Genomic DNA, 57671 nt, shown 5'->3' with positions numbered 1-57671 from the left:
AGTTTTTTAACATTACTTCTTGGGCTTGAGTCATTTTAGTTTCTAACGACGCAAGAATATCTTTGGCAAGTTGTTGCATATTTATTCTCCTTTTGAACTAATAACAGTACCTATGTTGCCTTCTTTGAGTACAACTTTTTTGATATTACCTTTTTTTAACATATTAAAAACTAAAATATCGATGTTATTTTCTAAACAAAGAGAAGCGGCTGTAATATCCATAACTGCCAGTCTTTGAGATAAGATTTGTTGGTGTTTCATGTGTTTGATTAAAACGGCATCTTGATGTTTTTTGGGATCTTTATTGTAAACACCTTCAATATTATTTTTAGCCATTAAAATAACATCAATGTTTAGTTCAGCAGCTCTTAGGGCAGCAGCAGTGTCGGTAGAAAAGTAAGGAGAACCAGCCCCTGCACCTAAAATAACTACTCTATCTTTTTCCAAATGACGAATAGCTTTACGGCGAATATAGGGTTCGGCTACCGAAGAAACAGGAAAGGCAGTCATCACGCGTGTGATGGTATTTGTTTGTTCTAAGGCATCTTGCAAAGCTAAAGAATTCATGATAGTTCCAAGCATTCCCATATAATCTGCCTGAGAACGATCCATACCCAGTTCTTCACCAGTGCGTCCACGCCAAAGGTTACCTGCTCCTACAATGATGGCAATTTTGACTCCTAAATCTTTGATTTCTTTGATTTCCCAAGCAATTTTTTTAATGGTGCGAGGGTCAATTCCGTATGAAGATTCGCCTTTAAGGGATTCACCACTTAATTTTAAAAGAATTTTTTTATGCATCCACAAAACCTTTCTTCATAAACATCTCATAAACATCTGCAACATCTTTAAAAGAGTCTAAATTTGAGTTTGTTAAATAAAGTATGAAATAAAGATTTTTGAATTATTAGTTGCATATTCCCCAACGCACATAAGAAACTACATCAGTGTTGTTGGCTTTAAGATAATCTTTTACTTTTTGATCTGCATTTTTGACAAAAGGTTGTTCTGATAAACACATGTCTTTTAACATTTTGCCTAAACGATTTTCAACAATTTTTTCTATCATTTGTGCGGGTTTGTCGGATAATTCTTTGGCAGTTTGTTTATGTAAAATCTTTTTTTCTTCTGCTAAAAATGTAGGATCTACTTTGTCAGGAGTTAAAAATTGCGGTTTGGAAGCAGCTATATGCATCGCTATGTCTTCTGATACAGAAGGGCAGTCGTTTTTTAAAACTACCAAAACAGAAATACGTCCGCCTTGGTGTTTGTAAGTTCCAAAAGATTCTTGAGGTTTTTTAGTAACTTTTAAAACACGTTTAAGATTAATGTTTTCGCCCAAAACTGAGGTTTTTTCTAACAATAATTCTTGAACGGTTTTATTTTGGTAATTAAAGGCTAAAAGGTCTTTGGCGTTAGATAATTGGTTTTTTAAAATAATTTCTCCAAGCACTTTTACTAATTGTTGAAAATGTTCGTTTTTGGAAACAAAATCCGTCTCAGAATTGATTTCATATAAAAAAGCGTTATTGCCAGCAAAAACAATATTAGTGATGCCTTCAGAAGTTGCACGTCCTTGTTTTTGAGCTGCTTTAATGATGCCTTTTTCTCTTAAAAACAGGATGGCTTTTTCGATGTTGCCTTCAGTTTGTTGTAAAGCTTTGTGACATTCCTTCATTCCCGCATGCGTTTTTTGACGTAAATCCTTAATCATTTCGGCTGTAATTTTCATTTGTTGCTCCATTCTAAATTTTAATGATTTAATTACTTTTAATTATAAATTGTAAAAATAAAAATTGCGTATTGGTTAGTTAAGGACCAAAAAAAGTTTAATTATCTTTGGTTTTGATTTTGATTTTGGTAATATGGTTTTCTTGGTGAATCTTGGTAAGGACGTTTGTTAGGGGTATTGTAATTTTGAGGTTTTAATGGGTTTTTAGCATCAAAAGTTTCTGCTTTTTCAGCAACGCCACCAGTGCCTTCAACACAAGCATTAGCCATTAACCAAATAATTAATTTTACTCCTCTAATAGCATCGTCATTAGCAGGAATAATGTAGTCTACTAAATCAGGGTCGCAGTTAGTGTCTACAATTCCAAAAACTTTGATTCCTAATTTGCGCGCTTCGGCAACTGCGATGCTTTCTTTTTCTGGGTCAACAACAAAAATAGCTTGAGGCAAGTCTTTCATGTCTTTGATGCCGCCTAAGAATTTTTCTAATTTGTCTCTTTTACGCTTTAATTGCACTACTTCTTTTTTAGGAAGTTTTTTCCAAAGTCCTTCTTCTTCTTGTTTGTGGAGCAAATGAAGTAATTCGATTCTTTTTAAAATAGTTTTGAAATTAGTTAATGTGCCACCTAACCAACGATGATCCACGTAGTATTGTTGTGAACGTTGCGCTTCTTCTCTAATCGCTGATTGAATTTGTTTTTTAGTGCCTAAAAATAAAGCTTTGCCGCCTGAAGTAATGATGTTTAGCAATTCTTGATAAGCTTTTTCAATTTCTTCTGAGGTTTTTTTCAAGTTGATAATGTGAATGCCATTTCTAGAAGTAAAAATGTAGGGTTTCATTTTGGGATTCCATTTGCGAGTGGCATGACCAAAATATACTCCTGATTCTAATAATTGTTTTGTTGTAACTACTGACATTGTTATTAAAAACTCCTTTTTATTTTAATTGATGTTTTTTGAAATATTGTGTTAAATTATGATAAAAAATAAATAAATGATAATTTTGTTTGTGTTTGGGCTTTTGCATTTTAACTATTTAATACATTTTTTAATTGTGTCAAAAATGTTTGAGCAATGCATTTATACATCCCTTATAATTAAATAAAAGCTTTTTTGCAAGTTTGTTTGGGGAAGGAAAATGGCGTTTTAATAATTATTTGATAATTATAAATTTATAAATCACAAATATAACAATTAAAAAAATAATTAAATAATCAAAATTGACGGGCAAAATGGTTTGCCTAGTAGCAAAAACGGCAACAAACAAACAAATGCATTAAAAAACCAAGAACAAAGAACAAACAATAAAATGTTTCTGAAATAATAAAAATAAGTAACTTTTTTCCTAACATATTTTACCATATTTAAAACCATTTAACAATGTTTTTGTTGATTTGGATACAATTTTGTTACTTTGTGCTACCAAAACCGCCTTTTCTGGCAAAATTATTTTCTTTTTCTTGGGTAATTTGAAAAAAGGGTTGAAAAATTCCTTGTGCAATTCTTTCGCCTTTACAAACTTGAACTGGGTTTTTAGAAAAATTATACAAAGCAATAAAAATATGACCTTCATTTTGCAAATTATTATAATAATCACTATCGACTACTCCCACGCCGTTGGCAAGGGTTAGTTGTTTTTTCAAGGGCAAAGAAGACCTTACATAAATTAATAAAACTTCGTCCCAAGGAAAAGATGCTTTAATTCCTGTGGGAACCAAAATGACTGTTTGCGGTGGGATTTCCATGCTTTGGGCTGCTTCAAAATCATAACCAGCGCTGAATTTGGTTTGACGTTGGGGGAGGTTGATTCCTTGATTTTGATAACTGCTTACTTTTTCAAAAAAACGGTTTGTTTTATTCATAAAAATGAAACCTTGGCTTTCTTTTGGGGTAGTTAGTAATTTTACTTTTAAATTAATAAATGCAAATCACAAAATAAAAATAATACAAAACGAGAGACAAAAAATAATTAAAAAGGTGGCAAAAATAAAAATTTTCAACAAAATAGGTTTAAATATTATAAAATTAAAAATATTATAAAAAAGTTAAAGATTCCAATCAACAACTTTAATTCCACAAGTTTGTAAATAAGTATTAGCACGAGAAAAAGGTTTAGATCCAAAAAAGCCTCTATGAGCGAAAAAAGGGGAAGGATGGGGGCTTTTAATTATGCAATTTTGGGATTGACAAATATATTGTTCGTAGGTTTGAGCAAATTTTCCCCACAAAATATAGACTATATTTGGTTTAGCTTGCAAAGCTTGAAAAATAGTTTTGGTAAATTCTTGCCAACCAATTTGATGGTGACTTAAAGGTTTATCTTTTTCAACAGTCAAAATAGCATTAATCATCAAAACGCCTTCTAGCGCCCATTTAGTTAAATTATTGGTGCGAGCAGTAATTTGTAAATCATTTTGTAATTCTTTAAAAATATTGGATAAACTAGGTGGTTTTTGGAAGGTTTTTACACTAAAAGACAACCCGTGAGCTTGATTTTTGCCATGATAAGGATCTTGCCCCAAAATAACTACTTTCACTTTTTCAAAAGGAGTTAAATTAAAAGCTGCAAAAATATCTTCTTGATTGGGATAAATAATTTTGTGATTGGTTTTTTCTTCTTGCAAAAAAGTAAATATTTTTTTTAAATAAGGTTTAGTTTTTTGATTATTAATGATTTGTTGCCACATTAATTGTTTACCTTTTGGTTTGTTATTGTAAAATTGTTGTATTATTTTGTAATTTGGTGTTATTTGATTGCATTTTTGTAATTATTTGGCTGCTTTTAATTCTTTAATTAAGGAATATAAGAGATAAGCCATAATCATTAAATAAACGATTATTAAAAACAAATATAAAGGATTTTCGAATAAAAAAGCAAAGAAAGAAACAATATAAGCAAACAGATCAGAAAAGAAATTTTTGATGGATGGAAAAATATAACGGTCTTTACAAACATATTTGCCTACAATTTTGTGATAAGGAATTTTTTGTTCGTATTTGTGTTGGGTATCATTTGCATCACCCCAAGTGCCAATTAATTCGTTTTTTGAATCATTATAAACGACTCTATGAATAATAAAACGATGTTTTTGGGCTGCTTGTCTTTCTTGTTCAGAAACATTAGGATTATTATAATTAGGGTTTTCAAAAATTACAACATCGCCGTTTTTTGGATGAGTTGTGCCTACTTTATAAGGTTTGGTTGTAGGATTTTTGGTGATTTGTTTACCATCAAAAGCACCAACAGGCATAAGTTTGGAAGCGTCCCAAACACCTCTAATAAAAACTAAATCCCCTATTTGTCCTGAATACTCATTTTTAGGACCATGTAAAAAAGGTTCCATACTACCAGAAGCCACAGGAAAAGCAGCAATGCCTAGATATTTGGCTGAATATTTAGGAAAAAAAGCATTACCCAAAGAAGCAATAAAGAGATAAATTAGAAAAAAATCTAAAATAATAATCATACTTTTTTTTAAAATTAAAAGGATAGATTGGTTTTTTTGACTTTGTGGCGGAGTTTTTGTTTTATTTTTGAACATAAATAATTACCATAATAATCATTGTTTCCTTTTTTATTTATTAACTATGAATTATTTTCAACTATACAAATTAATTATAACATAGAACAAGATTTTTTTTTGATGAATCAATTATAAGTGCTAAAAAATATTATTATTATAAAATAAATGTTATAATATTATTGAAAATACAATATAATCCAAAATATTATAAAAATGCTTAATCTCACAATAAATAAATTAAATGAAAGATAAATTGAATTAAATGAAAGAATTTTCTAATAATAAATTAAAAAATATGAAAATTATAAAATTAAGAACTAGGTTCGCAACTATTACAACTACTTTTACATTATTGTTGTTAGTGGTGCTAATTTTTAAATCTTTTGACAATATTGATAATATAAGCCCAACAAAAAACAAACCTAATCATAATGTGGATGTTATTCAAGAAAAAATCTATAACATGGATGGAAACATTGACCATATTTTAGATTATGATAGCAAAACAAATAAAAAAATTAAACTCACAGCGTTTAATGGTGATGAAAAGTGTGTTTGGTATATCATAGAATATGATTTGCAAACTGCCAATAAAATTAAACATACTGTCTTTCAAAATGACAGAAATATCTTAGATATTAAAGAATACGATCCGCATACACAAAAATTAATTAAAGAAATAAGTTTTGCAGAAGACAAATCAAATATTTTATATATGTATGAATATGATGCTAAAAGCGGAAATGTTATAAAAGAAACTCACCATAATAGTAAAAATGGCAAAGTAGAATATGTTTTAGAATATGATCCTCAAACCCAAAATAAAATCAAACATACAAAGTATTTCCCTAATGGAAATATTGATTATATAAATAAATATGACCCCAAAACAGAAATAAGAATTTGGCATGCAAAATACAAATATCAAAGCAAAAATGATGATAAAGAGGTTTATAATTATGATCCTAATAGTGGTGATGTCATAAAAAAATAATGGTAATTAGAGTTGTTTGGAAAGATTTTGCAAGGAAAAATCAGGTAATCTGTTTACAGGCAAAATCAAAACTAGTTTAAAAAAGGTAGTTTTTTCGAAATGATAAAAAGAAAAAGCATGCAAAAAGGGGCTTTTACATACTTTAATCCTAATATTTTTATTTAATTTTTTAATTGTTTTTGTTTTTTATGTCCTAAAGCTTTATTGATGTGCAAAAAGTCTTCTGGATGAACGTACAAAACTCTATCATCAGAACTGTAATAAGTTTTTTTAGTGTAATCTTGTAAAATTTCGAACTGCATTTCTTCGATGTTATTTAATTTTTCTAAAACTTGTTTTAAAGTTTCTGGGATTTCATCCCAAAAATTCTTTTGTGAGTTAAAAGTTTGGGCATTATTAGGAATGGTATCAACTTTGGATTGCTGTTGTTTTTCTTCTAATTCTTTAATTTTTTGTTTCATTTCTAATTCAAAGATCTTTTGATTAAAATAAGTTTCAAGCATTTTATGCTTTAATTCTAAAAGATCGGTTTGCGAAAGGTTGTTATCTTTTTTGTCCATCATCTCCATTAATTTTAAATTAATTAAACAATTAGAATCAAAGTCTTTGTTATTAATCAAAACATTGGGAATTTGAGGTTGTTCGTTTTTATTTTCGTTGTTTTTGCTCTCTTTAGACGGTTTGGAAGGACTAAAAAAAGCTGCAATACGAAAATTAACAACATAAATGAAAATTAGCGTTTTAATCACTAATTTTACTAAAAGAAATATCAATACAGGGAACAAAACAGCGCCAACAACCCAAATCCAAGGATTATTGGAAACCCAAGTTACCAATTCTTCAAATCTCAAAAAACCAACCTCCTAATAAAAGCGTTTGTAAAACTTTTATACTTTATTTGTTAGCTTTATAAAAAACTTAAATATAGCTTATATTTATTTTATCATAAAACTTTATATCTACACCTTTATTTAATCAAAAAAAGAAACAATTGTCAATTGATTTTGGTGGTTTTTTAAGATAAAGTTTTTTTTGGGTAGTTTGAAAAAGATAAATAAGGTTTTTTTTAGATTTTAAGAGCAAAATGATTAAAAAATGCGTTTTAAAATATCTTAATAAAGCAAAAAAATGATTGTCAAAAAAATTAATTGTTTTTTTATTTTATTAAAATATTTTTATTGGGGTAATTTTTTTGGCAGGGATATCAGGATTCGAACCCGAACGAGCGGTTTTGGAGACCGTTATGCTACCATTGACATCATATCCCTTCATTTACAAGTAGGTTGCATGGTGCGGGTGACAGGATTTGAACCTGCACGCCTAAGCGCTAGATCCTAAGTCTAGTGCGTCTTCCATTCCGCCACACCCGCGTTTACCTTTGTTATTTTCGTTCGTTAATCACTCATAAACACTTATAAAATGGCAGACCCAGCTGGATTTGAACCAACGAATCACGGAGTCAAAGTCCGTTGCCTTACCACTTGGCTATGGGCCTCAATATAACTTTATAATCTGGATATTTTATTATTAAATAATGTTTGTAATAATTTTTGTATTTTTATATTTTGTGAAATATATTCTGGGGCGGCTAGTGGGAATCGAACCCACGCATATCGGCGCCACAAGCCGCCGCGTTAACCACTTCGCCATAACCGCCAAATAATTTTAATAATTAAAATTCAATAACATAGAATATTATACCTTGATTTTGTTAATTTGTAAAGTAAAAAGTTAGGTGGGTTGTTTTTTTAATGATAATTGAGTGTTTTTTATAAGTTTTTTGCAGTCAATATTTTTGGTGGCGATGTTTAAAAAAGATTTGAGGGAATAAATTGAGATAAAAATGTGCATTCCAAAAACCTCAAAAAAAAAGATAAGTCTAAAAAGTTCCAAAAACAAATGCCAAAAAAACGCAAAAAACAAATTACCAAAACATTTCCCAACAACAAGCCCTTAAAAAACAAATTCTTAAAAAACAAGTTCTTAAAAAAATAATATGAGCGATGAAATTATGAAAATTATTTTTATCAAAATGAAACTGACTTTGCAAATTAACAAAAAATAGCTAATTTTAGTTGGCGGAGGAAGAGGGATTCGAACCCTCGCATCTTTTGGATCTACACGCTTTCCAAGCGTGCCTCTTCGGCCACTTGAGTATTCCTCCAAAAAGCCCAAAAACTATAAAAGTGATTGGGTTTGTGATTTAATTATTAGCCGCAACAGCAAAAACATTCTTGCTGATCGTCTTTATCTTTATTAGTTTGATTTTGTTGTAAACGCAAAACATCTTGAGCAATAGCAAGTTCTTCATTGGTAGGAACAACAAAAGCTTTAATTGCAGAATCAAAAGTTGTAATAAGTTCTTGTTTGCCTTGAACTTTGTTTTTTTCTTCGTCTAACTTAATTCCTAAAACTGATAAACATTTAATAATTTCAGAACGGAAAAAAGAAGAATTTTCGCCAATACCAGCTGTAAATACTAAAGCATCAACGCCTTTTAATAATACGTAATAACTAGCAATATAATCAACTATACGCTTAACTTGGATGTCGTGTGACAAAATGGCTTGCTGGTTGCCTTCTTTAATGCTTGCCAAAATATCACGAGTGTCATTAGAAATACCTGATACTCCTAAATAACCTGATTTTTTATTCAAATCATCGATAACACAAGCAACAGTTTTGTTTTCTTTTTCAGCTATAAATTTCACTACTGCAGGATCAATATTGCCACTACGAGTTCCCATAGGAACCCCTTCTAACGGAGTAAAACCCATAGAAGTATCAACTGATTTACCAGAATCAACTGCACATAAAGAAACGCCGTTGCCAGCATGACAAATAATGATTTTGGCGTTTTTTTTACCCAAAATTTGTTGCATTTGCTCAGTTATATATTTATAAGATGTACCATGAGCTCCGTATTTTCTAATTTGGTATTTTTGGTACCAGTAATAAGGAGTGGCGTATAAAAAATTAACTGCGGGCATACTTTGATGAAAAGTAGTATCAAAAACAGCTACTTGAAAAACTTGGGGAAGTACTTTTTGAAAAGCTTTAATACTTATGATGTTTGCAGGATTGTGTAAGGGAGCTAGGTCGCATAAACTTTCAATTTGAGCAAGAGTTTTTTCAGTTAAAACAGCAGAATCACTAAATATTTCTCCACCTTGAACTACGCGGTGCCCTACTCCTTCGATTTCTTCCAAAGTATTAATAACTTTTTTTTGAATCAAAGCATCTAGCAATAAATCTACTGCTGTTTGATGATTTAGCACTTCTAATACTTGTTTGTCTTTTTTGTCTTTGGTCTTCATTGTAAAAACAGCCTGATTGCTACCGATTCTTTCAACTAAACCTGAAACAATTACTTCTTGTTGTGGCATTTCTAATAATTGAAATTTTAAAGAAGAACTACCAGAATTTACCGACATAATTTTCATATATTTTTCTCCGTTTTTTTGTTGTGTAATAATTTATTTGTTGTTTGTATATTAATTTTAATTGTTGTTTGACTTAATTTTTTTGGGTTAAGTTTGGGATTGGGATTTTAATTATTTGTTATTTGATTTATTTTTATTTTTAATTAATAATTTCTTTTAATGAGTGGAATTATTTTTGAGTTTGTAATTATTTGTTTGCAAGTTTGATTTCTTTTTATTGTTGGAAATTTTTCAATTTGTTATTAATTGTTGGGCAAAATTTCAAGCAAACGATATATGCCCCAAGCATGAAAACAAGTTCCTGCCATAACAAAAAGATGCCAAATAAAATGAAAATATTTTTTATTATCTTTAACATAAAAATAAATGCCTAAACTGTAAAAAACACCGCCCAGTAAAACAAAATGAAAAATATTGGCTTTCCACATTGCAGGCACTAACAAAAGCCCACTCCATCCAAGCAAAGCATAAAAGATTAAATGAATGATTTTTCCTTTATTCATCCAAAAAACTTTACATATAATACCTGAAAAAGCCAAAATACATTGGCAAACAAAAAAGCATTGTCCTTTGGAAATTGGCACATTTGATTGAGGAAATAAGGGTTTTTGCAATTCTGGCAAAAGTAACAAAATAGGGGCAAAAGTTCCCCAAATTAATAAATAAATACTAATGTGATCGGTCTTTTGAAAAAAATTATGAGCTTTGGTAAAGGATAAAGAATGATACAAAGTACTCATCAAATAAAGAATAATCATCGATATGCCAAAAACAAGTACAATATAACCGTTAGGATTTGACATTAAAGAGGCTTTAAGACAAAAACAAACAAGAATAAAAACTCCTAAAGGAATCATTAAACCATGGGAAATGGCATTGGCAATTTCTTCGCCTAAAGTTTGTTTATCACTTGGTTTAGTAGCCCATTTCATAATAAAACTCCCTTCTTGCTTGGAATATGTAGCAATTACTGAGATTATAAAAAGTTTAGAAATTAAATAAGTTATAAGGAAAATAAGGAAACATTTAAAAATAATAATTAACTTTATTAAATAATTTATAAATTAGATTAAGTTGTAATAAAAACTAATTCTTATATATTTTACCACATAAAAGTGGTTGCTAAACTAAATTTGTAAATTGACAAAAGATAAAATATGAATTTTTCAACATTTCCAAATATAATAATGTATAGTCAGTAAATAATAGTATAATATTTAAGGAAACTAGAGGAAACTAGTTTTCCATAGAAAGGATTTTGTTATTTTTCATGAAATCTATTCAAACTAAATACTACAAGTATTTAATAATTATCACATTTATTATCGCGCTAATAATTTTGTTATCTGCAATTATTTTTATTAAACAAAAAATAAATATGTCCTTAATGCAAAATTAAGCCACATCCTTCCTGAAATCAAACCCGATACCAAGACAAACATTATTGAACATTATTTAGGTCTCAATCCTAATTTAGAAAATTTAAAAACCGAATTTAGAAAAATAAACCCTGATTGGAACCAAGAAGTTTTTGCTTATAATTATCATATGCTTTCTAAAAGTAATGCAAATCAAAAAATTACTGATGCTATCCAACACAAAATTTTTGCTATTTTTTTAAACTTTAATGATGAAAAAATGAAATCATACCAAACCCAAAATAATCTTTTAGATGCCTTAAATCAAAATCAAAACAATAAAATGCATATTTTTTGGAAAAAAGAAAAACCAAATACCGAACTTATATTAGCTTTAAAAGACCAATTATTGTATAACACAAATAAATGGCAACAAACAGCAACAAATATTTTGGATAAAATAAAAACCTATATTAATAATGATATAGATCAAATATTAAAAAATCAACTAAGCTTGCTTGAAAAAAATAAAATTATAATTGATATGAATGCAGGCAAACTCAAAATCACAGACATTAAAGATTTTATAAAACAAAATTTGATGGCTAATGCAAATGCCAAACTTGAATCTAATCCAGAACAAAATATTTTAATAAAACAATTAAGAAAACAATCTTTTAATTTAATGGAGTTAAGAAACAAATTCCAAACTCTCCAAAAAATAGATCAAAAAATAGATCAAAATGGTAATATAACTACCATATTTTAAAAAGATATGCAAGAATTAGAAACTATTATAAAAACAACTATATTAGAAATTATAAATGAATCTGATAAATTAAATATATAATTTGGTAAATGACTAATTATTTTTCAAATCCATTTTTTTCCTCAATTCTTCCAAAACTTGATCTACAATAACTTTCACTTGAGGATTGACAAAAAGAATCTGATTTTTAACTTCAAAATGAGTTTTTTTACTACAATTTTTCAAAATCACAATTTTTAATTTATCAATATTAACTTTTTTCAACATTCTTCTAATTTTTTGTTCTTTAGCTTGTCTTTTTAACATGAATATCACCTTTTCGTTTTATTTTTATTAATAAATTATTTTTAGTTCATCAAATAAAATAATATAAGTTAGTTTTTTAATGCCGTTTTTCCATTTCAGCTTTTATTTTAATCTTTTAGACATAAATTTTGGCTTAATTTTATCTTTACCATATTTGGTTTGCTTTTTTACCTTTATAAAAATATTATACAACTTTTAAAATAACTTTTATATATTTTGTCATTATTATCATTATTTTTTAATATATTTAATCATTTCATTATTCCTATCATTTAAATTATTCCCATTTTGGATATATTTAAATATTTTTAATCACAAGGGAGCCAAACTTCATTAATCATTTTCAAAATCAAAAAAAACTACTATTTTACCACAAAAACCCCCAATTCAAATTATTTTATATTTTTTGCATTTCTATAACATCAATAACATTATTAATTGGGTTAGTTTATTTGCAATTTAGAAATCAAAGACTAAATCATAAAATTGCAAGCAAAAAAGTAGCTATTAGCACACCTCAAATCCAAACTCTCAAAAACTATAAAAAAACTCACCCAAACAAAATCAAGGAAAAAAGTGGGATAAAACTTTAAATAAGGAAATAGAATTTGTATCTATAATCCACAAACCTACTTTAATGACTCACAACAAATACATTTTTGATGGCATTAACGGATTTAGATATTATCAAAAGAATTATCACGCATGCAAAATATTTTAACCCAAGATCTCAAAAAACCAACTATTACAAATTTAGAATCTATTTCTGAATTAACTGATGCTCAAATATTAGAACAAATAATAAATCCCCAAAAAATTACTCAAATCCAAAAAAGAACTTGATTTGCTTCAACAAAGAAATAACCATTTTCAAGAACCTTTAGATTCGCACTGGATTAAATTATTGCAAAATCCTTTTAATAAATGGCAAAGCCAAACTTTAAATAAGATAGATATTTTTGCTCAAAACCAAATAATACAAGATAACAATACTATTTTTAACCAAAATATGGCAATTACCTTAGATAAAATAAATAAGATTATAATTATGGAATATAACGGTCCTCAAAAATTATTAATTCAAGACAAAGAGATTTTTTTAGGTAATTTAATATTAAACATTTGCCAAAACCAATTTAACTGCAAAGAAAGTTTAATTTATACTTTAATCCTGTAAGAAAAACTTTATCTATTTATAACAACAAATAAATTGCCATAATAAACACCCATAATTGTTCTAAAACTTTCAAAAAAACAAATATTTGCTACATTAAATAAGATCAACTCTAAAAAGTTGATCTTTTTTTTATATACAAAATTGCAAGGAAACCACTCATGATCTACAGATTAGTGAGCAAAAAACTTGTTTTTTTTGTGATAAAATGATGTTAATAGCAATATTTTATTTTTTTAAATTGCTGTTGCAAAATTTAAAAAGGGGAATAAAATGATGTAGAAAAAATGCATTCCAAATAACAATTATTTTTCATTTCAATATTTAACTTTTTTGTTTTTTTAAAATATATTTCTAAGATGCTTTAAAAATGATTCTTCTTTAAGAACTTTCGATAATCATTAGAATCATTAAATAGCATCATAACAAAATTAATTTTTACACATAAATCATTATTTTTTATTTTTTTAAAAAAAGAAGAATTTTTAAATTTTAATTATTTTTTAAATCACAAAAATAATAACAATAGAAGGGCATATAATAGTACCCAAATGAATAATTTAGACAAAGACTTCGAGAACTATTTCAAATTATCTAAATTATCTAAACTTTGTTTTTTAATTTTTTTAGGGTTTTTAGTTTTGGGATCAAATTATAATACAGCCAAAACTGACAAAGAACAAAATAAAAGACAAGCAATTTTAGATGAATGGCAAGAAATCCACAACAATACAAATAATAATAAAACTATCACCAAAAAGCAAAACAACACTACTTTAAAAACTCAAAAGAAAGCTTTAATGGTTGGTAATAATAAAAAACTTGTTTCAAGGGTACTTAACGCAAATGGAACAGTTAATTGGAGACATGATAATACTTATGATAGAATTTATGATAATAAGGGTAGCGAATTATCTCAAAGAAAGTTTTTCCAATGACATACAGAAACAAATCCCAAAATTAATTGGCTAAGTTCTTATGATACAATTTATGACGAAAGCGGACAAAATCCTACCAAACAAATATATTATGCAAAAGAGCACACAGAACAAGAACGAAAAATTGATTGGTTCAAATCTTGGACTGCCTCTGTTGAAACTGTTCCAGCAGAAAATAAAAAAATATTTTCACAAAGATTTTATAAACCAGAAGGTGCAGAGCAAAAACTTATAATTGATTGGTCTGAATCTTGGGATAAAACTTTTTATGGTGATGACAGCAAAGCATCTAGAAGATGTTACAAAGCTGAAAGCACAGAGCAAAACCTTATAATTGATTGGGACAATAGAGATACTTATAATGAAACTTATGATGAAAATGGCAATAAAATATCCCAAAGACATTATTTGAAAAAAAGTACCGAAAAAAATAAAGTAGTTGATTGGAAACATGACAAAACTTGGGATGCTAAATATGATGAAAATAGTAATCAATTATCAAAAAGATATTATTTAAAAGGCCACAAAGCAGAAAAACCTAAAATTTATTGGTCTGAATCTTGGGATGCAACTTATGATAATAAAGGAGAGCAAATATCTAAAATATATTATCAACCAGTAGATGACCCTAGCAAAGAAAAAATAATGGATCATTCTAAATCTGTTTTTGTTTCTTCTGGTGATAATGAACCTTATAATGCAAAAGATAATGAACAAGAACAAGAAAGTATATTTTCACAAGGCATAAAATGGTTAAAAAGAGGATTTGATTATTTAACATCAAACGAAGAACAACCCCAATAACAGACAACACCACAAGCATCACAACCCAATTCTGCTTCTGTTTCTACTTCTCCAAACACAATAACAGCTTCTAATTCTCCTCTTTCACAAGCACAACCACAAGACCAAAACACAAACACAAATCCTAATGACAACACTAATACAAAAAGCAATTTATTTCCTCTCAAAAATGAAGTAAAATTTAGATCAAATATTAAAAGATCTAGATAGCCTTAATTTAAAATTATTAGATTTTAATAGACATTCTTATGATCTACAAAAACACTTTGAACAAATTAGCGAACAATTTGACCTAAATGCTCAAAACAAAGATACTAATTTATCATTATATAACCAATACTCAAATTTAAAACAAGATACAACTGTTTTTTTTAGAACAAAATTTTTATCTTTTAGAAACTAAAATTACTAATCTAAATAAGGAAAAAATAGGATCATTAGATAAGTTAGTACAGCGCATATTTATAAAACAAGAAGAAATCCAAACTAATTATCAAAATAAATATTCTCAATTATCACAAGAAGTTAAGAATAATTTACAAAACCGCTGGAATCTAGAAACAATTAATAAAGAACTTGATTTTAAAGCTTTATTAGAACATTTATTTAAATTTGATACTAAAATATAAATTAAAAAAGATCACAACGAACAAATACAAACCACAAATACTAACTTATCTCAAAAAGGTAAAGATAAAATAGGATTATTAAAACAAGTATTTCTACAAGATAATTTAGCTAAACTACACCAAGAAATGAAAAATTTAAATAACGGATTGAATTCCATTATCACAGATTCTATTCCACTTTATTTTAAAGATTTTATTTCTTTACAAGATGACACTAAAGAATTTTTATCCAATGTTAAAGGAGCTAAAGAAACTAAAAAAGAACTTAAAGAATTATTCCATTTTTTAAAAACCCTAGACAATACCAAGATATGGGAATTAAAGTTCCTAAAGGTTATTTATTCTAAGGTCCCCCAGGAACTGGTAAAACTTTTTTAGCTAAAGAATTATCTAAAGAAGCAGGAGTAAAATTCTTATATAGGAGTGGTTCTGAATTCCAACAAGACAAATATATAGGAACAGGCGTAAATAAAGTAATGGAATTATTCAAAGAAGCAAAAGAATCTAACCAACCATGTATTATTTTTATTGATGAAATAGATGCAGTAGGTGCCAAAAGGTCAGATGACGGCAGTAAGGGAGTTTCTGGGGCTTATGATAAAACCCTTAATCAATTATTAACAGAACTAGATGGTTTTAATTCAAAAGATAGAGACCCTTCTAAACCAATTGTAGTTATTGGAGCAACTAACCGCCCTGATGTACTAGATAAAGATTTGTTAAGACCTGAAAGATTAGAAAGGAGACTTAAATTAGATTTGCATAAACCCGAAGAGATAGAAGAATTTTTAGACTTTTTTGTCAAAGATCAAGAATTACACAATGATATAAAAGATCAAAATGGCAAACTAAAACCCCAAATTTTAAAAGATTTAAGTCAAAAATGTTATGACAATAAATTCAGCCCTGCTCAAGAAAATGCTTTAGTTTCTGAAAGTGCTTTAGCAGCTATGAGACAAAATCATTCCTATTTAACTGCTGATAATCTAGAACAAGGTTTTCAAAGAGTTTTACAAGATGCCAATAAAAATCAACTTTTACCAACCAAAACTAACCCTGCATTTAATTTAAGTTTATTAATCAAAGTGCCATGTGCTTTGGTAGCATTTAAAATAGTTATGTTTGTTTTAATATATTATTTTAAAAAATACTTGAAAAACAAAAGATTACGAGGTTTTTTATGAATAAAATAATAAATAAAATCATTAAATGGAGTTGTATTACTGTCATTTTAGCATTAGTTTTATTTTTATCAATTAAAGAAATTAATCACCAATGGTTTAATAACGACAATAAAAAAGAATATATGCCATTTGTTTTAATTGACAAAGTGACTAAAGATAATTACGAAGATATCGAAAAAATTAAAATTATTAATTTAGGACATAGTTCCTTTAAACAAAGTACTATTCATAAAATAGAAGTCTATTATAAAAATGAAGATGTTGCTTATGCTTATATGGATGATATTATGTATCGCACTTTGCAAGATAAATTACTAGAAGAAAGTGAAAAAATCTATAAAGAAGACGGCGAAGAAGTTTTTGAAGATAAAAAACCTAAAAATCATTTAATGACTAATTCCAAGAATATTTAACCAATGGTTTATCTAATACTTTTGGTATTTTAAGTATTTTTTCATCAGCTTTATGGATGTTTTATATTTTTAATAATTTCTTATTACAAAAAAGAGCTGGTTCTAAAAAAAACAAAACTTCCTCTATGAAACAAAAAAAGCAAATTAACTTTCCAAGACGTTGCAGGAAACCAAGAACCTAAATAAGAAATGAAAGAATTAGTTGATTTCTTAAAAAAATCGTAAAAAATATATCACTTTAGGAGCACGAATCACACGAGGAGTTTTATTAGAAGGTCCTCCGGGAACAGGTAAAACCTTACTTGCAAAAGCTCTTGCAGGAGAAGCAGGAGTGCCATTTTATTCAGCATCTGGCTCCGAATTTGTTGAAATGTATTTAGGAGTTGGAGCAGCACGCGTAAGAAAATTATTTAAAGAAGCACAAAATAATGCTCCTTGTATCGTTTTTATCGATGAAATAGATGCTTTAGGAGGAAAAAGAAGTAATTCAGGAGAAGGAGGAAATTCAGAAAAAGACCAAACACTTAACCAATTACTTACTGAAATGGACGGTTTTGACCAAAATAGAGGAGTAATTGTAGTAGCTGCAACTAATAGAGCTGATACTCTAGATCCTGCTTTGCTTCGTCCTGGACGTTTTGATAGAACTATTCAAGTATATCTTCCTGATGTAAAAGCTAGAGAAGCAATCTTAAAAATTCATGCTAGTAACAAAAAAATAGACCCTTTAGTGGATTTTAGCCATTTAGCTAAAAGAACTCTAGGAATGAATGGAGCCCAACTTGCAGCTGTTCTTAATGAAGCCTCTCTTTTAGCAGCCAAAAAACAAAAAGCTTTTATTACTATGGATGAATTAGAAGAGTTAGTTGACAAAATTTATATGGGACCTGCCAAAAAATCTTTAGTTATTCACGAAATAGAAAGAAAAATGACAGCTTACCACGAAGCAGGACACGCCGTAATTGTAATGAAGCACCCTCATAGTTCTGAAAAAGTAAGAACCCTCACTATTACTCCAAGAGGAGGCGCTCTAGGTTACATGTGGCCTACATCTGATAAAGAATGTTTTTGCAATACCGAAAAACAACTCACCTATAACATCGTTGTTGCCTTAGGTGGAGCAGCCGCTGAAGAACTCTTTTCTAAAGCTAGAACTAATGGAGTGTATTCCGATCTTAAACAAGCTACTCGCACTGCTTTTAGAATGGTGGCTTATTCAGGAATGAGTCCTTTAGGATATATTAACTTTGAAAAATGTTCCGAACAAACTCGTTATCAAGTAGATCAAGAAATTAAAAAAATAGTAGATGAATACTACAAACAAGATAAAAACATTTTAGAAAAAAATAAAGTATTAGTAGAAAAAATAACCCAAGCTTTATTAGATAAAGATACTTTAAGTCAAAAAGAAATTTATGCTTTAGATGAGACACAACAACCAAAAGCACAAAAAGAAAATTCTGCAAAAACTAAAACTAAAGTAGGTAATAAACCTAACAAAAATAAATTAGCTACTGTAAAAAATAAATTAAAATCGTTTGTACACATTAATTACAATCAAACAAATCCCAAAGAGGCTTTTTAAAGTCTCTTTTTTTATTAATCCCAAATGATTTATAATTTTGTTATAATTGAAGTATCAAACCCTCAAAAACTAAATCAATAAAGAAAGCAAGGATAAAAAATTGATAGCTGAAGTAATTATAGATATAAAAACTACATATCAAGGAATTAACAAACCTTTTGATTATTTGGTACCACCCCATTTTGAAAAGATAATCAAAAAAACAATGAGAGTTGTAGTTCCTTTTGGTAATGCTAATTCGCAACGCTTAGGCTATATTATCAATTTAAAAGAAAATAGCAAGTTCAATAAGAACTTAAAAGAAATAATAACTATTTTAGATGAAACTCCTTATTTTGATCAAGAATTTTTTTTATTATCCCAAGAAATGTTAAAAACTCCTTTCATTATTAAAGCCTTAGTTTATGAAACTATTTTCCCCAAAGAATTTGTAAAATCTTTTTTAAAAGAAATTAAAATTATAAATAAGGAGTTATTTCCTGAAAATCTCAAAGGTTTTTTCGCAAACAAAAAGGAACTTTTTTTAAATCCCAAAAACAAATCCCAAGAAAAACTATTAGAACATTTTACAAAACTATCTAAGAAAAAAATTGTCATAATCAAAGATATTTTACAACTCAAAGAAAAAAACAATGAAAAAAAAATATGCATTTACCACCTTAATCCGCAATTAAGTGAAAAAAAAGATATAAAATTAACACCCAAGCAAAAAGATTTTATTGCAAAATTAAAAGAATTAAAACCTTTAAAACCTTTAAAAATGTTAGATAAAACAAACTCAAATGAAATCAAACATAGCAAACCAAAAATAAAAATTCAAGAAATCACAAGAAAAAAAGCCTTAGAATTGACTTCAAACAGCATTATTCAATCCTTAATCCGCAAAAAGATTCTTTTACAAACAGAACAAAAAATAAGTATAGTTCTAAATCACAACTTTGATTTACTTGCAGAAGACAAAAAAATAATTTTGAATGAAGAACAACAACAAATAGCACAAAAAATAAATCTTAACTACCACAAAACTTATCTTTTACACGGAAAAACAGGCTCAGGCAAAACTGAAATTTATCTCCATTTAATTACCAAAGTTCTCAATCAAAATAAACAAGTTTTATTATTGGTACCTGAAGTAATGTTAATAGCTCCTTTAATGCAACGCCTCCAAGCCAAATTCACAAACAAAAATATAGCTATTTTAAACAGTTATTTAAGCCCCAAAGAACATTTAGACCAATTTTTAAAAATCAAAGAACAACAAGCCTGCATTGTTTTAGGCACTCGTAGTGCTATTTTTGCTCCTTTAAATAATTTAGGAATTGTCATCATTGACGAAGAACACGACGAGGCTTTAATAGAAAAAGAGCGCGCCACTTATGATGCAAGAACCTTAGCACAAATAAGGGCTAAATACCACAAAATTCCTTTAATTTTAGGAAGCGCTACTCCTTCTTTGGAAAGTCATTATCAAGTTTTACAACAAAATTATCAACTTTTAAGCCTTACCAAAAGAGCTTTAATTGATGCTTTACCTCCCATCGAACTTGTAGACATGAAAGAAGAATTAAAAAAAGGCAATTTAGAACCTTTTTCCCAAACCCTCAAACATGCATTAAGGGAAGTTCTAGCCAAACAACAACAAGCCATTTTATTTATAAACACTAAAGGTTTTGCACCATTTGTTTTATGTCGTTTTTGCGGCTTTGTCCCCAAATGCCATAAATGCAACAATAGCCTTACTTTTTATCAAAAACAAGAACTATTAAAATGTAGTCATTGCAACTATAAAGAGCAATTTACACCAAAATGCATGTGCTGCTCCAAAGAACAAATAAAAGAAGTAGGCGTTGGTATCGAATACATCGAAGCTTATCTCCAAAAAGAATTTTTGCAAGCAAGACTTATCAAATTTGATTCAGATACTATCACAAAAATTAGTCAATACGAAAAATTATGGAACGATTTTAATCAAGAAAAAGCAGATATTTTGTTAGGAACTCAAATGATTGCCAAAGGACTTGACTTTCACAAAGTTACTTTAGTAGGTATTTTAATGGCAGATTCTTTACTCAAAATTCCTAGTTTTAAAGGCTCAGAAAAAACCTTTCAATTACTCATTCAAGCAGCAGGACGTTGTGGCAGAAAAGAAAAAGGCAAAGTAATTGTGCAAAGCTATAATATAGACCATTTTGCAATTAATGCGGCAGTCAAATATGAAGAAAAGGAGTTTTTGAGACAACTTTTAGAAGAAAGAAAAATGTCACAAAACCCTCCATTTGGATACCTGAGCCAAATTTTAATCTCTCATAAAGATTTTAAAAAAACTTTTGATATTGCTTACCGCATCAAAGCAGCATTGTCCAATCGCTTTTCACACAAAATAACTGTTTTAGGTCCTGTTTTATCACTTATTCCTAAAAAAAATAACCGTTATCGCTGTTTATTGACACTAAAATATAGCATTTGGCCTTTGGATCTAGATTTTATTTTGGAAAACAACATTCACCAAGATGCTTTAATTATTTTTGATAGGTTTGCTAATTTATTGTAAACAAATTATAAAATCCAAAGATAAATTAAAATTGCATGGAGGCAAAAAAGAAACGCCAAACCAAAAGGCAACAATAATAGCAAACAGAAGTTTTTGAAAATAGTCATCAATTTTTTCAATTACCACAAATCACAAAAAAATCACAAAACCAAAAGAAACACCCAAATAAAATTACTATTCTTTTTTATTGCTTTTATTTTCCATTAACAAAAAAATATGTACCACAAAAAGCGAGCAAAAACCAATGAAAAACCAGCAATTATTTTACTTTATAAATTGACATTTTTTATTATTTATGTTAAAATGAAATCAGTTAGTTATTAAAAATATAAATTAAAAGCGAGGTGCTGTTTCAAAAAAATATGGACGATAGTGATAGTATAAAATTTAGTACAATAAAGATCTTTGAAAAAAAGACGTTTGTGGGTAAAAAATCAAATTTAGCAAATAAAAAAATGTGCATTAATGCCAAAAGGTATTTTTTCTTATGAATCCGATAGTCATATTGATTATTTTAATCGCATTAAATGCTTTTTTTGCAGCTTGCGAAATATCTTTTATTTCTACTAACGAAAGCAAAATTGAATTAGATATCAAAAAGGGCAATAAAAATGCTCTAAGAGTCAAAAAAATCAAAACCAAACCAACCACTTTTTTATCAGTAATTCAAATTATGATTCACATCATTACTTTTTTTCAAGGAAATATTGTAACATCTTGTTGGCTAAGAGAAACAGAAGGGCATTTTTCATTACATAACATCGGAATTGAGGCTTTAATTATTACCCTTTCTATTATTTTTGGAGAATTAATTCCTAAACGCATAGCAATGCATGCACCTTCCAAAATTGCTTATCTTTTTTCTGGTTCTATTTCCTTAATTGCTTGGTTAATTACGCCTTTGGTTTGGATTTTGACTCAAGTAAGTAATCTTTTTCTTATTGTTTTCGGACTAAATCCTAACAAAAATAGCATACAAGTCTCAGAAGACGAACTACGCTTAATGTTAACTTCAAGTTATCAAAAAGGCATCATTGACAAAGATGAAAATAAAATGATTCAAAATATTTTTGAATTTGATCACACAAACATTTCTGAAGTAATGCGCCACCGCACCGAAGTAGTTGCAATTGATGTTGAAATTACCAAAAAAGAATTAATTAAAACTATCCAAAATGAAAAATACACACGTTTCCCAGTTTATGAAAATAGTATTGATAATATTATAGGCATTTTACATGTTAAAGATATTTTTAATTATTTAATGTCCTCAAACCCAAATAAAATTTTTGATTTGAAAAAATTCATTAGAAAACCTTATTTGGTCCCAGATACAAAAAATACTAATGAATTTTTCCGCGAAATGAAAAAAACCAAAACCCATATGGCAATAGTAATTGACGAATATGGTGGCACAGCTGGAATAATTACTTTTGAGGATTTAATTGAAGAGATCTTAGGTGAAATTTCGGATGAATACGACAACGAAGATCTAATGATTAAAGAAGTTGCCAAAAATGAATATATTGTTAATGGATTTGCTGATTTAGAAGAGGTCGCAGAAGCAATTAAATTAGAATTTAACACTGAAGATTATGATACTTTAAGTGGTTTTTTAATAGGACAATTGGGAAGATTCCCCAAACCAAATGACAAAAATACCGAAATCATTTACAAGAATTTTAAATTTACAATCTTAAAACACAATGATAAAGTAATTTCTCAAATCAAAATCACAAAAATAGATTTACAAGAAGAAATAAAATAAATAAAAAGAGCAAATATTTTCATATTTGCTCTTTTTTTATACCTTTATAAATTTGTTCAATTAAGAAATCATTTATTTTCAAATAAATAATAATGGGTAATACAAAATCAAAGTTTAGAATTATACCCATTCATTAAAATATTAAAATCCACATCTTGGATAAAATTAAATATAATTTTATTAATAATATTAATGTTTTTTAAAATATTTTTTTGACTGCTTGCATTGACAGGCGTTAAAAGATATTGATCCAAAGGCATGCAAGAATCTAAACTTACTCCTATTTTTAACCTTTTAAATTGTTTAGTGCCTAAACGATCAATAATATTCCTTAATCCGTTATGCCCTCCATGACCACCTTGCATTTTTAACTTTAATTTGCCTTCATCCAAATAAATATCATCTACAATAACTAAAATATTTTCTATCTTAATGCGATATTTATTTATAATTTTTTTTACCACTTCACCTGATAAATTCATATACGTTTGTGGTTTAATCAATAATGATTGGTGGTGGTTAAAATTAATTTGATAAATGTGGGCGGTTTTGTCTTCCTTCAAGATTTGATATTTATTTTGACTTAAAAAAGAATCAACAACAGCAAAACCAACATTATGACGAGTGTTTAGAAATTTGGTACCTGGATTGCCCAAACCTACAATAAGTTTCATCATTTTTCCTTTCTTTTTGTTGTGTTTTATTATTTCATTTTATTATTTATGATAAGCAAAAACAAAAAGTAAAACAAAAGCCGTTTACAAATTTATTTTTGCAATTATATATTTGAATTATTTTACTAATTACATTATTTTTTGGAATTGCAAAAAGAAAAGTGATTTTAATTTTTGTATTTTGTGCGCAAATTATTTTTAATAACAAAGATAACAAAATACCAACACCAATAAAGAAAAAAGATGCCTTTATTAAAGCATCTCTTATATAAATTATTGAAACAAATAACAAAGAAAGAATTATTTATTAATATCTTTTAAAATATTTTCTATACGGCGTCCATAAGATAAAGATTTATCATATTTAAAAACTAAATCAGGTATTTTACGAAAATTTTTAATTTTTTTAGCTAATTCTAACCGAATAACAACTTTATTTTTTTCAATGGTTTCTTCTGTTAATTTCAAAACAGTTGGATCATCGCTTAAAATAGTGTAATAAATATTAGCAAAAGACAAGTCTTTTGTTACTTTAACATCGGTTAAATTAATATATCCTATTTGTTCGTCTTGAATAACATCATTAATTAATACCAATTCTTTTTGAATTAGACTAGACAATCTTTCAGCTGTTGTTACCATTTTTTATTCCTCTACTTTGCTTAGTTTAGATGTTTCTATTATATCATTAATTTCAAAATCATTAAAACCATCAAGTAAAATGCCGCACTCATAACCTTGTTTGGCAGATTTAATGTTGTCTTTGAGATGTTTTAAGGATACAATTTTACCTTTAAATAAAACTTCATCATTGCGCATTACTTTGGCAAAATCGCTATTATTGACAATACCTTGTGTCACATAACAACCAGCAATATTGCCAACTTTACTGATATTAAAAATTTTTCTTACTTCTACTTTACCAGTAACCACTTCTTCAAAAGTAGGCTTAATCATAGATTTTAATTTTTGTTCAATATCTTCAATAATGCGGTAAATAACATTATGAATAGTAATTTTTACTTCTTGTCTTTGAGCAGATTTGAGTGTGGAAGAAGCAGGTTTGATATTGAAGCCTATTAACAAACTGTCTGATGATTTGGCAAAAGCAATATCTGTTTCTGTAATGGTGCCAACAGCAGCGCGCAAAAGTTGCACTTTAAGATCAGATACTTTAATTTTGGCAATCATACCTTGAAGCGCTTCCAAACTTCCTTGAGTATCAGCTTTTAAAATGATATTTAGTTCTTGCGGTTTTTCGGTTTCTAAGTTTTGTAAAATATCTTCTAAATTAAGAGGTGAAGGGATTTTGGCTAAAGTTTCTTTAGTTTGGGATTTTTTTTCGGCTACAATTTGGCGTGCTTGTTTTTCATTAGCAACGACGTAAAAAATATCTCCTGCTTGAGGCACTTCTTTTAATCCTGCAACACGCACAGGTTGCGAAGGTAAGGCTTTGGTTAGTTTTTTTTTATTTTCATCTTCCATGGAACGAATTTTTCCATAAGAAGCTCCAGCAACGACGATATCGCCTACTTTGAGGTTGCCATCACTTACAATAAAAGTAGCCACCATTCCTAAAGATTTATCAAGGCTTGCCTCAATAACTGTTCCTTGAGCTTTTTGATCGGGATTAGCTTGTAAATTTTGGATTTCACTAACTAAAAGAATAATTTCTAATATTTTTTCCAAACCTTCTCTTTTTAAAGCAGAAATAGAAATATAAGGAGTAGTGCCACCCCATTCTTCAGGCAACAAATCATAACTAGATAATTCTTGCATAATTTGTTGTGTATTATTATTGGGTTTATCAATTTTATTTAAAGCAACAATAATAGGAATTTGGGCTTTTTGGGCGTGCTTCAAGGCTTCTAAGGTTTGTGGTTTGACACAATCATCAACTGCTACTACCAAAATACAAATATCAGTAATTTTAGCTCCTCTAGCCCTCATCTTATCAAAAGCTTCATGTCCTGGAGTATCAATAAAAGTTATTTTATTGCCTTGGTATTCAACTTGATAAGCTCCTATGTGTTGGGTAATGCCTCCAAATTCTTGATCAACTACACGAGTTTTTCGAATGGCATCTAATAGGGTAGTTTTGCCGTGGTCAACGTGTCCCATAATAGTTACAATGGGCGGTGTTTTTTGCAAATTAAGTTTTTGGTTGGGTTTGGTTTTAGTGAGGGAAGGCTTTTGCGGTTGAAGTTGTGGTGGGGTGTGTTTTTCTTGGGGTTCGCTTACTTGAATATTGTAATCTTTGGCTAAAAGTTCAACAATATCTTTTTCTAAGGTTTGATTAACATCTGCTTTAATTCCTAATTGTAATAATTTTTTAATTAAAACAGCACTGGTAATACCAAAAACTTGAGCGATTTGAAAAACTTTGTCTTGGGGATTAAAAACATAGTTTTTACTAGCAAAATCGTTTTTCAAATCCGTTTCCTTGGATAATTTAGGGGTAGTTTTGGATGAATTTTCATTATTTGTTTTTTTGTTAAGGGTCATTTACATCCCTCCTTTAATTTTAATAATTTTTAATGCATGAAAATAAAAGATTGCAACATAAAAAATAAATTGGGCACAAAATAAAAAATGTGAAGTGTGAAGTGAACAAAAAATATTTCAAAGATGGAAAAATGCATAAATAAAATATAAAAATGTTTGCTAAGTTTGTAAAGCAATCAATTTTAAAAGAGTTTGATATATTTCTTCAGGAACTTTGGTTTTGAGTTTTTTATCTAAAAGTTTCTTTTTTTGCGACAAAATAACATATTCAAGTTTTAAAGTTAGATATGCTCCTCTTCCTTGAAGTGCTAAATTAAAATCAACAGCTATTTTTCCTTGTTTAGTGCTATTTATTCTAATCATTTTTTTGATATCTTGAATTTTTTTAGAAACTATACAAGTTCGCAAAACAGTCATTACAATTAAATTAATCCTTCTGTTTGGGCTTGATCTAAGGTTTTGATATCGATATTCCACTTAGTTACTTCCACTGCTAATTTAACATTTTTACCTAATTTACCAATCGCTAAAGAAAATTGGTCGTCAGGAACAATTGCAATAGCGTATTTGTTAATGTCGTCTTTGATGACAACTTGAAGGCATGAAGCAGGTTTGAGGGCATTTGAAATAAGTTCTTGGGGATCGTCGCTCCAAACAAATAAATCAACTTTTTCGTCTTTAAGGATTTTGATAACATTTTTAATACGGTTACTTCTTTCGCCAATACAAGAGCCAATGGCATCTACTTGAGCGTCGCAGGACAATAAACCAATTTTGGTACGTTCGCCAGAAATGCGGGCAATCCCTGCAATTTTAACGATGCCTTCTTGGATTTCAGGAATATTTTCTTCTAACACTTTAACTACAAGTCCCACATGATTACAACTGACAAAAATCTTAGGCCATTTAGTAGTTTTTCTTACTTCTGACAAAAAAACTTGAATTCTTTCGCCTACTTGCATTTCATTATTGGAAGCAATTTCTTTTTTAGGCAGCAAGGTAGTAATTTCTTTTTCTAATTCCAAATTATAAAATTTATCGTTTTCCGAAATAATTTTAGCGCTAATTAATTTGCCTTCTTGTTGTTTGAAAAAATTATAAATGTTTTCTCTTTTCTTTTTGGTAAGCTCTTCGTTGAATTGATTTTTAAGTTCTTTGACAGCGTATAGATTAAAATCTTTAGGATCAACTTTAATATCAATTACTTGACCTATTTTGGCATGAGGCTTAATTTGTTGGGCTTCTTCAAGAGTAATGGGAGTTGACTCTTTTAAATTAATAGTGCTCATAGTGGCTTCATCGGCAACCAAAAATTGTTTATATAAAATAATTTCGCTTTTGTCTTCTTTTAACTGGATTTTACAGCTTTTAACTTTATGATTTTTTTTGCAACCAGAAATCAATCCTTTAGCAAAAGCATCAATAACTTGGTCTTTATCTAAATCTCTTTCTTGAGCGATTTTATCTAAAAGTTTAAAAAAATTCTTACTAATCAAACGATACCTCCTAGTAAATGCATCTTGTTAGATGTGGGCGAATTTAACATTAACAAACGCAACCAACTAAAACCAGATACAAAATAAAAAAACAGTGATTTGTTACAAGCACCATTTTTATCTTTTGATGAAAAAAAATAACTCATAATATAATTATATCATTTCCCAAGGCAAATAACAATTTTTTATGCATCCTTAAGGAATTTTGTGAATAAAAAGGAGATAAAAATAATAAATTTGACTATTGGACAATATCTTTAGGAGTTAAATATAAGAAATTAGGTTTTTGGGTTTGGCTGATAAGTCCTTTCAAAATTTCTACCATTACCCAAGTATCTTGTTTGCAATATTGTTCTAAGGCTTGAAATTGCGCTTGAAATTGCAAAGGAGACATTTTAGGCAGTTGAATGTAAGTTAAAAAAGCCTCAATACCATTTTGAATAACTAAATTTTTATAATTCAAATTGCAAAATAAAGGAGTAATTTTTTTGATAGAAAAAGAACCTTGCAAATGGGGATGATAAAAATTAATGCCTGCAGCTTGTTCAGAATCAAATCCTAGGTTTTGATAAAAAGTTTTGCTGCCTTTTAGAAGGTCTTTAAGGTCGAAAATACGCGTAATAATGTTTTGGATTTGCAAAGAATATTCAGGAAAAAGCAAAGATAATTCTTGAAGGCGTGTTTTTTCAAAAGCTTTATGATAAACAATAATGGAGCCTCCATCATCTAAAATGGCATTGGTTAGTTTTTCTAATAGGGTTTTTCTGTAATCGGCGTGATCAGGTGCCAAAAAAGAAACGTGATTTTTATCTTTGTTGCACAAACCAGGGGCTTTTTCGATGTGAAGTGAAAATTGAAATAAGGATTGGGTATAGGGTTTTTCGCCTTTAAATCTAGGAAAGGGACACGGAAAAGCCTCAAAATCTAAATAATAAAGAGGGTATTTTAGAATTTGCAACCCTGCTTTAATCTTATCAAAACAATAATAAGGAAGCTTTTTTTGGGTAACTTTTTGTTGCACTTTGTTATCAAAACGATTCAACCAAGCAAAAGGAATGTCAGAAACATGATAATATTGTTGCAAAATTAACTGTTGTGTTTCGTGTTTTTGTTTGTTTTGGGAGTCAAAAAAACCTAAATGATTATAAAAATAAGTAAAAATACTGTCTTTGGAAGGGATGTTTTCATAAAAATGAAGGATTTTTTCAGGCAACAAATAATAAGCAGAAGTGCCGTTTGGCTTGTTAGTTTTTGAAGACAAATAAGAAATTAAAAGATTGGCATCATTTTCTAATATTTGAGTTCCTTGTTGTGTAATCAAAGTCAAATCAATAAAAGTAAGCAAGTTAGGATCCAAAGCCGCATTACAACTTTTGCAATCATAAACATAATCCGAATTAAGAACTACCAAATAATACTCTATTTTTTTCTTTTTTTGTGCCTCAGTTAAATTGTTTTCAATTACCCATCTTTGATAAGTTAAATCATAGATGTATTTTCCTTCTTGTGATTTGGGATTAAAAAAAGTTTGCATTTTTTTTTGATAAGATGGGTTGTCTTGATTGGAGCCCTTGCAAAAAGGTGATAAGGTGTTAGGACTTGTATAATGGAAAAAGGGCATTTTTTCTTTGTTATCGTTTACAAATTGCAATTTTAAAAATTTTTTGCTAGTAGTAGTTTTAGTTTCAAAAATACGAATAGTTGTTTTGTCTTCTTGATATCCATCTAAAAAACAATAAAATTGATATCCTTGTTTATTCATTTGAAACTTTTTTTGTTGATAAGTTTCCAAAGAAAAAATAACTTCTCCTGGAAAATGTTTTTCCAAATAAGAACCTACCAAAAGCTCTAATTGTTTGTAATAAGGTTGCATAATGTTTAAATGTTTTTGGTTTAAAACAGCTTGATATTCGTCTTGCTCGCTTAGATTTTCTTGTAAAAAAGCAAGTTTTTTAGCATAAGTTTCTTCATTAATTAAATCTTTGAGTTCATTGGAAAAATCCAAAAGAAACTGAGATTTATTTTGATACAAAAACTTAAAATTCAAATATTTTAAAACTTTTAAAAACTTAATAAAACGAGTTTTAGAAATTTTCATTCATGTGTCCTTAATTATTGTCTAATTTGATATCTGCATAAAAGCAAAAAATACAAAATAATTGATTATTTTGTATCATTATTATTGCAAAAATTTAATTGTTATAAATTATTGTTAAACTACAAAAAAATACAAAATATTAAGCAATTTAAGTTAGAGATTTTTAAAATTGGTTTTTTATTCATTAAAAAATACAAGGGTTAAGGTTTATTGTTTTTGATTAAAGTTTTTTAATGTTTTTTGAATACGCAATTTAGCATCAAAGTCTTTTAAAGCATTTCTTTTATCGTGTTGTTTCTTACCTTTAGCTAAGGCAATTTCTAATTTAACTAAATTTTTATTAAAATAAACTTTTAAAGGAATAACAGACAATTTTTCAGTTTTAATTTTGTTTTGAATTTGGATAATTTCATGTTTTTGCAACAAAAGCTTTTTAGTTCTATTTTCATCATATGCCAAACAACAACTAAAAGGATATTTTAAAATAGTCATATTCACTATAAAAGCTTCTTCATTTTTGATATGAATATAGGAGTTTAATAAATTAATTTTTCCTATTCTAATTGATTTTACTTCGCTTCCTAATAATTTGATTCCTGCTTGATATTTTTTCTTTTCTAAAGAATAATCATAAAATGCTTTTTTATTAGTGATAATTGTTTTCATAATTTAAACTTTTCCTTTGCAAAATGAAATAAATGCAATAATCAAAATTGAGTTAGTAAGTTTTTTTAAAAATAAGTTTGTTGTACAGTATATTTATCACCAATATTATTGTCAAATCTTTTCTTTTCAAGCATTTTAATCAAATATTAATCAAATAATTTAATTACAATTGAGCCTTATTAAAACTGAAAAATGATATGGAGGCAAAACACAAATAAACTTTATTTGCAAAAATATAAGAAGGTTTTTATTGCTTTTTTTCTTTCTTTAAAGAAGGTTTGATAACTTTTTGATAAGTTAAAAGACTTGTTTCAATAGCACTAAATGCTGCTTGTTTATCTTGTATAGCTTCAATAACTACTTTTTTCTTTTCCAAAGCTTTGTAATTTTCAAAAAAATGCTTAATTTCTGCAATCATTGGCAAAGGCATATCTTTTAAATCTTGTAAATGAGAAAAATACTTATCAAAAACAGGAACTGCAATTACTTTTTCATCTAATTCATCATTATCAATCATTTTAATTACTCCCAAAGGACGACATTTTACCAAAGTCATAGGATCTAGGATTTCTTGAGATAACACCAAAACATCTAAAGGATCATTGTCTTCACAATGAGTTAAAGGAACAAATCCATAATTAATCGGATATCGAAAAGCAGTTGTCAAAAAACGATCAAGCAACAAAAGACCTGTTTCTTTGTCAATCTCATATTTTTTTTTACTTCCTTGAGAAATTTCAATAACTACTATAAACTCTTCTTTGGTAATTCTTTCAGGATTAATATCATGTAATATATTCATTTTTAAACCTCTTTATTATTTTATTTATTTTATAATTTGTTTTATGATATTTTATTGTTTTATTTTTTTGCAATAAATTTTTATCTTTGGTAATTACAAAAGATACATTAAAATGCTTCCTGCAACTGCAACATTTAAGCTTTCGACATTTTGAGTGCAAATATTTACAAAATAATCAGAAAGGGCTTCTGTTTCCAAAGAAATCCCTTGTCCTTCGTTTCCTAAAATTAATACTTTTTTAGGATATTTTTTAGCATCTTCCATAGTAATATTGGCTTTTTGGGGAAAAGCACTAAAAATAGAATAGTTTTTTTCTTTAATTTCTTCTAAAAAGGATTTGGTATTGCCTCTTTTTAAGGAAAGCGAAAATAAGGCACCTTGGCTTGATCTAATAGTTTTTTCATGATAAAAATCAGCGCTATGAAAACTGGCAAAAACTTGATTAAACCCAAAAGCACTAGCAGAACGCATTAAAGCTCCTAAATTAGCAGGGTCTTGAATATCATCCAAAACTAAAATTTTATCAGACAATAAATTATTCTCTGAGGTAGGTTTGCAAAGAGCCATTTGCTCAAAGACAGTTTTAGTTTGAGATAATTCTTTCATCAAAGAAGGCGCAATAAAAGTCCCTGGTTTTTCCTCATTAGAAGTAAAAATGGTAACAACAGCGTTGTTTTTTTGTGCTTGTTCAATGAGATGATCACCATATACTAAAAATTGTTGATATAAATCGCGATATTTTTTTAATTGTAATTTTTTTAATTTTTTAAAAGTAGGATTTTGTTTCGATGTAATCATAAATGCTCCTTTGAATGAAATTAGTAAAGCATAAAAATTAAAATTAATTTGCATTTTACGCTCTTTTTAAATATTATTTTATTGAATTGTTTTTTATCTTTTGTATTTTAATATTGACTTACAATTGTTTGCTCTGGATTTTGTTCGCAAAAATGCTTAATTGATTCTTTTACATCAAAAAAACCATAATCACAGATATTAAATTGCAAATGTTGGTCTATATTTAGAGTAATTGTATTTTGAAAAGCATCATTTAATAAGGGGAAATAATCTATTTTTTGCTCTTCTCTTTTAGCTTTTAGAATAGTTGGTTTAGTGGTGGGATTTTGAGGCAAATAAAGAGTACAACAATCATGAAAAGCACGAATAGAAATATCAAAAGTATCAATTTTTTTAGCTATTTTAATTATTTCATTTTTATCCATAGTAACTAAAGGTCTTAAAATAGTCATACTCGTTACTTGAGTAGTTGTCTGCATACTTTCCAAAGTTTGACTTGCTACTTGTCCTACTGATTCACCATTAATTAAACATAAATGATTTTTTTGAAAAGCAAATTGAGAAGCTAAACGATACATCATCCGACGCATAACATTAATGATATAAGAATCTAGAACTGTTTTAGTAATTGTTTCTTGCAAATATCTAAAAGGCACTAAATGCAATTTAATTTGATTACCAAAAGCATAACGACTCAAAACTTTAGCTAAATCAATTACTTTTTGGATTGATTCTAAAGGAGTTAAAGGGCTTGATTCAAAATGTAATAACTCTACTGTAATACCTTTTTTCATCGCCAAATAAGCAGCTACAGGAGAATCAATACCACCACTCATCAAAACAGTTCCTATACTACCAGAAGAAACAGGAAACCCTCCTAAAGCTTGAGTTTCATCACTTTTTAAATAAAGATAAGTTTTTTCTTTTCTAATACTAACATGTAAAATAACTTGAGGATTTTTAACATCAACTATTAATTTACCTTCAAACTGCTTTAAAATTAAAGGAGCAATTTGTTGGGTAAGTTCCAAACTTTTTAAAGCAAAACTTTTATCTTTTCTAGTGGTTTCTATTTTAAAAGAAGTATTTTTTTTAATTTTTTCTTGTAACAATAAACAAGCTTTTTGAACAATATCATCTAATTGTCTACTTGCTTGACTTACTACAACAAAAGAAGAAATCCCTGATACATAAGATAATCTTTTAAGAATTTCTTTTTCTAAACTTGCATCATAAATATATTCTAGATAAGCATAATCGTGTTTAAAATACATTTGAACGTTGCAAAGGTCTTTAATTTTATTTTGTAATAATTGTCTTAATGTATTAATGAAAGCTTTTTTATTTTTTCCTTTTAAAAATAATTCTCCAAATCTAATTAAAATTTTTTTTTGATACATAAAGTTCCTCACATCAATATTTTGTGTATGAATATTTTTGAATAAATTATATTTAAATATCTTTATGCACTTAAATATTAAAATATAATAACTTTTTACAGCTTAATTATAACATGAATATAACTATTTTTGTGATACAACTGCATATTGATAAGTTTTTGCCTTAAATACTGCAATTATAATTTATACATCCTCATTTATATAATATATCTTTTTCAACAAAAAAAGATTAACTTTTGCAAAAGTTAATCTTTCCATATAACAAAATATTTAATTATAAAATAATCTAAAAATAAAAAGGACTCCCACCAATAAATTCTTTTAACAAAGACTCATGAAACACTAAATTAGAATCAAAAGATTTAAAAAAACTTAACAAATTTAAAAAATACTGAGCTTTATCAAAATACTTACTTGTTTCAGGAATTTGCAATAACAAAGGAATTAAATATGGTTTCAAAACATTAAATTCATAAATTAATTCAGAATTGAAAACAAAATCAGCTTCTTGTTGATTAGGATAAATCCATCTAAACTCCCCTTTTCGCACAGAATCCCAAAACTCAAAAGTCCTTAAAATAGTAGTATTCCTAGAAATATAATCTCTTATAGCTCTTCTTAAAAACCTCACATCGGTTAAATGTAAAGGATTGTGGAAATCTAGTGATAATTGATGTTGTGGGACAATATAGATTTGAAATTTTTGTAATCTTGGAATAAAAGGAGTAAGTTTAGGGTTTATGGCATGTATTCCTTCTACCAAAATAATATGATTATGGGTTTGAATATCTTTTTGGGTATGACTACGAGTAACAAAATCAAATTGGGGAATAGTAGTCTTTTTGCAAGTCAGCAAATCATAGATATTTTGATTAAATAAAGGAATATTTAAGGCATCAATACTTTCAAAATCAAAGGAGATGCCATCTTTTTCTTTGGGAATATCTTTCAAAGGCAAATAATAATTATCCATAGCAATAATAAAAGTACAAATTCCAAACGCTTGTAATTGTAATTGTAATCTTTTAGCAAATGTAGTTTTTCCACTAGAAGAAGGACCCGAAATATTAATAATTTTAAGATTGGAGGCACGTTTAGCAATTTTAGTACTTAATTGTTGCAACTGATTTTGATGATTAATTTCTGCAAGATTAATTAAATTAAATTGACTTTGAGCAGTTTTGGCAAATTGATTAATTTGGGAAACATTTTGCATTTGAATAGTTTTTTTAAAAACCAAACTTTGAGTAAGCATTTGTTCAAATAGAGGTTCTTGTTGAAAAGGAGGAATTTTTTCATCACTAAAAGGAGTTACAAATTGCATAACAAACCCATTTTGATGATAAAATAAATGATATTTATCTAAATAACTAGTGTTAGGAACTAAACCTTGATACATATAATTACAATAGTTTTGGCAAAAATAAAGGGTAGCAAAGGAAGGAGCTTTTTGTTTGAGGAGACTAATTTTATCCCCAAATCCCAAAGATTGATAAATTTGCAAGGCTTTTTCAAGGGGCAATTTCTTTTTGGTAATATCTAATTTTTGCGATACTAACAAATGCATTTCTTCTTTAATTTTTTGAAACATTTCTGGCAAAAAGGTAATTTCTTTGGGAAAAGATACCAAAATACTAGAAGAACTATAATAAGTAAAATGTAATGAAATATTTTCAAAAAGTTTGTAAGATGCCATAGCAACTAAATATCTTAAACTAGCTTCATAAATGTTTACAGCCGCAGCGTTCCAAGCGCCTAAAAAAGTAATTTGATTGATGGGGGCATGCAATTTAAAGGTAAGTTCTTTTAATTTATTGTTTACTTTAGCAGCATAAACATTTTTAAGGTTTAATTGATTTTTTAAAGTCTCTAAACTAGTGTTTAAAGGAACATTTAGGATGTTTTGATTATAATAAACTTTTAGCACGATTCCCTCTGATACTGATAATATATTAAAAACCTCAATTAAGAGGTCTTTTTCTAAATAAATAAAATTATTGTAATGTTTGTGAATTGCAATAAATAATATTGAAAAATAAAAAAAGGTAAAAAAATAATTAAAATGTGGAGGTAAATTATTGGAGCGTTTCAAAGTTTTTAAATAAAGCCTTTATCTAATAATTGCTTTCTTAAAATATCTGCTTGGGCAAAATCTCTACATTTTCTTGCATCTTGCCACAAAAAATATGTTTGTAAGTCTGTTTTTGTTGGTTTGTTAAATGGAATTGCAATTCCTAAAATATTTAAAATTAATAATAAAGAGTTTTGAAATTGGGATAACTTATCCAAAATTTGGGTTTGATGGGTTTGTTTAATTGTTTGTTCCATTAAATCAATTACTTTATGAGTAGCCAAATCATCTTGCATTAATTGATGAAATAACTGCATTATATCTTGGTCTAAGGCTTGGCAAGAAAATTGATTAACTTTTAAATAAAAATTATTTTTAGTTAAAAAATCAGTTATTTTTTGGTATTTTTGTTGGGCTTGTTCCATCAAATCATAACTAAAATTGATTGGCTTGCGGTAATGAGTACTCAAAATTAAAAGCTTTATTATGCAAGGATTGTATTGTTTTAATAAATCTTTACACCAAATAATATTTCCTAAAGATTTAGACATTTTTTGATTTTGATAATCTAATCTTTCTACATGCATAAAAAAATTAGCTAGTTTTTGGTGGCTATGGGATTGTGTTTGGGCAATTTCATTTTCATGATGAGGAAATTTTAAATCTGTACCTCCTCCATGAATATCCAAAGGCAATTTAAAAAGTTGCTCGATCATAGTTGCACATTCAGTATGCCAACCAGGACGCCCTGCAAACCAAGGACTTGGGTATGTAATACCTTGCGAAGTTTTTTTCCATAAAATAAAATCTCCTGGAAATTCTTTTTGGGGGTCTAATTGTTTACGTGCATTTTGTTTAAGTTGGGATAAATCTTGTTTTTTGAGTTTACCATAATCATCAATTTTAGATACACGAAAATATATTCCTTGATCGGTAAAATAAGCAAATCCTTGGTCTAAAAGAGTTTGGATGTAGACAATCATAGAATTGATATATTGAGTAGCTTGAGGTTTAAAATTAATGGTTTGAATGTTTAGAGTTTTGAGGAGATTGTTGAAAGATTTAATATATTTATTGGCTAAATCTTGTTCCAAAACTTTGTTTTTAAGGGCATTTTCAATAATTTTATCATCAATATCAGTAATATTTACTACATAATATACCCTAAAATTAAGCATTTCTAAATATCTTTTCACTGTATCAAAAAAAATTAACGGTCTGGTGTTCCCTAAATGCAGGTGATTATAGACAGTAGGTCCACAAACATACATGTTAATTTGGGGCGGATAGGCAGGGTTAAAAAATTCTTTTTTGCGAGTTAAAGAGTTATAAATTTTTAGCATTAAAGAAATCCTTTTTGTTTGGAAAATGGCATAAAGAAAAATGAAGGTGGTAAATAAAAGAAAAAAATAAGGGTTAAATTGCGATGGGATGAATTATATAAAATAAAATGATAAGTAAATTAAATTAAATATGAAATATATAAATATTATTTTTCAAATGGAATTAATTAAAATTTTTGGGCTTGTTCTAAAACATAAGATAGATTTTTAAGTACTTGTTTTTTTCCTAACAATTCTAATAAAAGGGCGATACTGGGACCATGCATTTTGCAAGTAGTTCCGATACGCAAAGCCATAAAAAGTGTTTTTTTAGCAAAATCATTTTGGTTAGTAACTTGTTTAATGGAATTAGCAATAACATCTTTTTCAAATACAATAACATCAAAAACATTATAAAAAGTTTTTAAAATAAGGGTTGTTTGGGGATTAGTTTGTAAAAAATGTGTAGCTTCTTGCGATAAAAAAGGTGTGGATTGAAAAAAAAGTTGATAAAAATCTGTGATTTGTTGCATATAATTCATTCTATCTTGAAACAAAGCCACAAATTTAGTCATCCACTCTTTGTCATTTGTAGGAGCGGTTGTAAGAGCTAAATATTTTTTTTGCAAAATAAATGATGCAATTACTTCTGGAAGCAACTTTCTTAAATGTTGATTATTCAAATAATCTAGTTTAGTTTTATCAAACATAGCAGGAGCTTTGTTGAGGCGTGCCACATCAAATAAATTAATTAATTCTTGGGGACTTAATATTTCGGTTTGGCTTAAAGGACTAAATCCTAACAAAGATAAGAAATTAAATAATGCTTGTGGCAAGTATCCTAATTTTTCATATTGTTCAATAAATTGCATAATATTAGGATCTCTTTTGCTTAATTTTTTTTTGTTGTCGTTAAGAATTAAAGTCATGTGAGCAAATTGAGGAAGATGCCATTGGAAAGCTTGATAAATCATAATTTGTTTAGGAGTGTTAGTGATGTGTTCTTCTCCTCGAAAAATATGAGAAATCTGCATTAAATTATCATCAATGACAACTGCAAAATTATAAGAAGGATAGCCGTTTGATTTGAGGATAATAAAGTCTTCAATTTCTTGACTTTGAAAAGTAAGTTTGCCCCTAATTAAATCATCAAAGGCAAAAGTTTGATTGGTAGGAACGCGAAATCTTATGGCAAAAGTGGTGTGTCCTTCTTGAAATTCTTTGTAAGCGAGATCTTGATCAAGTAGTTTTTGGGCGTATTTTTGGTAAATGGCAAGTCTTTCTGATTGGCGATAAGGTCCAAAAGGTCCTTGGATATCGGGCCCTTCGCTCCAATCAATTCCTAACCAACGTAAATTTTTTAATTGAGAAGCCTCGCCGCCTTCAACATTGCGTGAAAAATCGGTGTCTTCGATGCGGATGATAAACTCTCCTTGATTGTGTTTGGCAAACAAATAATTGAATAAAGCAGTGCGGGCATTTCCTATATGCAAAAAACCAGTAGGGCTTGGAGCATAACGAACTTTAATTTTTTTCATAGTTACAGTAAGGGTTTTCCTTTTAATTTAAAATCGATAGAGGAGGTGTTGGTGGAAAATTTAAAAAAAAGGAACTTTTTGACAAAGTTCTTTTTTGGATTAACGTTTGGAAAATTGTGGTGCTCGACGAGCTTTTTTTAAACCGTATTTTTTGCGTTCAACACAACGATCATCGCGAGTTAATAAACCAGCTTTTTTTAAAATGGCTCTTAATTCGGGGACACTTTCAATTAAAGCGCGTGCAATTCCTAAACGAATAGCGCCTGCTTGAGCTGAAAGCCCTCCGCCGTTTACATTCACACTTACATCAAAAGCTTCTCTTTTTTCAGTTAATTCTAAAGGTTGAATCATTTCTAGGCGTGTTGCAGGTAATGGTAAATATTTTTCAAAATCTCTAGTATTGATTGTAATTTTGCCAGTACCATTAGTTAAAATAACTCTTGCCACAGCACTTTTACGACGACCAGTACCAAAATAATTTACTTTTTTCATCTAATTAAACCTCTAAACTTTCTGGTTGTTGCGCTTGGTGATTGTGGGTTTGTTCGGCATAAACAAATAATTTTTTACCAATTTGTGAACCTAATTTAGTATGAGGAACCATTCCTAAAATTGCTTTTTCAACCATTCTTGTAGGAAATTTACGCATCATTTCTGAAGCTACAACTTTAGTTAAACCACCTGGATAACCTGAATGTTTGTAGTAAGTTTTTTGTTGCCATTTTTTGCCAGTTAAATGAATATAGGCAGCATTTACAACAATAACATAATCGCCATTGTCTATGTGTGGCGTGTAATGTGTTTTGTGTTTTCCTTTTAAAATGGAAGCCACTTTGGTAGCTAATCTGCCTAGGGTTTTGCCCTTAGCATCTATTAGGTGCCATTTAGGTTTTACTGTTGTTTTATTAGCCATTAAAGTTTTTTGATTGTTTTTTGGTTGCAATTGTTCTTTCATGGAATTTTCTCCTTATTATTAATGAAAAAATAGTGATTAATTTTATGTGTGTATTTGTGTTTTGTTTGAAAGCAACAAAAACAAAAGAGTTATGAAATCTTTTGTAATTTAGATATGAAATAGTCTTAATTATTATGAAATAGTAATTTTTTATTTTCAACATTCTCTTAATATTTTACTAAAATAATGTCATTAAGTCAAGTAAAAAAATCATTTTGTCAACTTTTTTAAAAAAGAATGCATAAATTGTGTAAAAAAAATGAAAAAAGAGGATAATGGTTGGATGGTTATCAGATAATTTTGATATTTTTTATATACAAATAAAAAGTCCCAAATTTACTAAACATTAAGGGAATTTTTAAAAGCAAAAGCAAAAGCTTTGCCTTTCAGCACTTCTACTAAAGCAAAAACAAAGTCAAAGACGGTTATAGGAGAACGCGAAGTTACAAATTTATCACTAATAACAGCTTTTTGGTCTGGCAAATAAGTGCCTTCAATAAAATGATTACAAGAAGGAAAGCAAGTAAAAGGGTGATTTTTTAATAAATCTAGTTTGCCTAGAAACATGGGAGCGGCACAAATAGCTCCAATAACTTTATTAGCATCAACAAATTTTTGAATTAATTTTAATAAAAAAGTTTCTTTTTCAATAATTTGCGCTACGTAAGGTCCTCCAGGAATAACTAAAAAATCGTATTCTAAAGGATTAATAGTAGCTAAATTGGCATCTGCTTTTACACAAAGCCCACTAGAAGACATAACTTCTAATTGGGGATTTAGAGTTGCAGTTGTTAAGGGAAGGGCTACGCGATTTAATAAAGCTCTTGTGACTAAAGCCTCACAATCCTCAAATCCGTCATATAAAACTAATAAACCTTTCATATTGTTCCTTGTTGTCTCCTTTTTAACTTTGTTATGCTTTTAGTTGCGTGTGTGTGTGTTTAAGTAATTTTTGGGGGGTTGGGGTTGTTTTGAGTAAATTAAATGCAAGGAAAATAAAAATAAAAAAAACACCACAAAAGCTGTGATATTTGAATTATTAATTTTGGTTTGCTAAATATTTTACTAAATTAAGTCTTTTGCTGTTTTTCATAAACAAACCTCTTTTAGAATGAAAATCATGAGGGTGTTGTTTTAAATGTTCACTTAATTGTTTAATTTCTGCTGATAAAATAGCAATTTGAACTTCAGATGAACCTGTGTCTTTTGCAAAACGTGAATTTTGTTTAATGATTTCTTGTTTTTGTTCTTTGATTAATGCCACGTAAAAACTCCTTTTTTTAATTTAAATTTGGTTGAATTTGATAGGTTTTAGGTTTGATAAAATTATTAATTAATGTTAAACTTTTAAAAACTGGTCCACATCAAGAACAAAAATCGTTGCTCCGCCCACAGAAACTTCGGTAGGAAAAGAATTATAAGCACTAAACTCATTGATGATATTGTTTGGAATCATTTGAGTTTTTTTATGAGAATGGACTTTTATAATTTCTAAAGCTTTGGGTACTTGTTCTTCTTTGACTCCTAAAATAAAAGTTGCATTAGCTTCTTTTAAAAAACCTCCTTTAGTAGCTAATCTAGTTGTAAAAAAACTATTTTCTATTAAAGATTGTTGTACTTTGTTAGCATCGTGACTAGAAACGATAGCTATAATTAATTTCATATTATCCACAAGAGTATTATACATTATTTTACTTTATTTGATGAAAAAAAAAAGACTAAATTGCGGAAAAAAATGATAAAAAAGTTGGTGAGAGGAAAAAATTGGTAAAAAATGGATGTAATTAGCGTTTATCAAGGGCAAAAGCAATGCGATTTCCTAAAAAATAAACTGTTTGAGTTAAAATAAAGGTAAGCAAAGCAGATACTATAATTAAATCAAAGCGAGTAAAAAAGGGATCAAAATCATAATGTCCGTTATAGCCATTATCAATTGCCACTGCTGCAATACCTTGATGCCCTACAATTTGCAAAACAGAAGAATAAGCAAGGGAAGTGATAAAAAGAGAAGCTAGTTTGAAAATGATATCAGAACGGGTTTCTGTTAACAAAAATTTAGTCACAAATTGAAATTTAGTTGCTCCAAGACTAAATGATGTTTGGTATAATTCTGGATTAGTAGTTAAAAAAACTTGTTCACAATGACGAGCAAAAAGAGGAGCAATAGCTAAGACTAAGAAAAAAAGGGCAGTACCAAAGCCATAACCCATGCGAAAATAAGGGATTAAAATTAATTTTAGTAATAAAACAATTAAGATTAAAAAAGGAGTAGAAATGAAAAAATTCATCAAACTATTTATAATCCAATATCTTTTATAATGTTTTTGTATTTTGAATAAATATAATAAAACTCCTAAAATAAGCCCTAGAAAAAAAGCAATAAAACAACCTATTAAAGTAATTTTAAAAGTTTCTTTAAAACCATTCCATACCAATTGATTTTTAGCTAAAACATTCCACAAACGAATAAAAATATTATTTTCCATTGAGTTTTTCCATTAATTAGAAGCAGGAGCGGCGCCTGTTTTGCCTAAATATTTATCTTTAATGTTTTTACTTATTTGTTTAACTTCTTGGGTTGGAATCATATAAAAATTGGTTGCAAATTGGCTTTTTTCCATATATGCAATAGCTTCTGCTTCTTTTAAAATATCTTGTAAAATTTTAATTTTCCAGTTATTTTTATTATTGTTAGTAGTCACTAAAGAAATGGTATAAGAATAAATAATATCATCTAAATTAGTGGGTTTTTGCATTATTCCTAGTGATATAAAATTATTTATTCCCAATCCCATAAGAGTAGGATAATTAAGACATAAATCAAAATCATTAGGAGCAAGAAATCTAGATGTAATTGTCATTAAATTCGATTCAGTAGTGTATTCTATGTCAGGATATAAATTAGTAGGTTTAAAATCTGTAGTTTTTAAATTAAATTGTTCTTCAGTGCTAAGAGTGCGTTCTGGATTTATTTCTTCAATAATTTTTAATTCTTGCAACACGCGCAAAGCTAAAGAACGTTGAAAATTGTCTTGTGGCATCAAAATTTTAAGGTTGTTAGGATGATTGTTTTTTTGAATTCCTTTTAAATTACTAAAAGTATTAGGTTTAGCAAAAAGCCCAAATTTAGCTAAATAAACTGCTTGGCTAAACGTTAATTTATCTTGATCTGGAATATTTGGATTTTCTTTATTAAAAATATTTAAATCATGTACATGAGCGTCTAATTTAGCATCAACTTTTTTGTTTAAAAGTAATTCATTGGTTTGTTTAAATCCAGAACTTATATATTGAACATCTAAATCAATATTGTATTCTTTTAAACGGTCTTTGGCATATTCTTCTAAAAAATATTTAATAGTTGGCAGAGCAGTTGCTACTGTTAATTTATGGTTTTTTTGGTTGGAAGGGGTATGAGCTAAAGATTTTTTAGCATCCCAAAGAAAATAACCCAAAAGCAAATTACACAAAAGAGAAATAGTTAATAAGGCAAATAATAGATTTTTTTTAGTTTTGGAAGATAAAGAAGATAGTTTAAACATGTAATGTGTCTCTTTTCTAAATAATTTTATTTATTAATATTTTGTTGGACAAAAACATTTGTATGATAAAAAAGGATAAGAAAAAGGATAAAATTTAGATAAAAATATTTTGATAAGAAGTAGCTTCAAATTTACAAGAAGGATTAAGGGTAGCAATTTTAGCTAATTTTCCTTGCTCCAAAATAGCTACACGATGGCACAAACTTTTAATTACTGCAACATTATGAGAAACCAAAACAATGGTAGTTTTTAGTTTTTGATTGGTTGTTTGCAATAACTTCAAAATCTCTTGACTTGTCATTTCATCCAGGGCAAAAGTAGGCTCGTCACAAAAAATAATTTTAGGCTCGTAAACTAAGGCACGTGCAATAGCTACACGTTGTTTTTGTCCGCCCGAAAGCGTTTTAGGATAGGCAGTTGCAAATTGGCGAAGTCCTACAAAATCTAGTATTTTATTTACTTTAGTAGTAATTTGTTCTTCTGGAGTGCTTCTTATTTCTAAAGGAAGAGCCACATTTTCAAAAAGATTTAAATTACTCAAAAGATTAAAATTTTGAAAAATCATAGCACTTTCTAGATGACTAAAAGCTTTTTGCATGGAAGAATTAGCATTTTTATCAGGCAACATAAATCCATTCATAATTTTTAATAAAGTAGTTTTGCCAGAACCCGAAGTTCCTACTAACCCAAAGATTTCGCCTTTCAAAACTGCAAGTGAAATGTTTTGTAAAACTGGAAATTTTTTTTTTTAAGGAAAAAAGTTTTCGAAAGATTATTAATTTTAATCATAAATAATTCCTTGTTTATTGTTTTTTTTAATTTAAATGATTGGAAAGTTGGAAAGTGGGTGAAAAAAATAAAAAGTTTAAAACACAAATGATAAAGTAAAGATAAAAAAGTTTAAAGCATTAATTGGAGTTGTTAAGAGATTGTAAAAGTTTTTCAAAATTAGCAGGTAAGGGTGCTTCTAAAATAAGATTTTGATTGGTGATAGGGTGGTTGAATTTTAACATTTTGGCATGCAAAAATTGACCTAAAGGAGTAATATGGTGTGATGAACCATAAAGTAGATCTCCTATAATAGGACGTTTGAGGAAGGAAAAATGTGCTCTTAGTTGATGAGTTCTTCCTGTTTCCAAATTAAATTCCATCAAAGAAAAGTGAGAAAAACGTTGCAAAGTTTTAAAATGAGTAACAGCAGTTTTACCGTCTGGAATAACTTGCATTTTTAATCGATTATGAGGATTTCTTCCAATAGGCAGTTTGATAGTGCCTTTATCTTCTAAAAAACCTTCAATTAAAGCCCAATAGATTTTGGTAATTTTTCTTTGTTGGAACGCAATTTGTAGTTTGTCGCTTACATCATTATTTTTGGCAATAATTAATAAACCAGTAGTGTTTTTGTCAAGTCTATGCACGATACCAGGTCTTTGGGTATCTACATGACTTAAAGTTGCAAATTGGTACAACAAGCCATTAACTAAGGTTGTTTCTTGAAAAATTAAAGAAGGGTGTGCTACCAAATTGGCAGGTTTATTAATAACTGCTAAATAGGGGTCTTCGTAAATGATGTCTAAATTAAGATTTTGAGGAGTTTGTAAATTAACAGATTCTTGAGTTTGAGGGATAATAACTGTAATGAGGTCTTGGGCTTTGAGCAAATAACTTTTTTTCGCAGGTTTGGAGTTGACCAAAACTTGTTGTGCCAAAATTAATTTTTGACATTGACTTTTATTTAAATTAATGTGAATTAATAAAAAATGATCTAAACGTTGAAATGCCTCACTGGCAGAAATAAGAAACTCTTTTTTTTCATTCATGTAAAAGGCCTTGTTTTCTAAAAGTTAAAAAAATGTAGTAAAAGAATTGGGTTTCAAAAATAAAAAAAAATAATAAAAAGGTTAAAAAATCAAGAAAAAACATTGGTGATAAATTTAAATTATCATAACAAAAACCAACTCTAAGCAAGCTTAAATTTGGTGTTAATTGTAAAGATATTTTTGGTTTTTGCAAAAAACTATTTTTAGAAATGAAAAAATAGATTGGTTTTGGGTTTATTCGGAATCTGTTGACACAACTTCTGGAGAAGTTGTTTCCTTATTGTTTGGATTTGATTCGTTTGATTCTTGGTTGTCTAAATTGGTTGTTGTTTTCAATTCATCATTTAAAGGAGTTGTATCAGTGCTAGTTGTTTCGTTGTTGGAAGGCATTTGAGAAGTTGGTTGGGTTGGTTTGTTGGCTTCTTCTTTTTCTTTTTCCCACCAAGCAATTTTTCCTGTAGCTACAATTTCATCAATATCTCTTTTATTAAGAGTTTCAATTTCAAGTAAATATTTAGCGATTGTGTCAAGCAAATCTTGGTTTTCTTGAATAATTTGTTTGGCTTGTTGATAACAATTAGCAATAATTTTTTGAATTTGTTGGTCAATTTCTAAACCTTTAGGATCAGAAAAATCATTTTGGAAAGTATTTCCTGAATATTGCACTGGTCCTAAATCACTCATGCCGTATTTAGTTACCATCAGTTTAGCTATTTGCGTAGCGTGTTTAAAATCGTTGTAAGCGCCGTTAGAAACGTCGTCAAACATTAATTCTTCGGCAACACGTCCGCCCAGAAAGGAAGTAATTTGGGCTAATAGGGTTTTTTTGGAAGAAAAGAAAGTTTCTTCTTGAGGAAGCATTAAGTTGTATCCGCCTGCGTTTCCGCGGGGAATAATGGTGATTTTTTGCACTATTTGGGCAAAAGGAATTTTAATTCCAATAACAGCATGCCCTGCTTCGTGATAAGCTACCATACGTTTTTCTTTGTCGTTGTATTTTTTAGATTTTTTAGCAGGTCCAATTAAAATACGGTCTAAAGCTTCGCTGATATCTTTTTTATTGATAAAAGTAGCATTTCTTCTAGCAGCTAATAAAGCAGCTTCGTTTAAGGTGCCTTCTAATTGAGCACCACTAAAACCTGGGGTTTGTTTAGCTAATTCTTCTAAACTAATTTCTTCTGAAAGTTTTTTATTACTTGCATGTAATTTTAAGATAGCTTCACGGTCTTTAACATTTGGTAAAGTAATATTAAAGTGACGGTCAAAACGTCCAGGACGCAAAATAGCTGAGTCAAGAACTTCGGGTTGGTTAGTAGCTGCAATAACAATAACACCCATTTTTTGGTTAAAGCCGTCCATCTCTACTAAAAGTTGGTTTAGGGTTTGTTCAGAACCGTTACTCCCACCAATATTGGAGCCTCTTTTTCTAGCAACTGCCTCAATTTCATCGATAAAAACGATACAAGGAGCTGCCAGTTGAGCTTCTTTAAAAAGATCTCTGACACGTGAAGCACCAACACCTACATAAACTTCATCAAAATCAGAACCTGAAGCAGCAAAAAAAGGAACGCCTGCCTCACCTGCAACTGCTTTGGCAAGTAAGGTTTTTCCTGTACCTGGAGGTCCATACAACAAAACTCCTTTAGGAATTCTTGCTCCCATAGCAGCGTATTTGCGCGGGTTTTTTAAAAAGTCAATCAATTCTGACATTTCTTCTTTTTCTTCATCAGCTCCTGCTACATCTGAAAAAGTAAATCTTTTTTGATTGATAATAACTTTGCGACTTTTAGAACCTTTTTTACCAGGGGCTGATGCCAAAATTTCTTGTCCCATTTGTTTGATAGTATCGGCAAAAAAGAGAAAAAAACAGTAAAAAATTAACATTGTTAAACATTGTCTAAATACCCAAACAACAGGTTCATAACCATTCCAAGGTCTAGGATCTACAGAATCAATTTTATATTTGTATTTGCCGTTTGGTTTTTTGTCAAATACTTTTTCACAAGGCATATTAAAAAAATCAATTACTTTGCCGTCTGTAGTAGTAACTACAACATTACAAAAATATGAATTAAAAAGGTGAGGTTCATAAATAATTTTTTCAATTTTGTTATCTTTTGCAAGTTCATCAAATGTATTGTTATCTTTTTTTGCATTCTTATTAAAATAACAATAAATAAAAGTAGCACCTATTAAAATTACAGCAAAATAAAGGACGCCCATATGGAATTTTTTAAAAATTTTATCAAAAAATGACATAAATTAACCTTTCTTGCAAGAAATTATCTTTGAGTTAAACATTGAAATCAAATATTTTAATGTTTGGAGTTTAATTTGGGATGGATGTAATTTCTGCATTTATTTTTTTGGATTCTCATTTTTAATTTGTTTGAGAAAAACAATTTGAAGAAGTAAAAAAGTTTTTAAAAGCTAAATAAATCTTGGATTGGTTTCCTAAAGTTAGGTTGATATATAAGTGAGGAATAAATAAAATATTGTCTAGATTGTCTACTACTAACCATAAATTATTTCTTTGAGTAAGGGTCACTTTTTTTTCAATTAAAAATTTTTTCAATTTTTTAGTGCCAAAACTAAATTTTAATGTGTCTTTTGGTTGGCGCAAACGCACTTTTAAAGGAAAACTAACTTTTTGAGGATTATAATTGAGGGATTGTAACGAAGGAGAAATGCAAGCAAGACAAAGATTACATGTAGAAACACACAACAAAGGTTTTGACAAAGCAAAGGAAAGTGGTGGTGCAGGCCTAATTAATGTAATGTGCTTGTAATCTTTAATTAAATGCCACTCAAAATTAAGATGCCAAGATAAATTAGGCTTATAAGGATTGTTAATGCCTTTGATGATATTTTCGATAAAAATAAAACTTTTAGTAATATTTTGTTGTTCTAATAATAATAAAATGATATCTTTTTGAATAACTAAATCAAGGTTTAAAAAAGGTGCAAGTGCAAAAGAGTTTGGTGAGTTACAACTATGATTTGTGTGTTTTGTAAGAAATAAAAGAGTTTGTTTGCGAATAAAATTATAGGCTTGCAAAAGAGTTTGTTGGTATTTTGGGATATTTTGCAAAAAACTAGTTTGGGTTTTTAAGTAAGGAATAACTTGGTGCCTGATTTGGTTTCTTTGATAAGTGAGGTTTTGATTGGTGTAATCTTCCAAAAAAGGGATTTGGTAAAAAGCAGCATAACTTATGATTTTGGCTTTGGGAACGTATAAAAAAGGTTTCAAAAAAATGAAATCTTGCCAAGAAGTTTGGATCTGCATGCCACTATAACCTAGCAAAGTGCTGCTTCTAGTTATTTTTTGTAAAATAGTTTCTGCCAAATCATCTAAATGATGGGCTGTTAAAATAAAAGGGGTTTGGTGCTTTGTAGCTATTTGCATTAATTTTTGTTGTCTTAATAAACGTGCTTGGGCTTGAAAGTTTTTTTGGAGGCAGTTAAGTTCAAAATAATGGAAACAAAGGGAGTTTTGCAGGCAATAACTTTGGACTAATTCTTTATCTTTCCAAGCATTAGGGCGTGCTAAATGGTTGAAATGCACAACTTGCAGTTTTATTTTTTGTGCCACCAAACAATGAAGTAAAGCCATTGAATCAACGCCGCCACTTACAGCTATAATATAGGTCTGATTGGCATCTAGAATACAAGCAAGTTTGATATTTTTCATGAAACATCCTTAATTACAATTGCATTTGAATTTAAGTTTTAGGGTATTGAGTTGTTCTTGGTCAACTGCGCTGGGAGCTTCTAACATCAAATCTTTTGCACTTTGGGTTTTAGGAAAAGCAATAACATCTTTGATATTGTTGGTTTTGGTAAACAACATCACAAGACGATCAAGACCTAGGGCAAGTCCTCCATGAGGTGGGGTGCCGTATTTAAGGGCTTCGACTAAAAAACCAAAACGAGTTTGCACTTCTTCTTGTGAAAATCCTAAAAGACTAAAAATTAATTCTTGCGTTTGGGGATTGTTAATTCTTAACGAACCACCACCCACTTCGTAGCCGTTCCAAACTAAATCATAGGTTTTGGCAAGAGCTTTTTGAGGATTGCTTTTCAAAATAGCAATATCACAAGGAGCAGTAAAAGGATGATGCAAAGAATAAAGACGGTTGGAAGTATTTGAGTTTTCCAAAGTAAGATCTGGTTGGGGCAGGTCTTCTTGAGTAGTTTCAAACAAAGGAAAATCAACAATCCATAATAACGCTTCTTGAGTTGTATCAACCAAAGATAAATCAAGGGCTAGTTTGGTGCGAAAAATACCTAAAGCTTTGTGCATAATGTCTTTTGTGCCAGAAACAACAAAACAAATTTCTTCATTTTTTAAAAAAGAATCATCTTTAATAAATTGAGATATTCCACCTATAATTTTATCATTTTTTTTAACAAAAGAAAACAATTTCAAGTTAAAATGTTTACTAAAAAACAATTGATACTCATCTAGTTTTCGGCGTGTCAAAACTGCTGTTTTAGAAACTTTAAAGCCTTTAATGTTGCATGAAAACATATTTTGGGGGCAAGTGGTAGTATCAAAAAAAGTAGTAAAATCGGTGATTTTAAGGGGATTTCTTAAATCTGGTTTATCAGAACCATAAAGTTCAAAGGCTTGTTGATAAGTTAATCTTAAAAAGGGTTGAGAAAGTGGTTTTTTCCAAATATTGGCAAATAAATCTACTATAATTTCTTCTGTTAAGGACATAATTTCATCTTGATTTAAAAAAGATGTTTCAATATCGATTTGACTAAATTCAGGTTGTCTATCAGATCTGAGGTCCTCATCGCGGAAACAACGTGCTACTTGAAAATACCTTTCAAATCCTGCAATCATGTATAATTGTTTAAAAAGTTGGGGAGATTGAGGAAGGGCATAAAAATTACCTGGATAAATTCTGGAAGGCACTAAATAATCTCTTGCTCCTTCAGGAGTTGATTTAGATAAAATGGGAGTTTCTAGTTCTAAAAAATCATTTTTCAAAAGAGTTTGACGAATACTTTGGGTAATGTGGTGTCTTTGAATCAAAAAATGTTTAACTTCAGGATTTCTTAAATCCAAATAACGATATTTAAGTCTGGTTTCTTCTAAACTTTCTTGACTGTGAAACACATTTAAAGGTAAGGTTTGAGCCTCACTTAAAATTTCAATATGATATACTAAAATTTCAATATCACCAGTTGGCAAATCAGGATTTTTATTGATTCTTTCAATTACTTGACCTTTAATTTGCACGACTGTTTCTAATTTAATTAAAGCTATTTTGTCGTATTGTGGATTATTTTCTTTAACTAATAATTGAACGATACCAGAAACATCACGTAAGTCAAAAAAAAGAGTTTTTCCCAAGTTGCGTTTACGAAAAATAAAACCTTTTAGAAAAACTGTTTTTCCTTGATGGGCAAGTTGTAATTGATTGTTATAATGGCTATATTTAGTTTTCATGAATTAATTTAACTCCTTGTTGTTTTGAAAATAAGAAACAACATCTTTTTGCAATATGGTGGTTTGCTGTTGGGTGTCAGTATTTTTGATTGTAATTTGATTGTTGTCAAATTCTTTTGGTCCCAGAATTAAAAGATAAAGGGGTTGTTGTTTTAAGGCTTGTTTGAGACTTTTGGAAAAAGATAAAAACTGATAATTAAGATCGGCGGAAAAACCTTGATGGCGGAGAGTTGTTGCAAGTGCAAGTCCTTGATAAAAAAATTGCGGCACACTAACTAATATAAAGGCATCCAAAGAAGGTAAGATATTTTTATTGCAAAAGGAATGAGTGGCTAAAATCGACATTAAACGTTCCATGCCTAAGGCAAAACCAATACCAGGCGAAGGGTTCCCTCCAAATAAAGTAACTAAATTATCATAACAACCACCCCCACCTAAAACTGCTTGATGTCCTTGTTCGTTATTATAAACAATTTCAAAAACGCTATGAGTATAATAATCAAGTCCACGGACTAAATCATGACACAATTCAAAATTAACATTCATTTGTTTAAGCCCTTCTAAAACTTGTAAAAAACGAACTTTGTCGTCCTCAACAAGATGGTCAAAAATGCGTGGTGCTTGCTTTAAAAAAGGTTCGTTGTGACAATTTTTACAATCCCAAATACGCAAAATATTTTTTTCAAATCTTTCTTGACATAAAGGACATAATTGTTGATAGTGTGTTTGTAAATAGTTTTTAAAAACTTGTAAATAATTATTGTATGTAGTTTTACATCCCAAAGAATTAATCTTCACAGTAATATCACAAATCCCTAATGATTTGAGGGTTTCATAGGCAAGAGCAATTACTTCTACATCTAAAAAAGGGCTTGATTGTCCTAAAATTTCTACTCCTACTTGATGAAATTGACGATAGCGTCCTTTTTGAGGTCTTTCATAGCGAAAACAAGGTCCATAATAAAAAAACTTGTGTAATTGTGAGGTTTTATCTAATTTATTTTCCACATAACTACGAATAACACCAGCAGTTCCTTCGGGACGCAAAGTAATAAAACGTCCTTTTTTATCTGCAAAAGTATAAGTTTCTTTGGAAACCATTTCTGAATGTTGAGCTGCTCTATCAAAAACACCACGATATTCAATTATAGGGGTTCTTATTTCTTGCAAATGATACTTGGTAAACAAAGTGCGAATTTGATTTTCTAGTTTTTGCCAACAAACCATTTTATCTGACATCAAATCATAAGTACCTTTAATTTTAGAAAACATCTTTGGGCTCCTTTGTTTTTGGGGTTGGTTTGGGTTTTAATTTTGTGATGATTATTTTTTTGTTATTTTTTTGTTGTTTTGGGATAAAAGTTTTGATAAAGCTTTTTGGGTTTTTGTTGTTGAAGATTTTATATTTTTTAATTTTTGGTGCTAATAAAGCTTTAAAAATACATGAAAATGATTTAAAAAATACACACAAACACACAATAAACAAAATAATTTTAATAAGGCATCATTAATATATGGAGTAAAATAAAATAAATGGGGAATGAATAATTGTCTGCATTATAAATAATAAATTATTTAATTATTGATTCTTTGAATTTGATAAATTTGCGAAATTTTATATAAATTAGTAATTAGATTATTTAATTCTTTAGTATTAGCTATTAAAATCCTAATCTTAATAATAGTTTCTAATTTTTGTTTATTAATAACATTAAATTCTAAAATACTTACACTAAAACTGTTAATTTTATTAACAATTTGTTGCACTAAAGTATCTTTGGTAGAAGCAATAATACTAATCCAAGCAGGATATTTAGCAATAGTAGGGTCTTGTTGCCATGAAGCAGTAATTAATCTTTTTTCATCACATTGAGCTAAATTATTACATTCCTTGCGATGCACAATAATACCTCTTCCTTTAGTGACAAATCCTAGGATTTCGTCGTTATAAACAGGGGTGCAACAACTTGCCAATTTTAATTTAGGATTTCTAAGGCCTTCAATAATAACACCTGTCTCACTTTGATGTTTGAGTTTTTTATGCGATTTTGCCATTTGTTTTTGCAAAATATTTTGACTTAAAGTTTCTTTGGCTAAAACAAGCAATTTATTAATTACTGACTTAGGATTTAATTGTTTTTTAGCAATTTCATAATAAAAATCATTAAGAGTTTGAATATCGTAACGCTCAAAATGTTTTTGGACAAAATTATTATCAATCAAGGAAAGTTCAATTTTATTGGCAGTTAATTCTTTTTCAATAATATCTTTTCCTTTTTGAATCTCTGCTAAATATTCGGTTTTATTTTCTTTGATATCTTTTTTTAAAAAACCTTTAATTTTTCTTTTGGCATGTGTTGTTTTTACCATGCGCAACCAGTCTTTATTAACTGATAAAATATTTTTATTGGTTTTAATCGAAATAATATCACCATTTTTGAGTTGATAATCAATTGGTACAATTTGCCCGTTAATGATGGCTGCTGTCATTTTGCTTCCTACTGCGGAATGAATACGAAAGGCAAAATCAATGGGGGTAGAACCTTTGGGAAGCTCAAATACTTCTTGAGTAGGAGTAAAAACATAAACATTATCACTTAAAATATCATTTTTAATAGAATCTACAAATTCTTTGGGTGTTTCTTCGGGATGATTTTTGGCATCCATAGTAATTTTAACTAATTCTTGATACCATCTTAATTTTTTGGCAAGTTCTAGTTGTTTAGCTTCTTGGGCATAAGTTTTATTTTCTTTATAAGCCCAGTGAGCAGCAATTCCTTTTTCAGCAATTTCATCCATTTCTTGAGTTCTTATTTGCATTTCAAACAAAGAGCCATCCTTAGTTAAAACAGTTGTATGCAAAGATTGATAAAGATTAGGTTTAGGAACTGCAATATAGTCTTTAAATCTTAGGGGAAGTGGCGAAAAATGACCGTGAATAATCCCTAAACATTGATAACACAAATCCACAGTAGGCACAATAATTCGAATAGCTAAAAGGTCAAAGATTTCTTCAAAACTAACTTTTCTTTTAACAATTTTTTTATAAATACTATAAATATTTTTGACACGCCCTTTAATAGTGTAATTTTTGAGTTGGTGGCTGTCTAAAAGAGATTTAATATTGGTGATAATTTTGGTGATTGATTCTTCACGTTGTTGTTTTTTTAACCGAATTAAATTAGAAACACGATAGTATTCTTGAGGAAAAGCATATCTTAGAGACAAATCTTCTAATTGTGATTTAATTTCAAAAAGCCCTAAACGATGTGTTAAAGGAGCGTGAATTTCTAAGGTTTCTTTGGCAATACGTAATTGTTTTTCTGAAGGCATCGCATTTAAAGTTTGCATATTGTGCAAGCGGTCAGCAATCTTTACAATAACAACTCTAATATCTTTTGCCATTGCTAAAAACATTTTTTGTTGATTATCGGCATGTCCTTGATTTTTGTGAAAAGCAATTTTGGTAAGTTTAGTTGCCCGATAAACTAAATAAGCCACGTCTTCGCCAAACAAAGAAGTTAAATCTTGCATAGTAGCATTAGTGTCTTCCAAAACATCGTGGAGTAATCCTGCCATTAAAGTATTGGGTTCGCTGTTTAATTGTGCCAAAATTTTAGTCACTGCACAAGGATGAATAATATAGGGTTCTCCTGTAAAACGTGTTTGCCCGTGATGTTTTTCTTTGGCAAAAAGATAGGCTTGAGTAATTTTTTGCAAAATGGTGGCATCTTGAATATTTTTGGAAATCACAGCCATTAAATTTTGATATAATGTATCTTTTTCTAAAGTTAAATCGGAATCTAAAATCATCTTATCACCTTCTTTTTTAAGGATTTGCAAAAAAACGCAAAGAAAATAAAAGAAATCAAAAAATAAATTAAGTGTATAGTCTTTTTGTGCCTTGAAAATAAACTTCTTTAATAACGCCTGCCCCACAACAAATATTGTTATCATAAAAAGCACATATTTGCCCTGGAGTTACTGCTTTAATTGTTTGAGGATAATGAATTTCTAAGTTGTTTTGGTCTAGCCAAGTTAAAATAACGTCTTGATTGGGTTGGCGGTATCGCATTTTGGCTTGTAGGTGCAAATTGGTTTTTTTGCCGCGCCAAACAATATCACCAATTAAGGCTTTGTCGCTGTATAAATAAGGATGTTTGCTACCTTGTTCTACGTATAAAGTGTTAGTTGGAAGGTGTTTGCCAACGACAAACCAAGGTTTTTGGCTGGGAACATCACCCAAACCTAAATTTTTACGTTGCCCTATGGTATAATACATTACTCCTTTATGATGTGCTAAAAAAGTCCCATCCAAAGTTTTAATATCACCTTTTTGAGCGGGTAAATAGTTGCTTAAAAATTGAAAAAAATTTCTTTCACCAATAAAACAAATCCCTGTGGAATCTTTTTTAGTGGCATTAATTAAATTATTTTCTAAAGCAATTTGGCGTACTTCTTGTTTTGTGAGATTGCCCAAAGGAAACAAAATATTTTGTAATTGTTTAGTTGTTAGTTGTGATAAAAAATAAGTTTGATCTTTGTTTTGGTCAACAGCACAAGCAAGTCGTGGAACTAATTTTTGGTCTGAAGAAGTTTCATATATAATGTTAGCATAATGTCCCATAGCAATATATTGAGGGGCAAGTTTTGTTGTTGCATAATCAATAAAAGCTCTAAATTTAATTTCATTATTACACAAAATATCAGGATTTGGAGTAAGATTATTTTCAAAGGCTTTGATAAAAGACATAAAGACTTTTTGCCAATATTCTTCAATAAAATCAACACGATGCAACTTAATTCCTAGTTGTTCAGACACTTTTAAGGCATCTTTATAATCTAGTTCTTGCGGGCATATGTCATTTAAAGTGGGATTACCTTGGATATCAAAATTAAGATTGCTATCCCAATTACGCATAAAAAATGCTTCTACCAAATAACCTTGTTTTTTTAAAAGAAAAGCAGCAACGGCACTATCAACTCCACCTGATAAACCAACAACAACTTTTGTCATTTTTTGCTCCTTTTCTTTGTTTTTAATTTGTTATGTGTGTGTGTTTTGATTTGTTATTTTGATGATATTTATTGATGTTTTGAGATTTTATATTTTTAGAACTTTGATTTATTGCTTTTTATTCTTGTCTTTGTAGATAAATAGGAAGCAAAAATTCGTTTCTGGGCGAAAGACTATTTTCTAAAACTTTAGGACCTGGTGCCATATTTTGTCTTTTAAATTGATTTTGATAAAAAGTTTTCAGATATGAAACAACTAATTGATTGCTTTTTTCTGGACTCAAATCAAAGGCAATTTGTAACAACCAAGCAATTTTGGTTTTGGTAAAACCTTTTTTAATGTGGCAACAAAGAATAAAATCTTCCATAATTAATTTTTGATTGATGTTTTCTTGCACTAATTTTTGATATAATTTTTTTAAGGCAGGTGTAATTTGTAAATAGTTTTTTTCTAAATGATAAAGTAATAATTCTTTGACTAAAACATTAGGAACGCCAGCATTGACATTATAAATGTGGTCGTAATGACTACGAGGATTGTTTTTTCCTAAAGCCATATCCGAAAAATTATTATTTTCTAACAACAAAAACTTTTGTGTTTGGGAAGCTAATTCCTTTAAAAAAACTTGATCTAGGTCTTTGGGACAAGAAGCAAGTTCGTTTGACAAAGTAGAAATGTTGTTAATATCGTTGAATAAAGTAGCTGTTTCATTTGCTTCATTTATTTCATTTGTTGCGCTTGTGTCATTTGTGGCATCAGTTAGATTAGTTGTGTTAGTGGTGGCATCATTTTTGTCAAATCCCAAAAAGGCTAACAAATCTTTTTTCTTTAAAAAACTACTTTCACAAATGTGGCAAACTCCTTTGGTTTGTAAAAAATCTTTGAGGAGTTGATAATGAGTTTGGTTGGGAAAAAGAAGTGGATTTAGGATTACAATGAAATCTTCTAACGGTTTTTGCAACAAGGAAAAGCTTTGAAAAGCAACTACCAAAGTTAACAAATCATTAATATTTTCAGTAATTTCTACAATTATTTTGGCGTTTAAATTGTTAAGTTTAGTTTTGAGTGCTAATACTTGGATTTCATTTGCCAATTTTAAATGCGAAGCAACATTTGATTGAGGAATAAAAGGCGTTTGATTAATTGGTTTTTCAAAGTGATAATGGGGCGTTTCTTGGAGTTCAAAATAAGCTTTTAAAAAAGGATGTTGTTTTCCTATTCTTTGGTCACCATAAGTAGTATCAATTCTTCTTTGAAATTTAATTAAATCAACACAAACATCAACTACTAAACTTACATCTTGATTGAATAAATCTTTTTCGGCGACCATTTCGCCTAACAAAGCGGCCATTTTGTGATTAGAAAATAAATTATCAACAGTAGATTCAGTAATTCCGCTACTAGTGTAAAAATAGCCTCCAATTTGTTTGCGCGAATGATCAAGAACGGCATTTTTTCTTAAATCAAGTTTGCCTATGTGATCGGTTGAGGCAGAAGGATTAAAAATTAAATGAGCGCCGTTTAAGGAAAGTAGATCACCAGGAGAAAAGACAGTCCATAAATCTTGACAAATTTCTACTCCAAAAATAAGATCAAATTGGGAATTAATAAATAAAACATCTCCAAAAGGAACTGTTTGACCCAAAATTTGGATATATTGGGATTCGCAGGTTTTGCCTGATTGAAACCATCTTTTTTCGCTAAATTCTTTATAATTGGGAATAGTTTTTTTAGGGGTTATTCCTAATATTTTATCTTTTTGAATGATAACTGCTACATTAAATAAAACTTCATGCAAAGCAAGAGGCATACCTAAAATATAGACTCCTTCAAAAGAATTATTTTTTAAAAGCCAATCTAGAGCTTGAAAATTTTGTTCTAAAAAAGTAGTTTCAAAAAAAAGATCTCCTGCTGTATAACTACTTAAACAAAGTTCGGGGAACAAAACAAAACTGGCTTTACTTTTGTTTAGAACATTTTGCATACTATAAGCATTTTTTAAGGGATTACCTACTGTTAAAGGAGGGCTTGCTAATTCAATTTTAATAGAACCGTTTTTGTACATTTTCTTTCATTTGCTTCCTTAGTTATTCATTATTTAATAATTAAAGATTAATATTTATGATAATTAATATTTTTTATTAAGATAATTAGTAATAATAACTATAATTTTTATTGTTTATATTTAAATAATTTAATAATTTTTTATGATGTTAAATAAATTGATAAATATTTAATTTATGGTTTGGGATGATAAAAAAAAATAAAACCATTATATATATTATATAATTTTTTAATAATTTTCTTAAATAAAATTTTATAATTGATTTTTTTT

At 28.8% G+C, this 57671-nt stretch carries 52 protein-coding genes, 5 tRNA genes and 1 pseudogene (1 of these 58 running past the window's edge); 12 read left to right on the top strand and 46 right to left on the bottom strand.

Translation table 11 applies throughout. The features are described 5' to 3' along the window. The 7 genes from frr to BHE82_RS01215 form a co-directional block, all read right to left on the bottom strand. Positions 1-79: the 5' portion of a ribosome recycling factor gene (frr, locus tag BHE82_RS01245; protein WP_071345479.1), read on the bottom strand. Its footprint begins 476 nt before the window's first position; 79 of the gene's 555 nt are visible here — the first part of the coding sequence; the start codon lies at positions 77-79; its stop codon lies beyond the left edge, outside the window. A 2-nt stretch (positions 80-81) separates the two neighbouring features. Next, complete coding sequence (pyrH, locus tag BHE82_RS01240; protein WP_011160542.1) at positions 82-807, bottom strand: UMP kinase; 726 nt, start codon at positions 805-807, stop codon at positions 82-84. A gap of 100 nt (positions 808-907) precedes the next feature. Beyond that, the gene (gene tsf, locus BHE82_RS01235; protein WP_071345478.1) at positions 908-1732 is read right to left on the bottom strand and encodes a translation elongation factor Ts; all 825 of its coding nucleotides are present in this window, start codon (positions 1730-1732) and stop codon (positions 908-910) included. Between the two features lie 101 nt (positions 1733-1833). Continuing rightward, complete coding sequence (rpsB, locus tag BHE82_RS01230; RefSeq protein ID WP_071345477.1) at positions 1834-2649, bottom strand: 30S ribosomal protein S2; 816 nt, start codon at positions 2647-2649, stop codon at positions 1834-1836. Positions 2650-3140: 491 nt separating this feature from the next. Further along, positions 3141-3593 (bottom strand): dUTP diphosphatase, encoded by a 453-nt coding sequence (dut, locus tag BHE82_RS01225; RefSeq protein WP_071345476.1) that lies wholly within the window; start codon positions 3591-3593, stop codon positions 3141-3143. A gap of 183 nt (positions 3594-3776) precedes the next feature. Then, entirely contained in the window at positions 3777-4418 is a 642-nt protein-coding gene (locus BHE82_RS01220) for a uracil-DNA glycosylase (RefSeq protein WP_071345475.1), read from the bottom strand. Between the two features lie 81 nt (positions 4419-4499). Further along, positions 4500-5273, bottom strand: coding sequence for a S26 family signal peptidase (locus BHE82_RS01215; RefSeq protein ID WP_071345474.1), 774 nt, complete (start codon positions 5271-5273; stop codon positions 4500-4502). Between the two features lie 244 nt (positions 5274-5517). On the opposite strand from BHE82_RS01215, the gene BHE82_RS01210 reads away from it, so the two are divergent. After that, positions 5518-6249: a DUF2963 domain-containing protein gene (locus tag BHE82_RS01210; protein WP_257608384.1), complete on the top strand. Its 732-nt coding sequence runs from the start codon at positions 5518-5520 to the stop codon at positions 6247-6249. A 161-nt stretch (positions 6250-6410) separates the two neighbouring features. Here BHE82_RS01210 and BHE82_RS01205 read toward each other — a convergent pair whose 3' ends face one another. The 8 genes from BHE82_RS01205 to trhA form a co-directional block, all read right to left on the bottom strand. Beyond that, complete coding sequence (locus BHE82_RS01205; protein ID WP_071345473.1) at positions 6411-7100, bottom strand: hypothetical protein; 690 nt, start codon at positions 7098-7100, stop codon at positions 6411-6413. A 342-nt stretch (positions 7101-7442) separates the two neighbouring features. Continuing rightward, positions 7443-7517, bottom strand: a tRNA-Trp gene (locus tag BHE82_RS01200). Positions 7518-7537: 20 nt separating this feature from the next. Then, a tRNA-Leu gene (locus tag BHE82_RS01195) sits at positions 7538-7619 on the bottom strand. 50 nt (positions 7620-7669) lie between these two features. Next, a tRNA-Gln gene (locus tag BHE82_RS01190) sits at positions 7670-7744 on the bottom strand. Between the two features lie 85 nt (positions 7745-7829). Next, positions 7830-7905 (bottom strand) — tRNA-His (locus BHE82_RS01185). Between the two features lie 420 nt (positions 7906-8325). Continuing rightward, positions 8326-8413: transfer RNA gene (locus BHE82_RS01180), tRNA-Ser, on the bottom strand. A 46-nt stretch (positions 8414-8459) separates the two neighbouring features. After that, a complete protein-coding gene (locus BHE82_RS01175; RefSeq protein ID WP_071345472.1) occupies positions 8460-9692 on the bottom strand; it encodes an acetate kinase in 1233 nt (410 codons plus the stop codon). A gap of 242 nt (positions 9693-9934) precedes the next feature. Continuing rightward, entirely contained in the window at positions 9935-10624 is a 690-nt protein-coding gene (gene trhA / locus BHE82_RS01170; RefSeq protein WP_071345471.1) for a PAQR family membrane homeostasis protein TrhA, read from the bottom strand. A gap of 616 nt (positions 10625-11240) precedes the next feature. Between trhA and BHE82_RS03410 the strand changes: the two genes are divergently transcribed. Then, positions 11241-11819 carry a hypothetical protein gene (locus tag BHE82_RS03410; RefSeq protein WP_257608383.1) on the top strand — a complete coding sequence of 193 codons (579 nt, stop codon included), beginning with the start codon at positions 11241-11243 and terminating at the stop codon, positions 11817-11819. 93 nt (positions 11820-11912) lie between these two features. Here the strand turns inward: BHE82_RS03410 and BHE82_RS01160 are convergent, their stop codons facing one another. Further along, a complete protein-coding gene (locus BHE82_RS01160) occupies positions 11913-12125 on the bottom strand; it encodes a hypothetical protein (RefSeq protein WP_034172241.1) in 213 nt (70 codons plus the stop codon). Between the two features lie 705 nt (positions 12126-12830). On the opposite strand from BHE82_RS01160, the gene BHE82_RS03210 reads away from it, so the two are divergent. The 4 genes from BHE82_RS03210 (at position 12831) to BHE82_RS01145 (ending at position 15041) form a co-directional block, all read left to right on the top strand. Beyond that, the gene (locus BHE82_RS03210) at positions 12831-12968 is read left to right on the top strand and encodes a hypothetical protein (protein ID WP_165383250.1); all 138 of its coding nucleotides are present in this window, start codon (positions 12831-12833) and stop codon (positions 12966-12968) included. A 1-nt stretch (position 12969) separates the two neighbouring features. After that, positions 12970-13302 carry a hypothetical protein gene (locus tag BHE82_RS01155; RefSeq protein WP_071345470.1) on the top strand — a complete coding sequence of 111 codons (333 nt, stop codon included), beginning with the start codon at positions 12970-12972 and terminating at the stop codon, positions 13300-13302. A gap of 548 nt (positions 13303-13850) precedes the next feature. Then, the gene (locus BHE82_RS01150) at positions 13851-14237 is read left to right on the top strand and encodes a hypothetical protein (RefSeq protein ID WP_071345469.1); all 387 of its coding nucleotides are present in this window, start codon (positions 13851-13853) and stop codon (positions 14235-14237) included. Between the two features lie 408 nt (positions 14238-14645). Beyond that, entirely contained in the window at positions 14646-15041 is a 396-nt protein-coding gene (locus BHE82_RS01145; protein ID WP_071345468.1) for a hypothetical protein, read from the top strand. Here the strand turns inward: BHE82_RS01145 and BHE82_RS03115 are convergent. Further along, the gene (locus BHE82_RS03115) at positions 15008-15193 is read right to left on the bottom strand and encodes a hypothetical protein (RefSeq protein ID WP_143549426.1); all 186 of its coding nucleotides are present in this window, start codon (positions 15191-15193) and stop codon (positions 15008-15010) included. The two genes, BHE82_RS01145 and BHE82_RS03115, sit on opposite strands and share 34 nt — an antisense overlap. A gap of 603 nt (positions 15194-15796) precedes the next feature. Between BHE82_RS03115 and BHE82_RS01140 the strand changes: the two genes are divergently transcribed. The 6 genes and pseudogenes from BHE82_RS01140 (at position 15797) to BHE82_RS01115 (ending at position 23171) form a co-directional block, all read left to right on the top strand. Continuing rightward, the gene (locus BHE82_RS01140) at positions 15797-16048 is read left to right on the top strand and encodes a hypothetical protein (protein WP_071345467.1); all 252 of its coding nucleotides are present in this window, start codon (positions 15797-15799) and stop codon (positions 16046-16048) included. Positions 16049-16077: 29 nt separating this feature from the next. Beyond that, positions 16078-16854: pseudogene (locus BHE82_RS01135) on the top strand (AAA family ATPase); the annotation flags it as partial. After that, positions 16851-17267: a hypothetical protein gene (locus BHE82_RS01130; RefSeq protein WP_071345465.1), complete on the top strand. Its 417-nt coding sequence runs from the start codon at positions 16851-16853 to the stop codon at positions 17265-17267. The pseudogene BHE82_RS01135 and the gene BHE82_RS01130, both read left to right, overlap by 4 nt. Positions 17268-17499: 232 nt before the next feature. Further along, on the top strand, positions 17500-18852 hold the full coding sequence (locus BHE82_RS03045; protein ID WP_084024634.1) for an ATP-dependent metallopeptidase FtsH/Yme1/Tma family protein: 1353 nt from the start codon (positions 17500-17502) through the stop codon (positions 18850-18852). Positions 18853-18952: 100 nt separating this feature from the next. Beyond that, the gene (gene priA / locus BHE82_RS01120) at positions 18953-21403 is read left to right on the top strand and encodes a replication restart helicase PriA (protein WP_071345464.1); all 2451 of its coding nucleotides are present in this window, start codon (positions 18953-18955) and stop codon (positions 21401-21403) included. Between the two features lie 487 nt (positions 21404-21890). Then, the gene (locus BHE82_RS01115) at positions 21891-23171 is read left to right on the top strand and encodes a hemolysin family protein (RefSeq protein ID WP_071345463.1); all 1281 of its coding nucleotides are present in this window, start codon (positions 21891-21893) and stop codon (positions 23169-23171) included. A gap of 107 nt (positions 23172-23278) precedes the next feature. Here BHE82_RS01115 and pth read toward each other — a convergent pair whose 3' ends face one another. The 29 genes from pth to BHE82_RS00955 all read right to left on the bottom strand — a co-directional run bounded on the left by pth (position 23279) and on the right by BHE82_RS00955 (position 57401). Next, complete coding sequence (pth, locus tag BHE82_RS01110; RefSeq protein ID WP_071345462.1) at positions 23279-23845, bottom strand: aminoacyl-tRNA hydrolase; 567 nt, start codon at positions 23843-23845, stop codon at positions 23279-23281. Between the two features lie 300 nt (positions 23846-24145). After that, complete coding sequence (rbfA, locus tag BHE82_RS01100) at positions 24146-24487, bottom strand: 30S ribosome-binding factor RbfA (RefSeq protein WP_071345460.1); 342 nt, start codon at positions 24485-24487, stop codon at positions 24146-24148. A gap of 3 nt (positions 24488-24490) precedes the next feature. Beyond that, entirely contained in the window at positions 24491-26350 is a 1860-nt protein-coding gene (gene infB / locus BHE82_RS01095; protein WP_071345459.1) for a translation initiation factor IF-2, read from the bottom strand. Positions 26351-26509: 159 nt separating this feature from the next. Further along, entirely contained in the window at positions 26510-26767 is a 258-nt protein-coding gene (locus BHE82_RS01090; RefSeq protein WP_071345458.1) for a YlxR family protein, read from the bottom strand. A gap of 5 nt (positions 26768-26772) precedes the next feature. Next, the gene (gene nusA / locus BHE82_RS01085; protein WP_071345457.1) at positions 26773-27846 is read right to left on the bottom strand and encodes a transcription termination factor NusA; all 1074 of its coding nucleotides are present in this window, start codon (positions 27844-27846) and stop codon (positions 26773-26775) included. Between the two features lie 241 nt (positions 27847-28087). Beyond that, positions 28088-29944 (bottom strand): DUF2779 domain-containing protein, encoded by a 1857-nt coding sequence (locus BHE82_RS01080; RefSeq protein WP_071345456.1) that lies wholly within the window; start codon positions 29942-29944, stop codon positions 28088-28090. A gap of 207 nt (positions 29945-30151) precedes the next feature. Then, the gene (smpB, locus tag BHE82_RS01075; RefSeq protein ID WP_180365485.1) at positions 30152-30610 is read right to left on the bottom strand and encodes an SsrA-binding protein SmpB; all 459 of its coding nucleotides are present in this window, start codon (positions 30608-30610) and stop codon (positions 30152-30154) included. A 247-nt stretch (positions 30611-30857) separates the two neighbouring features. Continuing rightward, on the bottom strand, positions 30858-31412 hold the full coding sequence (locus tag BHE82_RS01070; protein ID WP_011160520.1) for an inorganic diphosphatase: 555 nt from the start codon (positions 31410-31412) through the stop codon (positions 30858-30860). 93 nt (positions 31413-31505) lie between these two features. Next, a complete protein-coding gene (locus BHE82_RS01065; protein ID WP_071345580.1) occupies positions 31506-32210 on the bottom strand; it encodes a TrmH family RNA methyltransferase in 705 nt (234 codons plus the stop codon). A 107-nt stretch (positions 32211-32317) separates the two neighbouring features. Continuing rightward, positions 32318-33610, bottom strand: coding sequence for a tRNA uracil 4-sulfurtransferase ThiI (gene thiI / locus BHE82_RS01060; protein ID WP_257608382.1), 1293 nt, complete (start codon positions 33608-33610; stop codon positions 32318-32320). A 286-nt stretch (positions 33611-33896) separates the two neighbouring features. Then, positions 33897-35702 (bottom strand): nucleoside kinase, encoded by a 1806-nt coding sequence (locus BHE82_RS01055; RefSeq protein ID WP_257608381.1) that lies wholly within the window; start codon positions 35700-35702, stop codon positions 33897-33899. A gap of 5 nt (positions 35703-35707) precedes the next feature. Beyond that, complete coding sequence (gene cysS / locus BHE82_RS01050; protein ID WP_071345453.1) at positions 35708-37024, bottom strand: cysteine--tRNA ligase; 1317 nt, start codon at positions 37022-37024, stop codon at positions 35708-35710. A 167-nt stretch (positions 37025-37191) separates the two neighbouring features. Continuing rightward, positions 37192-38541 (bottom strand): glutamate--tRNA ligase, encoded by a 1350-nt coding sequence (gene gltX, locus BHE82_RS01045; protein ID WP_071345452.1) that lies wholly within the window; start codon positions 38539-38541, stop codon positions 37192-37194. A 99-nt stretch (positions 38542-38640) separates the two neighbouring features. Next, complete coding sequence (gene rpsI / locus BHE82_RS01040) at positions 38641-39033, bottom strand: 30S ribosomal protein S9 (protein ID WP_071345451.1); 393 nt, start codon at positions 39031-39033, stop codon at positions 38641-38643. Between the two features lie 4 nt (positions 39034-39037). Then, complete coding sequence (gene rplM / locus BHE82_RS01035) at positions 39038-39496, bottom strand: 50S ribosomal protein L13 (RefSeq protein WP_071345450.1); 459 nt, start codon at positions 39494-39496, stop codon at positions 39038-39040. Positions 39497-39835: 339 nt separating this feature from the next. Beyond that, complete coding sequence (locus BHE82_RS01030) at positions 39836-40378, bottom strand: DJ-1/PfpI family protein (RefSeq protein WP_071345449.1); 543 nt, start codon at positions 40376-40378, stop codon at positions 39836-39838. Between the two features lie 157 nt (positions 40379-40535). Then, the gene (gene rpsO / locus BHE82_RS01025) at positions 40536-40760 is read right to left on the bottom strand and encodes a 30S ribosomal protein S15 (RefSeq protein ID WP_071345448.1); all 225 of its coding nucleotides are present in this window, start codon (positions 40758-40760) and stop codon (positions 40536-40538) included. A gap of 75 nt (positions 40761-40835) precedes the next feature. Beyond that, positions 40836-41159 (bottom strand): cyclic-di-AMP receptor, encoded by a 324-nt coding sequence (locus BHE82_RS01020; protein WP_071345578.1) that lies wholly within the window; start codon positions 41157-41159, stop codon positions 40836-40838. A gap of 121 nt (positions 41160-41280) precedes the next feature. Continuing rightward, on the bottom strand, positions 41281-41982 hold the full coding sequence (locus tag BHE82_RS01015) for an ABC transporter permease subunit (protein WP_071345447.1): 702 nt from the start codon (positions 41980-41982) through the stop codon (positions 41281-41283). A 12-nt stretch (positions 41983-41994) separates the two neighbouring features. Beyond that, positions 41995-43038, bottom strand: a complete 1044-nt coding sequence (locus tag BHE82_RS01010) for a MetQ/NlpA family ABC transporter substrate-binding protein (RefSeq protein ID WP_071345446.1) — start codon at positions 43036-43038, stop codon at positions 41995-41997. A 94-nt stretch (positions 43039-43132) separates the two neighbouring features. Next, a complete protein-coding gene (locus BHE82_RS01005) occupies positions 43133-43744 on the bottom strand; it encodes an ATP-binding cassette domain-containing protein (RefSeq protein WP_257608380.1) in 612 nt (203 codons plus the stop codon). Between the two features lie 202 nt (positions 43745-43946). Continuing rightward, on the bottom strand, positions 43947-44858 hold the full coding sequence (locus BHE82_RS01000) for an RluA family pseudouridine synthase (protein ID WP_071345445.1): 912 nt from the start codon (positions 44856-44858) through the stop codon (positions 43947-43949). Positions 44859-45092: 234 nt separating this feature from the next. Beyond that, the gene (gene ftsH, locus BHE82_RS00990; RefSeq protein WP_071345443.1) at positions 45093-47117 is read right to left on the bottom strand and encodes an ATP-dependent zinc metalloprotease FtsH; all 2025 of its coding nucleotides are present in this window, start codon (positions 47115-47117) and stop codon (positions 45093-45095) included. Positions 47118-47238: 121 nt separating this feature from the next. Beyond that, positions 47239-48549, bottom strand: a complete 1311-nt coding sequence (gene tilS, locus BHE82_RS00985) for a tRNA lysidine(34) synthetase TilS (protein ID WP_071345442.1) — start codon at positions 48547-48549, stop codon at positions 47239-47241. A 9-nt stretch (positions 48550-48558) separates the two neighbouring features. Next, complete coding sequence (aspS, locus tag BHE82_RS00980) at positions 48559-50319, bottom strand: aspartate--tRNA ligase (RefSeq protein WP_071345441.1); 1761 nt, start codon at positions 50317-50319, stop codon at positions 48559-48561. 3 nt (positions 50320-50322) lie between these two features. Beyond that, positions 50323-51591: a histidine--tRNA ligase gene (gene hisS / locus BHE82_RS00975; RefSeq protein WP_071345440.1), complete on the bottom strand. Its 1269-nt coding sequence runs from the start codon at positions 51589-51591 to the stop codon at positions 50323-50325. 303 nt (positions 51592-51894) lie between these two features. Next, positions 51895-54132 carry a RelA/SpoT family protein gene (locus BHE82_RS00965; protein WP_071345438.1) on the bottom strand — a complete coding sequence of 746 codons (2238 nt, stop codon included), beginning with the start codon at positions 54130-54132 and terminating at the stop codon, positions 51895-51897. A 67-nt stretch (positions 54133-54199) separates the two neighbouring features. Next, complete coding sequence (gene mnmA, locus BHE82_RS00960; RefSeq protein WP_257608387.1) at positions 54200-55363, bottom strand: tRNA 2-thiouridine(34) synthase MnmA; 1164 nt, start codon at positions 55361-55363, stop codon at positions 54200-54202. A gap of 91 nt (positions 55364-55454) precedes the next feature. After that, positions 55455-57401, bottom strand: a complete 1947-nt coding sequence (locus BHE82_RS00955) for an NAD+ synthetase (protein WP_071345436.1) — start codon at positions 57399-57401, stop codon at positions 55455-55457. Positions 57402-57671: the final 270 nt, after the last annotated feature.

The organism is Rice orange leaf phytoplasma (assembly GCF_001866375.1).
GTDB lineage: Bacteria > Bacillota_I > Bacilli_A > Acholeplasmatales > Acholeplasmataceae > Phytoplasma > Phytoplasma asteris.
This window is presented reverse-complemented; position numbering and strand designations above follow the sequence as displayed.

Bases quoted from the DNA above. Each gene is read 5' to 3' on its own strand.
- BHE82_RS03210 (WP_165383250.1), top strand. From the start codon at position 12,831: ATGCAAAATATTTTAACCCAAGATCTCAAAAAACCAACTATTACAAAT.
- BHE82_RS01220 (WP_071345475.1), bottom strand. From the start codon at position 4,418: ATGTGGCAACAAATCATTAATAATCAAAAAACTAAACCTTATTTAAAA.
- BHE82_RS01115 (WP_071345463.1), top strand. From the start codon at position 21,891: ATGAATCCGATAGTCATATTGATTATTTTAATCGCATTAAATGCTTTT.
- dut (WP_071345476.1), bottom strand. From the start codon at position 3,593: ATGAATAAAACAAACCGTTTTTTTGAAAAAGTAAGCAGTTATCAAAAT.
- BHE82_RS01030 (WP_071345449.1), bottom strand. From the start codon at position 40,378: ATGAAAGGTTTATTAGTTTTATATGACGGATTTGAGGATTGTGAGGCT.
- rplM (WP_071345450.1), bottom strand. From the start codon at position 39,496: ATGAAAGAACAATTGCAACCAAAAAACAATCAAAAAACTTTAATGGCT.
- gltX (WP_071345452.1), bottom strand. From the start codon at position 38,541: ATGAAAAAAATTAAAGTTCGTTATGCTCCAAGCCCTACTGGTTTTTTG.
- thiI (WP_257608382.1), bottom strand. From the start codon at position 33,610: ATGTATCAAAAAAAAATTTTAATTAGATTTGGAGAATTATTTTTAAAA.
- aspS (WP_071345441.1), bottom strand. From the start codon at position 50,319: ATGAAAACTAAATATAGCCATTATAACAATCAATTACAACTTGCCCAT.
- smpB (WP_180365485.1), bottom strand. From the start codon at position 30,610: ATGAAAACAATTATCACTAATAAAAAAGCATTTTATGATTATTCTTTA.
- BHE82_RS01010 (WP_071345446.1), bottom strand. From the start codon at position 43,038: ATGTTTAAACTATCTTCTTTATCTTCCAAAACTAAAAAAAATCTATTA.
- BHE82_RS01020 (WP_071345578.1), bottom strand. From the start codon at position 41,159: ATGAAATTAATTATAGCTATCGTTTCTAGTCACGATGCTAACAAAGTA.
- BHE82_RS01150 (WP_071345469.1), top strand. From the start codon at position 13,851: ATGAATAATTTAGACAAAGACTTCGAGAACTATTTCAAATTATCTAAA.
- BHE82_RS01140 (WP_071345467.1), top strand. From the start codon at position 15,797: ATGAAAAATTTAAATAACGGATTGAATTCCATTATCACAGATTCTATT.
- infB (WP_071345459.1), bottom strand. From the start codon at position 26,350: ATGACCCTTAACAAAAAAACAAATAATGAAAATTCATCCAAAACTACC.
- pth (WP_071345462.1), bottom strand. From the start codon at position 23,845: ATGAAACTTATTGTAGGTTTGGGCAATCCAGGTACCAAATTTCTAAAC.
- BHE82_RS01080 (WP_071345456.1), bottom strand. From the start codon at position 29,944: ATGAAAATTTCTAAAACTCGTTTTATTAAGTTTTTAAAAGTTTTAAAA.
- BHE82_RS03410 (WP_257608383.1), top strand. From the start codon at position 11,241: ATGCTTTCTAAAAGTAATGCAAATCAAAAAATTACTGATGCTATCCAA.
- rbfA (WP_071345460.1), bottom strand. From the start codon at position 24,487: ATGGTAACAACAGCTGAAAGATTGTCTAGTCTAATTCAAAAAGAATTG.
- BHE82_RS01175 (WP_071345472.1), bottom strand. From the start codon at position 9,692: ATGAAAATTATGTCGGTAAATTCTGGTAGTTCTTCTTTAAAATTTCAA.
- rpsB (WP_071345477.1), bottom strand. From the start codon at position 2,649: ATGTCAGTAGTTACAACAAAACAATTATTAGAATCAGGAGTATATTTT.
- tsf (WP_071345478.1), bottom strand. From the start codon at position 1,732: ATGAAAATTACAGCCGAAATGATTAAGGATTTACGTCAAAAAACGCAT.
- cysS (WP_071345453.1), bottom strand. From the start codon at position 37,024: ATGCTAAAAATTTATAACTCTTTAACTCGCAAAAAAGAATTTTTTAAC.
- BHE82_RS01090 (WP_071345458.1), bottom strand. From the start codon at position 26,767: ATGACTGTTTTGCGAACTTGTATAGTTTCTAAAAAAATTCAAGATATC.
- BHE82_RS01210 (WP_257608384.1), top strand. From the start codon at position 5,518: ATGAAAGAATTTTCTAATAATAAATTAAAAAATATGAAAATTATAAAA.
- tilS (WP_071345442.1), bottom strand. From the start codon at position 48,549: ATGAAAAATATCAAACTTGCTTGTATTCTAGATGCCAATCAGACCTAT.
- BHE82_RS01065 (WP_071345580.1), bottom strand. From the start codon at position 32,210: ATGATTACATCGAAACAAAATCCTACTTTTAAAAAATTAAAAAAATTA.
- BHE82_RS01000 (WP_071345445.1), bottom strand. From the start codon at position 44,858: ATGAATGAAAAAAAAGAGTTTCTTATTTCTGCCAGTGAGGCATTTCAA.
- BHE82_RS01160 (WP_034172241.1), bottom strand. From the start codon at position 12,125: ATGTTAAAAAGACAAGCTAAAGAACAAAAAATTAGAAGAATGTTGAAA.
- trhA (WP_071345471.1), bottom strand. From the start codon at position 10,624: ATGAAATGGGCTACTAAACCAAGTGATAAACAAACTTTAGGCGAAGAA.
- hisS (WP_071345440.1), bottom strand. From the start codon at position 51,591: ATGTTTTCTAAAATTAAAGGTACTTATGATTTGATGTCAGATAAAATG.
- BHE82_RS01215 (WP_071345474.1), bottom strand. From the start codon at position 5,273: ATGTTCAAAAATAAAACAAAAACTCCGCCACAAAGTCAAAAAAACCAA.
- BHE82_RS00965 (WP_071345438.1), bottom strand. From the start codon at position 54,132: ATGATTTTAGATTCCGATTTAACTTTAGAAAAAGATACATTATATCAA.
- rpsI (WP_071345451.1), bottom strand. From the start codon at position 39,033: ATGAAAAAAGTAAATTATTTTGGTACTGGTCGTCGTAAAAGTGCTGTG.
- BHE82_RS01070 (WP_011160520.1), bottom strand. From the start codon at position 31,412: ATGAATATATTACATGATATTAATCCTGAAAGAATTACCAAAGAAGAG.
- BHE82_RS00955 (WP_071345436.1), bottom strand. From the start codon at position 57,401: ATGTACAAAAACGGTTCTATTAAAATTGAATTAGCAAGCCCTCCTTTA.
- BHE82_RS01015 (WP_071345447.1), bottom strand. From the start codon at position 41,982: ATGGAAAATAATATTTTTATTCGTTTGTGGAATGTTTTAGCTAAAAAT.
- ftsH (WP_071345443.1), bottom strand. From the start codon at position 47,117: ATGTCATTTTTTGATAAAATTTTTAAAAAATTCCATATGGGCGTCCTT.
- BHE82_RS01130 (WP_071345465.1), top strand. From the start codon at position 16,851: ATGAATAAAATAATAAATAAAATCATTAAATGGAGTTGTATTACTGTC.